Annotated in this window: 54 protein-coding genes and 2 tRNA genes (2 of these 56 running past the window's edge); 38 read left to right on the top strand and 18 right to left on the bottom strand. The window is 66.2% G+C overall.

What is annotated here, in order from left to right; all coding sequences use genetic code 11:
* A protein-coding gene (gene ispD / locus G3W89_RS16975) for a 2-C-methyl-D-erythritol 4-phosphate cytidylyltransferase (RefSeq protein WP_162575281.1) crosses the window boundary here: on the top strand, positions 1-85 show its final stretch. The gene continues 620 nt to the left of window position 1, outside the view; 85 of the gene's 705 nt are visible here — the last part of the coding sequence; its start codon lies beyond the left edge, outside the window; its stop codon occupies positions 83-85.
* A 19-nt stretch (positions 86-104) separates the two neighbouring features.
* Positions 105-587 (top strand): 2-C-methyl-D-erythritol 2,4-cyclodiphosphate synthase, encoded by a 483-nt coding sequence (ispF, locus tag G3W89_RS16970; RefSeq protein ID WP_162575280.1) that lies wholly within the window; start codon positions 105-107, stop codon positions 585-587.
* A gap of 9 nt (positions 588-596) precedes the next feature.
* On the opposite strand, the gene G3W89_RS16965 is transcribed toward ispF, so the two are convergent.
* Positions 597-2,000 carry a sensor histidine kinase gene (locus G3W89_RS16965; RefSeq protein ID WP_162577516.1) on the bottom strand — a complete coding sequence of 468 codons (1,404 nt, stop codon included), beginning with the start codon at positions 1,998-2,000 and terminating at the stop codon, positions 597-599.
* Positions 2,001-2,083: 83 nt separating this feature from the next.
* A complete protein-coding gene (gene ompR, locus G3W89_RS16960; protein ID WP_028250078.1) occupies positions 2,084-2,815 on the bottom strand; it encodes an osmolarity response regulator transcription factor OmpR in 732 nt (243 codons plus the stop codon).
* A gap of 174 nt (positions 2,816-2,989) precedes the next feature.
* Here ompR and G3W89_RS16955 point away from each other — a divergent pair, with 174 nt between their 5' ends.
* Positions 2,990-3,367, top strand: a complete 378-nt coding sequence (locus tag G3W89_RS16955) for a hypothetical protein (RefSeq protein ID WP_232076587.1) — start codon at positions 2,990-2,992, stop codon at positions 3,365-3,367.
* A 38-nt stretch (positions 3,368-3,405) separates the two neighbouring features.
* Complete coding sequence (locus G3W89_RS16950; RefSeq protein WP_162575279.1) at positions 3,406-4,128, top strand: SIMPL domain-containing protein; 723 nt, start codon at positions 3,406-3,408, stop codon at positions 4,126-4,128.
* 33 nt (positions 4,129-4,161) lie between these two features.
* Here G3W89_RS16950 and G3W89_RS16945 read toward each other — a convergent pair whose 3' ends face one another.
* Entirely contained in the window at positions 4,162-4,932 is a 771-nt protein-coding gene (locus G3W89_RS16945) for a 3-hydroxybutyrate dehydrogenase (protein ID WP_162575278.1), read from the bottom strand.
* A gap of 142 nt (positions 4,933-5,074) precedes the next feature.
* Here G3W89_RS16945 and G3W89_RS16940 point away from each other — a divergent pair, with 142 nt between their 5' ends.
* The 5 genes from G3W89_RS16940 to rimO all read left to right on the top strand — a co-directional run bounded on the left by G3W89_RS16940 (position 5,075) and on the right by rimO (position 10,049).
* Positions 5,075-7,279 carry a RelA/SpoT family protein gene (locus tag G3W89_RS16940; RefSeq protein WP_162577514.1) on the top strand — a complete coding sequence of 735 codons (2,205 nt, stop codon included), beginning with the start codon at positions 5,075-5,077 and terminating at the stop codon, positions 7,277-7,279.
* 48 nt (positions 7,280-7,327) lie between these two features.
* Positions 7,328-7,404: transfer RNA gene (locus tag G3W89_RS16935), tRNA-Val, on the top strand.
* 196 nt (positions 7,405-7,600) lie between these two features.
* Positions 7,601-7,969, top strand: a complete 369-nt coding sequence (locus tag G3W89_RS16930; RefSeq protein ID WP_232076585.1) for a hypothetical protein — start codon at positions 7,601-7,603, stop codon at positions 7,967-7,969.
* A gap of 97 nt (positions 7,970-8,066) precedes the next feature.
* A complete protein-coding gene (gene phaR, locus G3W89_RS16925) occupies positions 8,067-8,624 on the top strand; it encodes a polyhydroxyalkanoate synthesis repressor PhaR (RefSeq protein ID WP_174258266.1) in 558 nt (185 codons plus the stop codon).
* 18 nt (positions 8,625-8,642) lie between these two features.
* Positions 8,643-10,049 (top strand): 30S ribosomal protein S12 methylthiotransferase RimO, encoded by a 1,407-nt coding sequence (gene rimO, locus G3W89_RS16920; RefSeq protein ID WP_162575276.1) that lies wholly within the window; start codon positions 8,643-8,645, stop codon positions 10,047-10,049.
* A gap of 81 nt (positions 10,050-10,130) precedes the next feature.
* On the opposite strand, the gene G3W89_RS16915 is transcribed toward rimO, so the two are convergent.
* Positions 10,131-10,215: transfer RNA gene (locus tag G3W89_RS16915), tRNA-Leu, on the bottom strand.
* A gap of 74 nt (positions 10,216-10,289) precedes the next feature.
* Between G3W89_RS16915 and rnr the strand changes: the two genes are divergently transcribed.
* Positions 10,290-12,596 (top strand): ribonuclease R, encoded by a 2,307-nt coding sequence (gene rnr / locus G3W89_RS16910; protein WP_443083176.1) that lies wholly within the window; start codon positions 10,290-10,292, stop codon positions 12,594-12,596.
* A gap of 13 nt (positions 12,597-12,609) precedes the next feature.
* A complete protein-coding gene (locus tag G3W89_RS16905; protein ID WP_162575274.1) occupies positions 12,610-13,371 on the top strand; it encodes an SDR family oxidoreductase in 762 nt (253 codons plus the stop codon).
* An 8-nt stretch (positions 13,372-13,379) separates the two neighbouring features.
* On the opposite strand, the gene G3W89_RS16900 is transcribed toward G3W89_RS16905, so the two are convergent.
* Genes G3W89_RS16900 through G3W89_RS16890 form a run of 3 tightly spaced genes read right to left on the bottom strand, consistent with a single transcriptional unit; the run spans position 13,380 to position 17,501 of the window.
* Positions 13,380-14,837 carry an NAD(P)H-hydrate dehydratase gene (locus G3W89_RS16900; protein WP_162575273.1) on the bottom strand — a complete coding sequence of 486 codons (1,458 nt, stop codon included), beginning with the start codon at positions 14,835-14,837 and terminating at the stop codon, positions 13,380-13,382.
* 27 nt (positions 14,838-14,864) lie between these two features.
* The gene (locus tag G3W89_RS16895; RefSeq protein ID WP_162575272.1) at positions 14,865-16,121 is read right to left on the bottom strand and encodes a D-amino acid dehydrogenase; all 1,257 of its coding nucleotides are present in this window, start codon (positions 16,119-16,121) and stop codon (positions 14,865-14,867) included.
* A gap of 48 nt (positions 16,122-16,169) precedes the next feature.
* A complete protein-coding gene (locus G3W89_RS16890; RefSeq protein WP_162575271.1) occupies positions 16,170-17,501 on the bottom strand; it encodes an amidase in 1,332 nt (443 codons plus the stop codon).
* Positions 17,502-17,680: 179 nt separating this feature from the next.
* Between G3W89_RS16890 and rpsB the strand changes: the two genes are divergently transcribed.
* The 21 genes from rpsB to G3W89_RS16785 all read left to right on the top strand — a co-directional run bounded on the left by rpsB (position 17,681) and on the right by G3W89_RS16785 (position 39,310).
* Positions 17,681-18,436 carry a 30S ribosomal protein S2 gene (gene rpsB / locus G3W89_RS16885; RefSeq protein WP_162575270.1) on the top strand — a complete coding sequence of 252 codons (756 nt, stop codon included), beginning with the start codon at positions 17,681-17,683 and terminating at the stop codon, positions 18,434-18,436.
* A gap of 112 nt (positions 18,437-18,548) precedes the next feature.
* The gene (tsf, locus tag G3W89_RS16880) at positions 18,549-19,475 is read left to right on the top strand and encodes a translation elongation factor Ts (protein WP_162575269.1); all 927 of its coding nucleotides are present in this window, start codon (positions 18,549-18,551) and stop codon (positions 19,473-19,475) included.
* Positions 19,476-19,565: 90 nt separating this feature from the next.
* Entirely contained in the window at positions 19,566-20,288 is a 723-nt protein-coding gene (gene pyrH, locus G3W89_RS16875; protein ID WP_162575268.1) for a UMP kinase, read from the top strand.
* A 13-nt stretch (positions 20,289-20,301) separates the two neighbouring features.
* Positions 20,302-20,862, top strand: a complete 561-nt coding sequence (frr, locus tag G3W89_RS16870; RefSeq protein WP_162575267.1) for a ribosome recycling factor — start codon at positions 20,302-20,304, stop codon at positions 20,860-20,862.
* A gap of 1 nt (position 20,863) precedes the next feature.
* The gene (gene uppS, locus G3W89_RS16865) at positions 20,864-21,601 is read left to right on the top strand and encodes a polyprenyl diphosphate synthase (RefSeq protein WP_162575266.1); all 738 of its coding nucleotides are present in this window, start codon (positions 20,864-20,866) and stop codon (positions 21,599-21,601) included.
* Between the two features lie 5 nt (positions 21,602-21,606).
* The gene (locus G3W89_RS16860; RefSeq protein WP_162575265.1) at positions 21,607-22,452 is read left to right on the top strand and encodes a phosphatidate cytidylyltransferase; all 846 of its coding nucleotides are present in this window, start codon (positions 21,607-21,609) and stop codon (positions 22,450-22,452) included.
* A 5-nt stretch (positions 22,453-22,457) separates the two neighbouring features.
* Positions 22,458-23,639 carry a 1-deoxy-D-xylulose-5-phosphate reductoisomerase gene (gene ispC, locus G3W89_RS16855; protein ID WP_162575264.1) on the top strand — a complete coding sequence of 394 codons (1,182 nt, stop codon included), beginning with the start codon at positions 22,458-22,460 and terminating at the stop codon, positions 23,637-23,639.
* Between the two features lie 25 nt (positions 23,640-23,664).
* Positions 23,665-25,035, top strand: coding sequence for an RIP metalloprotease RseP (gene rseP / locus G3W89_RS16850; RefSeq protein ID WP_162575263.1), 1,371 nt, complete (start codon positions 23,665-23,667; stop codon positions 25,033-25,035).
* A 38-nt stretch (positions 25,036-25,073) separates the two neighbouring features.
* Positions 25,074-27,488: an outer membrane protein assembly factor BamA gene (bamA, locus tag G3W89_RS16845; protein ID WP_162575262.1), complete on the top strand. Its 2,415-nt coding sequence runs from the start codon at positions 25,074-25,076 to the stop codon at positions 27,486-27,488.
* Positions 27,488-28,015, top strand: coding sequence for an OmpH family outer membrane protein (locus G3W89_RS16840; RefSeq protein WP_162575261.1), 528 nt, complete (start codon positions 27,488-27,490; stop codon positions 28,013-28,015). The genes bamA and G3W89_RS16840 overlap by 1 nt, the downstream gene beginning before the upstream one ends.
* 14 nt (positions 28,016-28,029) lie before the next feature.
* Positions 28,030-29,016, top strand: a complete 987-nt coding sequence (gene lpxD / locus G3W89_RS16835; protein ID WP_162575260.1) for a UDP-3-O-(3-hydroxymyristoyl)glucosamine N-acyltransferase — start codon at positions 28,030-28,032, stop codon at positions 29,014-29,016.
* Positions 29,013-29,456 carry a 3-hydroxyacyl-ACP dehydratase FabZ gene (fabZ, locus tag G3W89_RS16830; RefSeq protein WP_162575259.1) on the top strand — a complete coding sequence of 148 codons (444 nt, stop codon included), beginning with the start codon at positions 29,013-29,015 and terminating at the stop codon, positions 29,454-29,456. The genes lpxD and fabZ overlap by 4 nt, the downstream gene beginning before the upstream one ends.
* A 16-nt stretch (positions 29,457-29,472) precedes the next feature.
* A complete protein-coding gene (lpxA, locus tag G3W89_RS16825) occupies positions 29,473-30,261 on the top strand; it encodes an acyl-ACP--UDP-N-acetylglucosamine O-acyltransferase (RefSeq protein WP_162575258.1) in 789 nt (262 codons plus the stop codon).
* A gap of 37 nt (positions 30,262-30,298) precedes the next feature.
* Positions 30,299-31,417: a lipid-A-disaccharide synthase gene (gene lpxB / locus G3W89_RS16820; RefSeq protein WP_162577512.1), complete on the top strand. Its 1,119-nt coding sequence runs from the start codon at positions 30,299-30,301 to the stop codon at positions 31,415-31,417.
* Positions 31,389-32,108, top strand: a complete 720-nt coding sequence (gene rnhB / locus G3W89_RS16815) for a ribonuclease HII (protein WP_162575257.1) — start codon at positions 31,389-31,391, stop codon at positions 32,106-32,108. Before lpxB ends, rnhB begins: the two co-directional genes overlap by 29 nt.
* Entirely contained in the window at positions 32,105-32,884 is a 780-nt protein-coding gene (locus G3W89_RS16810; RefSeq protein ID WP_162575256.1) for a TrmH family RNA methyltransferase, read from the top strand. Before rnhB ends, G3W89_RS16810 begins: the two co-directional genes overlap by 4 nt.
* 136 nt (positions 32,885-33,020) lie before the next feature.
* A complete protein-coding gene (gene carA / locus G3W89_RS16805; protein ID WP_162575255.1) occupies positions 33,021-34,220 on the top strand; it encodes a glutamine-hydrolyzing carbamoyl-phosphate synthase small subunit in 1,200 nt (399 codons plus the stop codon).
* Positions 34,213-37,440 carry a carbamoyl-phosphate synthase large subunit gene (gene carB, locus G3W89_RS16800; RefSeq protein ID WP_162575254.1) on the top strand — a complete coding sequence of 1,076 codons (3,228 nt, stop codon included), beginning with the start codon at positions 34,213-34,215 and terminating at the stop codon, positions 37,438-37,440. The genes carA and carB overlap by 8 nt, the downstream gene beginning before the upstream one ends.
* Positions 37,441-37,461: 21 nt before the next feature.
* Positions 37,462-38,331, top strand: coding sequence for a Kdo hydroxylase family protein (locus G3W89_RS16795; RefSeq protein ID WP_162575253.1), 870 nt, complete (start codon positions 37,462-37,464; stop codon positions 38,329-38,331).
* Between the two features lie 66 nt (positions 38,332-38,397).
* The gene (gene greA / locus G3W89_RS16790; protein ID WP_162575252.1) at positions 38,398-38,877 is read left to right on the top strand and encodes a transcription elongation factor GreA; all 480 of its coding nucleotides are present in this window, start codon (positions 38,398-38,400) and stop codon (positions 38,875-38,877) included.
* Between the two features lie 19 nt (positions 38,878-38,896).
* Positions 38,897-39,310, top strand: coding sequence for a DUF4149 domain-containing protein (locus G3W89_RS16785; RefSeq protein WP_162575251.1), 414 nt, complete (start codon positions 38,897-38,899; stop codon positions 39,308-39,310).
* A 20-nt stretch (positions 39,311-39,330) separates the two neighbouring features.
* Here G3W89_RS16785 and G3W89_RS16780 read toward each other — a convergent pair whose 3' ends face one another.
* Positions 39,331-40,101 (bottom strand): glycosyltransferase, encoded by a 771-nt coding sequence (locus G3W89_RS16780; protein WP_162575250.1) that lies wholly within the window; start codon positions 40,099-40,101, stop codon positions 39,331-39,333.
* A gap of 3 nt (positions 40,102-40,104) precedes the next feature.
* The gene (locus G3W89_RS16775; RefSeq protein WP_162575249.1) at positions 40,105-40,584 is read right to left on the bottom strand and encodes a YhbY family RNA-binding protein; all 480 of its coding nucleotides are present in this window, start codon (positions 40,582-40,584) and stop codon (positions 40,105-40,107) included.
* Positions 40,585-40,604: 20 nt separating this feature from the next.
* Between G3W89_RS16775 and G3W89_RS16770 the strand changes: the two genes are divergently transcribed.
* The 5 genes from G3W89_RS16770 to G3W89_RS16750 all read left to right on the top strand — a co-directional run bounded on the left by G3W89_RS16770 (position 40,605) and on the right by G3W89_RS16750 (position 45,887).
* Entirely contained in the window at positions 40,605-41,273 is a 669-nt protein-coding gene (locus G3W89_RS16770) for an RlmE family RNA methyltransferase (protein ID WP_162575248.1), read from the top strand.
* Between the two features lie 166 nt (positions 41,274-41,439).
* Positions 41,440-43,356: an ATP-dependent zinc metalloprotease FtsH gene (ftsH, locus tag G3W89_RS16765; RefSeq protein ID WP_162575247.1), complete on the top strand. Its 1,917-nt coding sequence runs from the start codon at positions 41,440-41,442 to the stop codon at positions 43,354-43,356.
* 61 nt (positions 43,357-43,417) lie between these two features.
* Complete coding sequence (gene folP / locus G3W89_RS16760; RefSeq protein ID WP_162575246.1) at positions 43,418-44,278, top strand: dihydropteroate synthase; 861 nt, start codon at positions 43,418-43,420, stop codon at positions 44,276-44,278.
* The gene (glmM, locus tag G3W89_RS16755) at positions 44,275-45,618 is read left to right on the top strand and encodes a phosphoglucosamine mutase (RefSeq protein WP_162575245.1); all 1,344 of its coding nucleotides are present in this window, start codon (positions 44,275-44,277) and stop codon (positions 45,616-45,618) included. Before folP ends, glmM begins: the two co-directional genes overlap by 4 nt.
* Before the next feature lie 32 nt (positions 45,619-45,650).
* On the top strand, positions 45,651-45,887 hold the full coding sequence (locus tag G3W89_RS16750; RefSeq protein ID WP_197893564.1) for a hypothetical protein: 237 nt from the start codon (positions 45,651-45,653) through the stop codon (positions 45,885-45,887).
* A gap of 54 nt (positions 45,888-45,941) precedes the next feature.
* Here the strand turns inward: G3W89_RS16750 and G3W89_RS16745 are convergent, their stop codons facing one another.
* Genes G3W89_RS16745 through G3W89_RS16725 form a run of 5 tightly spaced genes read right to left on the bottom strand, consistent with a single transcriptional unit; the run spans position 45,942 to position 51,457 of the window.
* On the bottom strand, positions 45,942-47,213 hold the full coding sequence (locus G3W89_RS16745; RefSeq protein WP_162575244.1) for an acyl-CoA dehydrogenase family protein: 1,272 nt from the start codon (positions 47,211-47,213) through the stop codon (positions 45,942-45,944).
* A gap of 46 nt (positions 47,214-47,259) precedes the next feature.
* Positions 47,260-48,348, bottom strand: coding sequence for a phosphotransferase (locus tag G3W89_RS16740; RefSeq protein WP_162575243.1), 1,089 nt, complete (start codon positions 48,346-48,348; stop codon positions 47,260-47,262).
* Positions 48,349-48,364: 16 nt separating this feature from the next.
* Positions 48,365-49,087 (bottom strand): Crp/Fnr family transcriptional regulator, encoded by a 723-nt coding sequence (locus G3W89_RS16735; protein ID WP_162575242.1) that lies wholly within the window; start codon positions 49,085-49,087, stop codon positions 48,365-48,367.
* A 55-nt stretch (positions 49,088-49,142) separates the two neighbouring features.
* Positions 49,143-49,922: an oxepin-CoA hydrolase, alternative type gene (locus G3W89_RS16730; protein WP_162575241.1), complete on the bottom strand. Its 780-nt coding sequence runs from the start codon at positions 49,920-49,922 to the stop codon at positions 49,143-49,145.
* A 14-nt stretch (positions 49,923-49,936) separates the two neighbouring features.
* The gene (locus G3W89_RS16725; RefSeq protein ID WP_162575240.1) at positions 49,937-51,457 is read right to left on the bottom strand and encodes a 3-hydroxyacyl-CoA dehydrogenase; all 1,521 of its coding nucleotides are present in this window, start codon (positions 51,455-51,457) and stop codon (positions 49,937-49,939) included.
* A gap of 151 nt (positions 51,458-51,608) precedes the next feature.
* Here G3W89_RS16725 and G3W89_RS16720 point away from each other — a divergent pair, with 151 nt between their 5' ends.
* Positions 51,609-53,735, top strand: coding sequence for a hypothetical protein (locus G3W89_RS16720; protein WP_162575239.1), 2,127 nt, complete (start codon positions 51,609-51,611; stop codon positions 53,733-53,735).
* Here the strand turns inward: G3W89_RS16720 and G3W89_RS16715 are convergent.
* The 4 genes from G3W89_RS16715 to lexA form a co-directional block, all read right to left on the bottom strand.
* Positions 53,725-54,897, bottom strand: coding sequence for an MFS transporter (locus tag G3W89_RS16715; protein ID WP_162575238.1), 1,173 nt, complete (start codon positions 54,895-54,897; stop codon positions 53,725-53,727). The two genes, G3W89_RS16720 and G3W89_RS16715, sit on opposite strands and share 11 nt — an antisense overlap.
* Complete coding sequence (locus tag G3W89_RS16710; protein ID WP_162575237.1) at positions 54,894-55,901, bottom strand: D-2-hydroxyacid dehydrogenase family protein; 1,008 nt, start codon at positions 55,899-55,901, stop codon at positions 54,894-54,896. The genes G3W89_RS16715 and G3W89_RS16710 overlap by 4 nt, the downstream gene beginning before the upstream one ends.
* Before the next feature lie 121 nt (positions 55,902-56,022).
* Positions 56,023-56,355: a hypothetical protein gene (locus G3W89_RS16705; protein ID WP_162575236.1), complete on the bottom strand. Its 333-nt coding sequence runs from the start codon at positions 56,353-56,355 to the stop codon at positions 56,023-56,025.
* Between the two features lie 146 nt (positions 56,356-56,501).
* Positions 56,502-56,850 carry the 3' portion of a transcriptional repressor LexA gene (gene lexA / locus G3W89_RS16700; RefSeq protein ID WP_162575235.1) on the bottom strand. It continues 326 nt past the right edge of the window, so the window shows 349 of its 675 coding nt (coding positions 327-675); its start codon lies beyond the right edge, outside the window; the stop codon is at positions 56,502-56,504.

Genomic DNA, 56,850 nt, shown 5'->3' with positions numbered 1-56,850 from the left:
GGTGCCGGGCAGCGCGCAGAATTTCAAGCTCACCTTCCCGGAGGACTTCGCGCTGGCCGAGGCGCTTCTGAAGAGCCGGAGATGACGCGCGTGGAGCCATCGAAATGACATTCGAAATCCGCATCGGCGAGGGCTGGGATGTGCACCAGCTGGTCGCCGGTCGCCAGCTGATCCTGGGCGGCATCGAGATTCCACATGCCACCGGCCTGCTCGGCCATTCCGACGCGGACGTGCTGCTGCACGCCATCACCGATGCCCTGCTGGGCGCCGCCGGGCTGGGCGATATCGGCCGTCATTTCCCCGATACCGATGTACGGTTCCGCGGCGCAGATTCGGCCGTGCTGCTGGCCGAGGCCGCGCGGCGCGTGCGCGCGGCAGGCTGGCAGATCGGCAATATCGACAGCACCGTGATCGCGCAGGCGCCCAAGCTCGCGCCGCATATCCCTGCCATGTGTGCACGCATCGCGGCCGCGCTCGAGGTGGAGCCCGATCAGGTCAACGTCAAGGCGAAGACAGCCGAGAAGCTGGGTCCGGTTGGCGAGGGCCGGGCGATGGAAGCGCGCGCGGTGGCGCTCCTGCACCGGTAAGAAGGGCGCTTATTTGCCCGCAGGCGAGGCCTCGGGCTTGATCGAGGCCGCGCGCGGCATGCGGATGTGCGCCGCGAGTCCGCGCCCCGGCGTGCTGGTGAGGGCAAAGGTGCCGCCCATGCGCTCGATGTTCTTCGTCACGATCGACAGGCCCAGGCCGGCGCCGGCCGCCGAGGTGCGTGCGACGTCGCCGCGGAAGAAGGGCTTGCTCAGCTGCGAGAGCAGGGCCGGCGCCACGCCGGCGCCGTGGTCGCGCACCTTGATGAGCACGGCGTCGTTGTGGGCCTGCGCCTGGATCGTGATGTCGGCAACGCCGGTTGCGGGCGTCTTGCCATAGCGCCGCGCGTTCTCGACCAGGTTGGAGATCACACGCTGCAGCTCGACCTCGTCGGCCATCACGCGCAGGTCGGAAGGCACGTCGACCTTGATCTTGATGTCCTCGTGGTCCTGCACGGCGTAGGTGCAGGCATCGATCACGTCGCGCAGCAGCACCGGCTTGAAGTCCACGTGGTCGGGCCGCGCGTAGTCGAGGAACTTGTCGATGATGGCGTCGAGCTGCGCGATATCGGCTGCCATGTGGTCGCGGGCGTCCTCGTCGGTCACGCTCATCTCGGTCTCGAGACGCAGCCGAGCCAGCGGCGTGCGCAGGTCGTGCGAGATCCCGGCCAGCATCACGGCGCGGTCCTGCTCGATCTTGGCGAGCTGGTCGGCCATGCGGTTGAAGCCGACGTTCACCGCGCGGATCTCGTTGGTACGGGCGCGCTCGTCAAGGCGGTGCGCCTCGTATTCGCCTTCTCGCACTTGCATGGTGGCACGCGACAACTGCTTGAGGGGCAGGTTGATCAGGCGCGTGATCAGCGCCGCGCCCGCCAGTGACAGGGCCATGGTCGTCGCCAGCCAGATCAGCCAGGTGCGGCCCCCGAATCGGGTGAAGCGCGTGGGGTCGAGCAGCAGCCAGTAGGCGTCGCTCTCGATCGTGAAACCGATCCAGAGGCCGGGCTCGTCGTTGACGCGGCTGGCCACGGTGGTGCCTTCGCCGAGGCGGTCGATCAGCTCCTCGGTGACGCGGGCGTCGAGCGCGCCGGTGGTGTAGGGCGTGAAACGGTCGTTGGGCTCGCGCGGCAGGATGCGAACGCCCTCCTGGTCGGCGAGGGTCTTGATCAGCGAGACGCGGGTGATCGCGTCGGAATAGACCAGCGCCGCGCGCGTGAGGTTGACCAGCGACGCAATCTGGTGCGCGGTCTGGATGGCGCGGGGCTCGTACTCGAGGGCGCGGAAGGTCTGCAACCAAGCCACGGTGCAGCCGACCAGCAGCAGCACCAGCAGGAAGAACGTTCGCCAGAACAGGCTCAGGCCCAGCTGCAGCCGCGGCTTGCGCCGGGGCTGGCCGAGGCCCTCCAGCGGGCTCGGCAAGGTGACCTGGGGGCCGTCTTCGCCTAAAGGGCTGGGCGTCGTCGTCTTGGGGCCGAAAGTGGCGGCCACGAAAGCTCAGTGCCTCATGTGGTGCCGTCCGGCACGAACACGTAGCCGACGCCCCAGACCGTCTGGATGTAGCGCGGTGCCGCGGCATCGGACTCGACCAGCTTGCGCAGGCGCGAGATCTGCACGTCGAGGCTGCGGTCGAAGGGCTCGAACTCGCGGCCGCGCGCCAGTTGGGCCAGCTTCTCTCGGGACAGCGGCTGGCGTGGGTGCCGCACCAGGGCCTTGAGCATCGCGAATTCGCCGGTCGTGAGCGAGAGCTCTTCGCCGTCCTTCTTGAGCGTGCGCGAGCCCAGGTCGAAGCTGAAGGGGCCGAAGTTCACCGTCTCGTTGTCGGTGGATGGTGCCCCGGGGGCCTCCAGCGGCGGACGGCGGCGCAGCACCGCGTGCACCCGTGCCAGCAGCTCGCGGGGATTGAAGGGCTTGCCCAGGTAGTCGTCTGCGCCGACTTCGAGGCCGACGATGCGGTCCACGTCCTCGCCCTTGGCAGTCAGCATGATGATGGGCGTGCGGTCGTTGGCGGCGCGCAAGCGCCGGCAGACCGAGAGCCCATCCTCGCCCGGCATCATCAGGTCGAGCACGATCAGGTCGACCGTGTCGCGCAACAGGATGCGGTTGAGCGCCTTTCCGTCTTCCGCCACGATGACCTCAAAGCCTTCCTGCGTCAGGTAGCGACGCAGCAGGTCGCGAATCCGTGCGTCGTCGTCGACGATCACGATCTTGTCTGTGCGAGCCGGAGCTTGATTCATTTCTACAACACCGAATTTGTAACAACGCCAATTTTGAGGGTGTTGCAGGCTCATTGAGGCGCTTTTCACCAGGCTTTGACACTAAGTTACAAAACTTGCGGGCGCTAGCTGTCCAGACGTTTCTGCAATAAGCGGCGGTGGCACAGTGGCTCCAACCCCCCTGATCGCTTCGCCATGAAATTCATTCTTTCCTCATCGACGGCTGCGATGCTGCTGTGCGCTTCGCTGCCGGCGTCCGCCGAGCCGGGGGGCCTCATCCGGGTGAGCGACCCGCGGCGCAACGAAATGCGCCAAGCGGTCGAGGCCCACCGGGCTGCCAAGCGCGAGGAAGTGATGCGCGAGGAGGCGGCCGCGGGTCGCCGGCTGACGCCGGCCGAACTGGCGGAATTGCGGCAGCAGGTGCGGCAGCAGTGGGTGCCGAGGCCGGAGTCCAGGCCCGAGCCGCGGCCGGAGCTGATCCGTTCGGCAGAAGCGCAGCCGGCCGAGCGTTTGGTGCCGGCCGCCGTGCCGAAAGGCACTCTGCTGACTGCACCGCGCACCCAACGTCCGTGAGCCAGCCCCGTCGGGGCATGATGGCTCCTTTCTTTTCGATGGAATCCCTTGCCTTGAACAAAACAAAGAAGATCGTGGCCTGTGCCGCATTGCTGAGCGCCGGCGCAGCCCTTGCCCAGAGTGCGCCCTGGACCCCGCCGCAGAACGTCCTGCAGCTGTCGGCCACGGGCACGGTCGAGGTGCAGCAGGACCTGCTCTCCATGACGTTGAGCACCACCCGCGACGCGGCCGACGCAGCAGCCGTGCAGAACCAGCTGAAGACCGCCCTGGATGCGGCGCTGGCAGAGGCGCGCAAGAACGCGCAGCCGGGGCTGCTCGACGTGCACACCGGCAACTTCAGCCTGGTGCCGCGCTATACGCGCGACGGAAAGATCACCGGATGGTCGGGCACCACCGAGCTGGTGTTGGAGGGGAAGGACTTTCCGCGCATCACGCAGACGGCCGGGCGCATCTCCACGCTGACCGTTGGCGGCATCGGCTTTGGCCTGAGCCGCGAGCAGCGCGCCAGGGTCGAGACCGAGGCGCAGACCATTGCGATCGAGAACTTCAAGCAGAAGGCTGCCGAGCTGGCTAAAAACTTCGGCTTCGCCGGGTACACGTTGCGCGAAGTCTCGGTCAACGCCAACCAAGGCGCGCCGATCCGACCGCGCATGATGGCGGCGGAGGCCTCGTCGAAGATGTCGTATGACGCCGCGGTGCCGGTCGAGGCCGGCAAGACCAGCGTGGTCGTCAATGTCTCGGGATCCGTGCAGCTCAAGTAGTTCCGCCACAAACGCGGTTGCTGCGCTCGCTTACTACTGTGCCGTCCAGCCGCCGTCGACCTGCCAGGCTACGCCGCGCACCTGGTCGGCGGCCGGCGAGCACAGGAAGACTGCGAGGCCGCCCAGCTGCTCGACCGTGGTGAACTGCAGCGAAGGCTGCTTCTCGCCAAGCAGGTCGTTCTGGGCCTGTGTGACCGAGATGCCTTCGCGCGCCGAGCGGTCGTCGATCTGCTTCTGGACCAGCGGCGTCAGTACCCAGCCCGGGCAGATCGCGTTGCAGGTGATGCCGGTGGTGGCCGTCTCGAGTGCAACGGCCTTGGTGAGCCCGACGATGCCGTGCTTGGCCGCCACGTAGGCCGACTTCTGCGCCGACGCCACGAGCCCGTGCGCGGAGGCGATGTTGACGATGCGGCCCCAGTTCGCCTCGCGCATCGCCGGCACTGCAAGGCGCGTGGTGTGGAAGGCGCTCGTGAGATTGATGGCGATCACCGCGTCCCAACGTTCAACGGGGAAGTCCTCGACCTTTGCGACGTGCTGAATTCCGGCGTTGTTGACCAGGATGTCGACGCGGCCGAACCTGGCGGCCGCGAACGTCATCATGTCTTCGATGTCGGACGGCCTGCTCATGTCGGCGCCGTGATAGTCGACTTTTACGCCCAGCGATTCGATCTCGGCCTTCGGCTTGTCCGTGTCGCCAAAACCGTTGAGCAAGATGCTGGCGCCCTGTTGCGCCAGCGCTTTCGCGATGCCGAGCCCGATGCCACTTGTGGACCCCGTGACAAGCGCGGTTTTGCCTTTGAGCATGATGGTCAATCTCCGGATGAATTAGGATGCAACGAGCTCATTATCTTCACCGTGCACGCCTGCGTTCCATGATCGAGTCTGCCGTCCATCGCACCGCCTGGGAGGGGGTGCTCGAGTGAAGCGCGAACAACCCGGCTTGTCGATGTCCGGTGCGTCGGTGGTCGACTATCCACTTTCGGCCGCTACTGCGGAGCGCACGCCGGTGCAGGAGAACATGCTCGCGCGGGCCCGCACCTTCGCCGAGCCGCTGATCGCCGACGAGACGCTCGATACTGGCGAAAACACGCTCGCCCATGCCGATGCCGTCGCCGCTATCGTGGCAGCCATGGGTGGGTCCGAGGCGATGCAGGCAGCCAGCTACCTGGTTTATTCCTGCCAGCACCTGAACCGGCCGCAGGAGGTGATCGCCAAGGTCTTCGGCGACAACTTCGCGGCGCTGGCGGTCGAGACCACCAAGCTCGTGCATGTGCAGAAGCAGGCGCGTTCGGTCACGGCCAGCGCGCACCTGGCCGACGGAGCCAGCACGCAAACCGAGAACGTGCGCAAGATGCTGCTCGCGTTCTCGCGCGACCTGCGCGTCGTGATGCTGCGGCTCGCTTCGCGGCTGCAGACCCTGCGCTACGCGGCGGCGAGCAAGCAGCCTGTGCCGGAAGGTGTCGCACGTGAATCGCTGCAGGTGTTCGCCCCGCTGGCGAACCGGCTCGGCATCTGGCAGGTCAAGTGGGAGATCGAAGACCTGTCCTTCCGCTTCCTCGAACCCGAAACCTACAAGCTGATCGCGCGCCTGCTCGACGAAAAGCGCGTGGAGCGCGAAGGCTACGTCGAGCAGCTGCGCGCGCGGCTGGAGCGCGAGCTGGCCGCCGAGGGCGTCAAGGCAGCGGTGCAGGGGCGGCCGAAGAACATCTACAGCATCGTGAAGAAAATGCGCGGCAAGGCGCTCGACTTCGCGCAGGTCTTCGACATCCTGGCGCTGCGCGTCGTGGTGGCCGACGTCAAGGATTGCTATGCGGCGCTGGCGTGGGTGCACTCCAATTTCCAGCCCATTTCCGAGGAATTCGACGACTACATTGCAAGGCCGAAGCCGAACGGCTATCAATCGCTGCACACGGTCGTGCGCGAAGTCGTGAACGGCCAGGCCGGCAAGCCGATCGAGATCCAGATCCGGACCGAGCAGATGCATGACCATGCCGAGCATGGCGTGGCTGCGCACTGGGCCTACAAGGAGGCGGGCCACAAGGGCTACGCTGGCGTTTGGGCGAGCGGCGAGTACGACGCCAAGATCGCCGTGCTGCGACAACTGCTGGCCTGGGAGCGCGACCTGTCTGACGGCTCGCAGGGTCAAGGCCTGTTCGACGACCGCATCTACGTCCTCACGCCCGATGCCGCGATCGTCGAGTTGCCACAGGGCGCGACCGCCGTCGACTTCGCGTACTCGGTACATACCAGCCTGGGACATCGCTGCCGCGGCGCGCGCGTCGACGGGGCGATGGTGCCGCTCAACACACCGCTGCAGAACGGGCAGACGGTGGAGATCATCGCGACGAAGGAGGGCGGTCCTTCGCGCGACTGGCTCAACGCGGAGCTTGGCTATCTGGCGAGCCATCGCGCACGTGCCAAGGTGCGCGCCTGGTTCAACGCGCAGGTCACGCACGAGACGGTGGCGCGCGGGCGCGAGGCGGTCGAGAAGGTGCTGCAGCGAGAGGGCAAGACCGCACTGAAGCTGGACGACCTCGCGTCGCAATTGGGCTTCAAGTCGGCCGATCATCTGTTCGAAGTGGTGGGCAAGGACGAGTTCTCGCTGCGGAACATCGAGATGCTGCTGCGCCCGCCGGAACCCGCTTCGGGGCCCGACGATGGTGTCGTCATCAAGAAGGCCCGCACGGACGGCAGTGGGGGCAAGGGTGGCGTGTTGGTGGTCGGCGTCTCGTCGCTGATGACGCAACTCGCCAAGTGCTGCAAGCCTGCGCCGCCCGATCTGATCCGCGGCTTTGTGACGCGCGGCCACGGCGTCAGCATTCATCGCGCCGACTGCAGCAATTTCCGCACGATGGCCGGGCGCGAGGCCGAGCGCGTCATCGATGTCGAATGGGGAGAGAAGCGCGCTGGCGAGGCATCGGTCTATGCAGTCGACGTGGCGGTGGAGGCTACCGATCGGCAGGGCCTGCTGCGCGACATTTCCGATGTGTTCGCGCGCGAGAAGATGAACGTCATCGGAGTGCAGACGCAGTCGGTCAAGGGGACGGCCTGGATGACCTTCACCGTCGAAATTGCCGATGCGGCGCGGCTCGCACAGGTGCTGAGCGTGGTGGGTGCGGTGACCGGCGTTCGTTCCGCGCGACGTCGCTGAAAGGCACTGTCGCGGGCTGCTATACTTCGGCCTCTCGGACACACTCACAGGCGCGTAGCTCAGCTGGTTAGAGCACCACCTTGACATGGTGGGGGTCGTTGGTTCGAGTCCAATCGCGCCTACCAATTTTTTCCCAAGAAGCACGCAGCAGCCGCCCGAACCAAGCGGTTGCTTCGCGCATTCCGCCGTTCCGCGTGCATCGCCGGCCGGTTCCGGGGCTCCTCCTCCTCTTGGTCTACTGCCTTCGTCGACTGGCGGATACGCTGACAGTTGTGGTAACTTGACCTTCCCCATCACCACACCATTCGACGCAGGGAAACGATGACCATGCCAGGGGCTGAGACCAGTCCGGCGCTCGAGGAGCTTCGTCTCGCTGCACTGTTGCGACAGGCGCCGCTCGAGTTCGCTCGCGTGGTGTACGGGCTCAACGACCGCGCCAACGGCCGCGCCGGCACCATGGCGGCCGAGGACGTTGCCCGAACGGTGCGACAAGGATCGCCGGTCACGCGGGAGCGCGCCGAGCAGCGCGCACGCGGCTACTTGCCGCTGGCGGGCCATGAGCATTGCCCGCGTTGTTGGGTTTTCAACGGCACCAAGAGCCCGCTGCATTTTCGCGAAACCACCCAGGAGAGGCCCGAATCGGCCGTCTGCAAGGCGTGCGGGGCCGAGTACACGACCACTCCGGATTGATGGCGCTGGCTGGTCAGGGTAAACCTTGGCGCGGTGCAGCAAAACCGCTCCCTAGAATGGTTTGTGTGAGAAGACGCGAAACCTCAAGGAGTCCTTAGTGCAGAGCAAGAAGTCCGCCGGCGACAAGCCGACGCAGCGGGTGATCAAGAAGTATCCAAACCGCAGGCTCTACGACACGGAAACCTCCACCTACATCACGCTCGCAGAGGTCAAGCAACTGGTGATGGACAAGTCGCCCTTCGTGGTGCGCGATGCCAAGAGCGGCGACGATCTCTCGCGAAGCATCCTGCTGCAGATCATTCTCGAGGAGGAGGCCGGCGGCGCGCCGATGTTCACCGAGCAGGTGCTGGCCAACATCATCCGTTTCTACGGACAGGCCATGCAGGGCTACATGGGTCCGTACCTCGAGAAGAACATCCAGGCCATGACTGAGGTGCAGGCGCAGTTGGCCGAGAAGGCGCAGGCGCTCACGCCCGAGATGTGGGCGCGCTTCATGACCATGCAGTCGCCCATGCTCCAGGGTTTGATGGGCAACTACGTCGAGCAATCCAAGAATGTGTTCCTGCAGATGCAGGAGCAGATGCAGAAAAATACCGAGCAAGTGCTGGGTGCCTTCGGCATCAAGCGACCCCAGGGCGGCCAGACTGACCATTAGCAGGGACAATAGGGGGTTATGAGCGAAGTAGCCTCCCCTGAACGCATTTCCGCGCCGACCATCCCGAAGGTCGGATTCGTGAGCCTCGGCTGTCCCAAGGCACTCACGGATTCCGAGCTGATCTTGACCCGGCTGAGCGCCGAGGGGTACCAGACCTCCAAGACCTTCGAAGGTGCCGACCTGGTGATCGTCAACACTTGCGGCTTCATCGACGATGCCGTCAAGGAAAGCCTCGACACCATCGGAGAGGCGCTGGCCGAGAACGGCCGCGTGATCGTCACCGGCTGTCTTGGCGCCAAGACGGGTGAGGCTGGTGGCAACCTGGTGCGCCAGATGCATCCGAGCGTGCTGGCCGTCACTGGGCCGCATGCGACCCAGGAAGTCATGGACGCGGTGCATGCGAATCTGCCCAAGCCGCACGACCCGTTCATCGACCTGGTGCCGCAGGCCTTCGGCGTCGCAGGCCTGAAGCTGACGCCGCGGCACTATGCCTATCTGAAAATCAGCGAGGGCTGCAATCATCGCTGCACCTTCTGCATCATTCCATCGATGCGCGGCGACCTGGTGTCGCGGCCCGTGGGCGACGTGTTGAGCGAGGCCAAGGCGCTGTTCGAGGGGGGCGTGAAGGAACTGCTGGTGATCAGCCAGGACACCTCGGCCTACGGAGTCGACCTCAAGTACCGTACCGGCTTCTGGGACGGCAAACCGGTCAAGACGCGCATGCTGGAGCTGGTGCGCACGCTGGGTGAGATCGCCGAGCCTTACGGCGCCTGGGTACGGCTGCACTACGTGTACCCCTATCCGTCCGTCGACGACGTCATCCCGCTGATGGCCAGCGGCCAGGTGCTGCCTTACCTCGACGTGCCGCTGCAGCACAGCCATCCTGCGGTCCTGCGGCGCATGAAGCGACCTGCCAGCGGCGAGAAGAACCTGGAGCGCATCGCGCGCTGGCGCGAACTGTGTCCCGAGCTCGTCATCCGCAGCACTTTCATCGCGGGCTTCCCCGGAGAGACGGAAGAGGAGTTCGAGCATCTGCTCGACTTCATCCGCGAGGCCGGGATCGATCGCGCGGGCTGCTTCGCCTACAGCCCGGTCCAGGGCGCAGCCGCCAACGATATCCCCGGCATGCTGTCCGAGGCGGAGCGTGAGGCGCGCCGCGCGCGCTTCATGGAAGTGGCTGAGGCGGTGTCGACCGCCAAGCTGCGCAGGCGCATCGGTGCCACGATGCAGGTGCTGGTCGATTCAGCGCCGGGGCTGGGCCGCAAGGGCGGCGTTGGGCGGACCTATGCCGATGCGCCCGAGATCGACGGCACGGTGCGGCTGTTGCCGCCCGAGAAGATCAGCAAGACCCTGAAGGTCGGTGATTTCACGCGCGCTCGCATCGTCGGCGCCGAGGGACACGATCTGATCGCGTTGCCCATCTGATGCGGCTTTCGACGGGCATGAAAAAAGCCACCGGAGGCCGGTGGCTTGAATCGGAGATGACCCAGAGGGATTATCTAAACTTGGTGCCCAGAAGAGGACTCGAACCTCCACGATGTTACTCGCTAGTACCTGAAACTAGTGCGTCTACCAATTCCGCCATCTGGGCCCACTTGCTGCATGGAACAAGTCCTTGCAACAGGTTTTGAATTTCAGGAAAGAAAGAGAGTATATATCAAAAATTTGAGTCACTCCGGCGGTCTGCTGGACGAAGTCGAAGGAACGGTGCAGGGTCATCGCGATGGGCACGGCTTTGTGCAGCGCGACGATGGCGAAGCCGACATCTATCTGCCTCCCAACGAAATGCGCGCGGTGCTGCACAAGGACCGCGTCAAGGCGCGCGTGGTGCGCCAGGATCGCCGCGGCAGGCCCGAGGGCCGCGTGGTCGAGATCATCGAGCGACCCGAGCAGCCGATCATCGGCCGGCTCCTGCACGAAGGCGGCATCTGGCTGGTCGCGCCGGAGGACAAGCGCTACGGCCAGGACGTGATGATCCCCAAGGCAGCGATCGGTACCGCCAAGGTGGGCCAGGTCGTTGTCGTGCAGTTGACCGAGCCGCCTGCGCTGTTCGGCCAGCCCGTGGGCCGCGTGAAGGAGGTGCTCGGCGAAATCGACGATCCGGGCATGGAGATCGAGATCGCCGTGCGCAAGTATGGCGTGCCGCACGATTTCTCCGAGGCCTGTCTGGCCGAGGCCAAGGCGCTGCCCGACAAGGTGCGTGCCGTCGACAAGAAGGGCCGCGTCGACCTGACCGATGTTCCGCTTGTCACCATCGACGGCGAGGATGCCCGAGACTTCGATGATGCGGTGTACTGCGAGGCTGCCAAGGTGGGTCGCGGCAAGGGCTGGCGCCTGCTGGTCGCGATCGCCGACGTCAGCGCCTATGTGCAGACCGGCTCGCCGATCGATATCGACGCCTATGACCGCGCGACCAGCGTCTACTTTCCGCGCCGCGTGATCCCCATGCTGCCGGAGAAACTGTCCAACGGCCTGTGCTCGCTCAACCCCGAGGTCGAGCGCTTGTGCATGGTGTGCGACATGCTGGTGACCGCCGAAGGCGAGATCTACGCGTACCAGTTCTACCCGGCCGTGATGTGGAGCCATGCGCGCTTCACCTACACCGAGGTCGCCGCGATCCTCGGCAATACCCGCGGCCCCGAGGCGGCCAAGCGCAAGGAGCGGGTAAAGGACCTGCTCAACCTGCACGACGCGTACCGCGCGCTGCTCGCCCAGCGCAGCAAGCGTGGCGCGGTCGACTTCGAGACCACCGAGACGCAGATCATCTGCGACGAGGCCGGCCGCATCGAGAAGATCGTGCCGCGCACGCGCAACGAGGCGCACCGCCTGATCGAGGAGGCGATGCTCGCGGCCAACGTCTGCAGCGCCGACTTCATCGCAGAGGGCAAGCATCCGGGCCTGTACCGCGTGCACGAGGGCCCGACGCCCGAGAAAAAGGAGATCCTGCGCGGCTATCTCAAGGCCATGGGCGTGGGTCTGTCGATCACCGACGACCCCAAGCCCGGCGAGTTCCAGGCCATCGCCGAGGCGACGAAGGAGCGGCCCGACGCGCAGCAGATCCACACCATGCTGCTGCGCTCGATGCAGCAGGCGATCTACACGCCGATCAACAGCGGCCACTTCGGCTTGGCGTATGAGGCCTACACGCATTTCACCAGCCCGATCCGGCGCTACCCCGACCTGCTGGTGCATCGAGTGATCAAGGCGATCCTGGGCAAGACCAAGTACCAGCTGCCCATGTTGCCGACGCCGGGCGAGGCGCATGCCAAGCTCGCCAAGCGGCTGGCGTCGCGGGTCAAGGCGCCGACCGCCAAGCCGCAGAAGGCCACGGTTGCGCCGAGCAAGGAGGTGCTGGCCTGGCAGGCGGCGGGCCTGCACTGCAGCGCCAATGAACGGCGCGCAGACGAAGCCAGCCGCGACGTGGAAGCCTGGCTCAAGTGCAAATACATGCGCGAGCATCTGGGCGAGGAGTACGGCGGCGTGGTCACTGCGGCCACGACCTTCGGCATCTTCGTCACGCTCGACGCGATGTACGTGGAGGGCCTGGTGCACATCACTGAGCTCGGCGGCGAATACTTCAAGTTCGACGAACAGCGGCAGGAACTTCGCGGGGAGCGCACCGGCATCCGCTATGCCATCGGCACCCGCGTGCGCGTGCAGGTGAGCCGCGTCGACCTGGACGGACGAAAGATCGACTTCCGCCTGGTGCGTGAGGGCGAGGAGCTGAGCTCGCGCGCCTTGAAGGACAAGGGCCTTTCGACAGGGGGCGTGCCCGCCAAGGCGTCGACCAAGCGCAGTGCGCGCAAGAAGCCGGAGACTTCTGCCGCCGCCGAGCGCAGCGATCGCAGCGAGCGCAGCGATCGCAGCAGCGATCACGCTGCCAGTGCGGCGCCGCAGTCGGCCATGCAGGCTTTTCGTACGGCCGTCAAGAAGGCCGCCAGCAAGATGAAAGGGCGCAAGCCGCGCCGTTGAAGGAGAAGCAAAGATGGGTGCAGAGAAGAGGGGCCGCATCGCGGTCGTCACAGGCGCCGGCACGGGCATCGGCCGTTCCGCCGCCCTGGCCCTGCTGGGCGATGGATGGAGCGTGGCGCTGGCGGGCCGCCGGCTGGAGCCACTGGAGCAGGTGGCCGACGAATCGGGAGCCGGTGCACGCGCCTTTGCGGTGCCGACGGACGTGGCCAATCCCGAGTCGGTACAGGCCTTGTTCGCCGCCGCTGTGGAACGCTTCGGCCGGGTCGATCTGCTGTTCAACAACGCCGGTGTCGGCAATCCGCCGGGCCCATTCGAGGAGTGGACGCCGGAGCAGTGGCGCGGTGTGGTCGACATCAACCTGAACGGGATGTTCTATTGCATCCAGCAGGCTTTCCGGACCATGCAGGCGCAGACACCGCGCGGCGGCCGCATCATCAACAACGGTTCGATCTCCGCGACTGCGCCGCGGCCCAACTCCATGGCCTATACGGCGACCAAGCATGCGGTGGAAGGGCTGACAAAGACGGCTTCGCTCGATGGCCGCAAGCATGACATCGCAGTGGGCCAGATCGATGTTGGCAACGCGATGACCGAACTGGCCGCGCGGATGACCAAAGGCGTACCGCAAGCCAATGGCGAGATCGCGATCGAGCCGGTGATGGACGTTTCCATCGTCGGCCAGTCGGTGCTGTACATGGCGAACCTGCCACTTGAAGCCAACGTGTTGTTCCACACAGTGATGGCGACGAAGATGCCCTTCGTCGGACGGGGCTAGGATCTACTTCAGCCGCGTGCGAGCGAGCCGGCGGTGAGCGGCACGCCGTGTGGCCACCGGTCGGCAAGATCGCCGTGGCGCCAGACGGCCTCGCAGCTGGCCGCCATCGGGGAGCGGCCGGCTGCCAGTGCGGCACCGATCATGCCCGCCAGTACGTCGCCGGTACCTGCGGTTGCAAGTCGTGGGTTGCCGATCGGGTTGATCGCCGGCACTTCGCCCGCCGCAGCCACGATGGTCCCGGAGCCCTTGAGGACGACCGTCGCTCCGAACCGCTCAGCCAATTGCTGAGCAGCGTGCAGCCGGTCGGCTTGCACCTCGGCCGTGCCCGTGGCCAGGAGGCGCGCGGCCTCGAGCGGATGGGGCGTGAGGACTGTCGGGCGGCCCGAGCGGGCGCGTGCGACAAGCAGCGTTTGGAACGCGCCGTCGGCGGCGATGGCATTGAGCGCGTCGGCATCGAGCACCAGCGCGCGCGCTTCCTGCAGTACCCGCGGCAGCGGACCACGCACGGCCATGCCGCCGCCACAGCCGCAGACCACGGTCAGGGCGAACAGGTCCAACGCGTCGGGCGCCCTGAACATCAGCTCGGGCTGCGCTGTGTCGAGTGGCGCGAGTGCGGGATCGAGCGGCCCGACGTAGACGCGGCCTGCCCCTGCATGCAGCGCCGCCGTGGCCGCCAGCAGGACTGCGCCGGCCATGCCGGGGGCGCCGCCGATCACCGCGACATCGCCGTAGCTTCCCTTGTGGGACGTATGCGGCCGCGGCATGGCGAACGGCGCGCCCGGGAGCCGGGCTGCGGGTCGTTCCGCGCTTGGCATTGAGCCCAGATCGTCGAACCACAGTTCGCCACCTGCGTCTCGCCCTTGCGCCGTGAAGAGGCCGGGCTTCAGGGTCAGGAGGCTGAGGCACAGGCGGCGGACCGGGGCAGCCGGGGCGGTTGCAGGAGCGAGGAAGTCGAGCGCCAGCACACCTGTATCGGCATTCAGGCCCGAAGGCGTGTCCACGCTGAGCACGGGCGCGGGACCGGCGTGCATGCGCCGCAGCCAGTCGGCCATCGGCCCTTCGGGCGCCCGGGCGGCCCCGAGGCCGAGCAGTGCATCGACGACAAGATCGGCATGGGCCGGTGGCACGTCCTCGAAGCGCACGCCGGCATCGCGCGCACGTTGCAGCGAGGCGGCCGCGTCGGGCGGCAGGTGGTCGTTGCCGATGTGCGTGACCACGGGTGCAAAGCCCCGGTACTGCAATTGCGCGGCAGCCTCGAGACCATCACCTCCGTTGTTCCCGGGACCGCAGGCGATCCAGATCGTGCGCGCGTGCGGCGCGGTCGCCATCGCGAGCCGCGCCACCGCCAGTCCGGCGCGCTGCATCAGCGTATGCGGCGGCAGGGCGGCCGCGGCAGCGTGTTCGATCCGGCGCGAGGCCGCGATGTCGAACAGTGGGGCGGATGTGCCTGCGTTGATGCGTTGCATGGTACGACGCTCCGATCCGGTTGGCCTTTAGTGTTTCAGCAAACGCTCGATGCCCAGCCCCTCGAGATCGATGCCCGGGTCGCGGCCCCCCATGCTGTCTGCCAGGACCCGCGCGCTGCCGCAGGACAGCGCCCAGCCGCTGGAGCCGTGCCCCAGGTTGAGCCAGACGCCCGGAACGCCGCTTGGCCCGATGATGGGCGGGCCGTCGGGAAGCATCGGTCGCGCGCCCTTCCATTGCTGGACGCTGGCCTGCAGGGTGACGGCGCCTGGAAACCAGTCCTGAAGCACCTTGTAGAGCGTTCTCAGCGCGTCGGGATGAAGGCTGTTCAGCGAGCCGCCGAGTTCGGCGCTGCCTGCAACGCGCACTCGCATCCCAAGCCGCGAGATGGCCACCTTGTAGCGTTCGTCCATCACGGCGCTGCGCGGGGCGTTGAGGGGCTCGCGGATATTGGCGCTGATCGAATGGCCGTAGATCGGAGCGACCGGGATGCGCAGGCCCAGCGGCCGCAGCAACTCGGCCGAGGCCACCCCGGCGCACATCACTACGGCGTCGAAGCGATGGCCCTCGGAGCCGCTGGCCAGCCGCAGTTCGGTTGGCGCGGCTCGGCTGAGCGGCGCGAGATCGCAGTTGAAATGGAACTGGGCGCCCAGCGCCTCGGCCTCCCACTTGAGCAACAGGGCGAACTGGCGGCAGTTGGCCACTTCGTCGTCCGGCAGATGAATGGCCCCCGCCAGCTCGGTCTCGGTGCTCAGCGCTGGCTCGATCCGGCGTGCCTCGTCGGCGTCCACCTCGCGGAAGCTGCTGCCCGCCTGCCGCAGCACCTCAAGGCCGGGCTGCACCAGCTTCTTCTCGCGCTTGGACCGCAGCAGCACCAGGTAGCCATCGCTGCGTTCGTAACTGAGCTCGCGCGCTTCGGTGATCTCGTGCAGCCGGGTGCGGCTGTAGAAGGCGAGGCGCTGCATGCGTGCGCGGTTGGCCAGGTAGCTCTCGAGCTGGCAGGCGCGCTGCCAGCGCGCCATCCAGGCCAGGTCGCGCCCGGTGAGTGGCCAGCGTAGCTTGACCGCACCATGCGCCGAGAGCAGCGAGCGCAGCACCTTGACGCGCATCCCCGGGGCGGCCCACGGCGTGACGTAGCCCGGCGCCACGACGCCGGCATTGGCGAAACTGGATTCCTCGGCGGCGGCGCTGCGGCGCTCGAAAACCATGACCTCATGTCCGTCCGAGGCCAACTCCCAGGCTGTGGTGACGCCGATGATGCCGGCGCCCACGATTGCGATCTTCATTCGGTTCTTTTTGGGGTGGGATAGGAGACAGCGCCGGCGCCCGCGGCCCTACTGGGTCGCTTGCAATTCGCGTTCCACCTGCAGCGCGACTGCCAGTACCGCATCGTCATGCAGTGCGGCATGCCAGAGCATGAGGCCAACGGGCAGCTCGCCGTCGGCATGGCAGGGCAGCGAGAGAGCGCAACCGTCAAGCATGTTGACCACCGACGGATTGCGAAGCAGCAGCGTGTTGATGCGAAAGAAGGCCTCGTCGCGCTCGGACCCCGGCGCCACCTCCGCCAACGGCGGTGCCACGAGCGGCACGGTGGGTGACAACAGCGCGTCGTAAGGCGCGAGCGCTGCTTCCATGCGGGTGATCCAGTCACGGCGCGCATGGATGAGCTCGATGTATTCGTGCGCCCTCATCGTCGCGCCCTTGAGGATGCGCTGGGCCACCCGCGGATCGTAGCCGGCGCCGCTGCGCTCCAGCAAGAGGCGATGCCAGGCATAGGCCTCGGCGGCGGAGAACCCGCCCGTGGCATTGATCGACCGAAGGTCGGCCAGTTCGGGCAGGGCAATTTCCTCGATGCGGGCGCCGGCGGCGCGCAAGGTGCGCATCGTACGCTCGAAGGCATGGGCCACGGCGGAATCGATCTCGTCGAAGAACAGGTCCTTGACCACCGCCAGCCTGTAGGCAGAAAGCTGCGCCGTGCCGGCGGTTGCTCGGCGGGCAGCCAGGATCTCGTGAGCGATGACGGCGTCGCGCACGGAGCGCGTCATGGCGCAGACCGTGTCCAGCGTGGTCGACAGCGGCAGGGCGCCGTCGGTAGGCACCAGCCGCGCGGTGCTCTTGAAACCCACGATCCCATTGAGCGCAGCCGGGATGCGGATCGAGCCGCCGGTGTCGGAACCCAGCCCGATGAAAGCCGCCCCGCTGGCGACCGAGATCGCAGCGCCCGAAGAGGAGCCGCCCGGAATGCGCTGCGTTGCCGCATCGCACCCATTCACGGGGGTGCCGTGGTGCGGATTGACGCCCACGCCCGAGAAGGCGAACTCGGTCATGTTGGTGCGGCCGATCAGGGCGCCGCCGGCAGCGCGCAGGCGGGCCACGGCCGGTGCGTCGGCCCGGGCCGGCGGCGCATGGGAAAGCACCGCCGAGCCGGCTGGCGTTGGCTGGCCGGCGAGGTCGAACAGGTCCTTGGCCGAAAACGCCAGCCCTGCCAGGCGTTGCGAGGGCCGCGCCGCCGCGGCTGCCTGGCGCGCTTCGTCGAACAGGGTCCGGGTGAAGACATGCGCGCAGGCCGGGGAAGTGGCGGCGGCAATGGAGTGCTCCACCTCGGTGCGTGCGTCGGAGGCGCCGGCCAGCAGGGAAAGGCGGGTGGCGTGCAGGTCAGGGCGCATGATGTGGAGGGCCGCGGGAGAAGGAGAGAAGAGTGGTGGGTGCTATACTCGGCGGGTTTCGCTCTGGGTCTTTTCCAGGGCAAAACATATCCGCAAACCAGCCCATTCAAGGTGTTGCGGTCCTCGTGAGAGGTCGCAAAACGGGCTGGATTTTAGACCCAACCTTTGGAGATATTCCTATGTCGACGACCATGCGCGAAATGCTCGAAGCCGGTGTCCACTTCGGCCACCAGACGCGCTTCTGGAACCCCAAGATGGCCCCGTTCATCTTCGGCCATCGCAACAAGATCCACATCATCAACCTGGAAAAAACGCTTCCGATGTTCCAGGAAGCGATGAAGTACGCCAAGCAGCTCACCGCCAACCGCGGCACCATCCTGATGGTCGGTACCAAGCGCCAGGCCCGCGAGATCGTGGCGACCGAGGCGCGTCGCGCCGGCGTCCCGTTCGTCGACACCCGCTGGCTCGGCGGCATGCTGACCAACTTCAAGACGGTCAAGACCTCCATCAAGCGCCTGAAGGACATGAAGGCCCAGCAGGAAGCCGGCCTCGACAGTCTCAGCAAGAAAGAGCAGCTGACCTTCAATCGCGAAATCGAGAAGCTCGAGAAGGACATCGGCGGCATCCAGGACATGAACGCGTTGCCCGACGCCATCTTCGTGATCGACGTGGGCTTCCACAAGATCGCCGTGGCCGAAGCCAAGAAGCTGGGCATCCCGCTGATCGGCGTCGTGGACTCCAACCACTCGCCCGAGGGCATCGACTATGTGATCCCGGGCAACGACGACTCGTCGAAGGCTGTCACCTTGTACGCTCGCGGCATCGCCGATGCGATCATCGAGGGCCGTTCCAACGCCGCCAGCGATGTGGTCAAGGCCGTCGCCGAAGGCAATTCAGATGAATTCGTCGAGGTCGAAGAGGGCGCTTCGGCCTGATACGCGCTCGCAAGCGCCTGAAGAAGGGGCTTCGATGCCCCTTTTTTTTAACTTGATTTTCGCGGCGCCCGATGCGGGTCGCCGCAGCTGCTAAACCGAACGGAGAAACAAGATGGCAACAATCACCGCAAGCATGGTCGGCGAACTGCGCGCAAAGACCGACGCACCGATGATGGAATGCAAGAAGGCCCTGACCGAGGCCGATGGCAACATGGAAAAGGCCGAAGAGCTCCTGCGCATCAAACTGGGGAACAAGGCCGGCAAGGCTTCGAGCCGCATCACCGCCGAGGGCGTCGTCGCAGCCTATGTCGAAGGCGGCGTGGGCGCCATGGTCGAGATCAACTGCGAGACCGACTTCGTCTCGAAGAACGACAGCTTTCTCGCGCTGGTCAACGCCGCGGCGATGCTGGTCGCCAAGCACAACCCTGCCGACCTGGCCGCGCTCGCCGCACTGCCCTACGAGCAGGACAGCTTCGGCCCGACGTTGGAAGACGTGCGCAAGGGGCTGATCGGCAAGATCGGCGAGAACATGAGCTTCCGCCGGTTCAAGCGCTTCGCGGGCAACGGCAAGCTCGCCTCCTACCTGCATGGCACGCGCATTGGGGTGATGGTCGAGTTCGAGGGCGACGACACCGCAGCCAAGGACGTGGCGATGCACGTCGCCGCCATGAAGCCGGTCTCGATCGCGAGCTCCGACGTGCCGGCCGAGTTGATCGAGAAGGAACGTGCCGTGGCCGCCGGCAAGGCAGAGGAAGACCGCAAGGCGGCCGAGGCGGCCGGCAAGCAGCCGCAGCCGGCCGACATCGTCGCCAAGCGCATCGAAGGCGGCGTGCAGAAGTACCTCAAGGAGGTTTCGCTGCACAACCAGCCCTTCGTGAAGAACGACAAGCAGACGGTGGAGCAGATGCTCAAGGCCGCCAACACCTCGATCAAGAGCTTCACGCTCTATGTTGTCGGCGAGGGCATCGAGAAGAAGGTCGACGACTTTGCCGCCGAAGTGGCGGCCCAGGTCGCAGCCGCGAAGGCGGCGGCTGGCTGAGTGGCGCCATCGGGCGGCGCGCGCAGCGCGCTGCCGCTTCTTCACACGCACGTTTTACACTCGTCTCGCCCACCTCAAAAGGAAATCTTCATGCTCGAATCCCGCCCGGCCCACAAGCGAATCTTGTTGAAGCTGTCGGGCGAGGCCTTGATGGGTGACGATGCATTCGGCATCAACCGCGCGACCATCGTCCGCATGGTCGCAGAGGTGGCGGAGGTGGTGAATATGGGCGTGGAAGTCGCCGTCGTGATCGGCGGCGGAAACATCTTCCGCGGCGTGGCCGGTGGCTCAGTGGGCATGGACCGAGCGACTGCCGACTACATGGGCATGCTGGCCACCGTGATGAACGCGCTAGCTCTGGCCGACGCCATGAACAAGCAGGGGCTCATCGCGCGAGTGATGTCGGCCATTGCCATCGAGCAGGTGGTTGAGCCGTACGTGCGCCCCAAGGCCCTGCAGTACCTCGAAGAGGGCAAGGTCGTGATCTTCGCAGCCGGCACCGGGAACCCCTTCTTCACGACCGATACCGCCGCCGCGCTGCGCGGTGCCGAGATCGGCGCGGAGCTGGTGCTCAAGGCCACCAAGGTGGACGGCGTCTATACGGCGGACCCGAAGAAAGACCTGAGCGCAACGCGCTATTCGCGCCTGAGCTTCGACGAGGCCATTGCACAGAATCTCGGCATCATGGACGCCACGGCCTTTGCGCTGTGCCGCGACCAGAACCTGCCGATCAAGGTGTTCTCGATCTTCAAGAACGGTGCGCTCAAGCGCGTCGTCATGGGCGAGGACGAAGGCACGCTGGTGCATGCCTGAGGAGTAACAGAAGATGACCATTGCCGACATTCGCAGCGCGACCGACGCAAAGATGAACCAGTCGATCGCCGCATTCCAGAACAACCTCACGAAGATCCGCACGGGGCGCGCCAACCCCGCCCTGCTGGATTCGCTCCACGTGGAGTACTACGGCTCCTCTGTGCCGCTGTCGCAGGTGGCAAACGTGTCGCTGATCGACTCCCGCACCATCAGCGTCCAGCCCTGGGAAAAGGGCATGGGCGCCAAGATCGAGAAGGCCATCCGCGAGAGCGACCTCGGACTGAACCCGGCGTCGATGGGCGACCTGATCCGCGTACCGATGCCCCCGATGAGCGAGGAACGCCGCAAGGAGATGACCAAGCTGGTTAGAACCGAAGGCGAGAACGCCAAGATCGCCACGCGCAACCTGCGCCGTGATGCCAACGATGCGATCAAGAAACTCGTCAAGGAGAAGCTGGCGTCAGAAGACGACCAGAAGCGCGCCGAGGCCGAGATCCAGAAGGTAACCGACCGCCACATCGCGGAGATCGACCGCCTGGTGGCCGCCAAAGAGGCCGAGATCATGGCCGTCTGAGATGAGCAATCCAACCGTCGTCGTGCCCCATCACATCGCCATCGTCATGGATGGGAATGGCCGCTGGGCCACGCGTCGTTTCCTGCCGCGCGTCGCCGGCCACAAGCAGGGCGTCGAGTCGCTACGCCGCTGCGTCAAGGCCTGCGCCGACCGCGGTGTCGCGGTATTGACTGTATTCGCCTTCTCCTCCGAGAACTGGAACCGCCCGGTGGAGGAGGTGTCGGGGCTGATGGACTTGATGGTCATCGCGCTTGGCCGGGAGGTCCCGAAGCTGAGCCAGGACGGCGTTCGCCTCCATTTCGTCGGCGAGCGCGGTGGTCTGTCCGAAAAGATCGCGGCCGGGCTGCTGCACGCGGAGGCCGCCACCGCCCACAACACGCGGCTGATCCTCAACGTATGTTTCAACTATGGCGGACGCTGGGACATCGCCCGCGCCGCAGCCCTGATCGTCGCGCGAGGCGAACCGCTGACCGAGGCCAACCTCGACTCAGCGATGGCGCTGTCGCACGTTGCCGATCCCGACCTCTTCATCCGTACCGGCGGTGAGCAGCGGCTGTCGAATTTTCTGCTTTGGCAGAGTGCCTACGCCGAGCTCTTCTTCAGCGATCGCCTCTGGCCCGAGTTCGACGAGGCTGCGCTGGACGAGGCCATCGAAGCGTTCCGGCGCCGCGAGCGCCGCTTCGGTCAGACCTCTGCGCAGCTGGCAGGCGACATGCGGCGCGACCCGCAGGCCGCCTGAGCGCGATGCTCAAGCAACGCATCATCACTGCGGTCGTTCTGCTGGCGATATTGCTGCCGGCGCTGTTCTATCCCTCTCACGTGCCTTTCGCCTGCGTGATGCTGGTGCTGGTCGCCGCCGGCGCCTGGGAATGGGGACAGCTCAACGGCCACGGTCCGCGCATGTCGCTGTTCTTCGGTGCGGAAATCTTCGCACTGTGTGCGCTGTCCTGGTGGCTGGGACTGCTCGACCGATCGCTGCTACCTGTGTGGATCCTTGCGAGTGCGGCTTGGGTTCTGGGCGGAGCCGCCTTGTTGCGCGTCGCAGTACCGGGCTGGCCGCGGGTGCCCCGGGCCATGCGCCTCGTGGGCGGTCTGCTGATGCTGTGGGTGGCCTGGATGGCCGCAGTCCAGGCCCGCATGGTCGGCATCAACTTTCTTCTCTCGATCCTCGTGCTGGTTTGGGTGGCTGACGTCTTCGCCTACTTCTCAGGCCGGACCTTCGGGCTGCGCTTCACCCGAGGAAAGCTGGCGCCGACCATCAGCCCCGGCAAGAGCTGGGAGGGCGTGTGGGGCGGCATGCTCGGGGTGATCGTGCTGGCCTTGGGCTGGGTCTGGGCCGACGCGGCCGTGCGACCTGCGGTGGTCAGCCTCTATACACGGCTCGCGGAGCGCGGCTGGTGGCTGCTCTTGATCGGCGTGATCTTCCTCGCCGCGATGAGCGTGGTGGGCGACCTGGTCGAATCACTGATCAAGCGCAGCGCCGGCGCCAAGGACAGCAGCGCGCTGCTGCCAGGCCATGGTGGCGTGCTCGACCGGGTCGATGCGCTGCTGCCGACACTCCCCATTGCCATGATGCTGGCTTTTCTGTGAACGGCATGAAACGACAACGCATCACCGTCCTCGGTTCAACGGGCTCGGTCGGTGCGAGCACGCTCGACGTCATCGGCCGGCATCCCGAGCGCTTCGAGGTGTTCGCCCTGTCGGCGTCCACCAAGGTCGACGAGATGCTGGCCCAGTGCCAACGCTTCGCGCCGAAGTTCGCCGTCATGGCGAGCGACCTGCATGCCCGGCTGTTGGTCGACAAGCTCCGGCACAACGGAGTGCGCACAGAGGTGCTGCAGGGTGCGGGCGCGATCGAGTCCATTGCCTCTCACGAGGACTGCGATGCGGTGATGGCGGCCATCGTGGGCGCCGCCGGCCTCGGCCCCTGCCTGGCCGCCGCCCGGGCCGGCAAGCGATTGTTGCTGGCGAACAAAGAGGCCCTGGTGGTCGGCGGCGAGCTCTTCATGCGCACGGTGCGCGAGGGTGGCGCGACGCTGCTGCCGATCGACAGCGAGCATTCGGCCATTTTCCAGTCTCTGCCGGAGGACCCGACCACGTGGCCGCGCCGCATCGACAAGATCATCCTGACCGCCTCCGGCGGGCCGTTCCGGACGCGATCGCCGGAGACGCTGGCGACGGTCACGCCTGAGCAGGCCTGCGCGCATCCGAACTGGGTCATGGGGCGCAAGATCTCGGTGGATTCGGCCACCATGATGAACAAGGCGCTCGAGGTGATCGAAGCGCGCCATTTATTCGGCGTCGCACCGGAGCAGATCGAGGTGGTGATTCATCCGCAAAGCGTGGTGCACTCGATGGTGCAATTCACGGATGCCTCGGTGATTGCGCAGCTCGGTACCCCCGACATGCGCGTGCCCATCGCGGTTGGACTGGCCTGGCCCGAGCGCATAGAGAGCGGCGCGGCCCAGCTCGACTTCAGGCAACTGGCAGCGCTGACCTTCGATGCACCCGATGCGCAGCTTTTCCCCGGGCTCGCGCTGGCATGGCACGCGCTGCGCGCGGCACCGGGCACGACAGCTGTGCTCAATGCAGCCAATGAGGTCGCGGTCGATGCCTTTCTGCAGCATCGCCTGCGCTTCGACCGCATCCATGCAGTGAACATGGAAACTTTGGAGGCGGTGCTGCCCTCCAACCCGGCATCGCTGGCCGACCTGCTGGCACTGGACGCCAGTGCGCGGGCGGCGGCTGATGCGGCGGCGCTGCGCTTCGCGGCCTGACCGACTCCCACAACCAGGGGACACCATGCTCACCGTCGTCGCCTTCATCGTCGCCCTGGCTCTGTTGATCGCCGTCCACGAGTACGGCCATTACCGCGTTGCGGTGGCCTGCGGCGTCAAGGTGTTGCGCTTCTCCATCGGCTTCGGCCATACGCTCTTCAGCTGGAAGCCCAGGCGGCAGCATCCTGGTCAGGACACGGAGTTCGTGATTGCGGCTTTCCCTCTAGGCGGCTACGTGAAGATGCTTGACGAGCGCGAGGGGCCTGTGATGGCTGAGGAGCGCCACCGAGCCTTCAACACCCAGCCGCTGCGATCGCGTGCAGCCATCGTGGCCGCGGGGCCGATCGCCAACCTGCTGTTAGCCGTGGTGCTCTACACGGCGGTCAACTGGATCGGCGTCGAGGAGCCCGTCGCGAGGCTCGCGCGTCCTGTGGCTGCCTCGCTGGCGGACCAGGCAGGCCTGCGCGGGGGCGAGCATGTCGTTCGCGCTGGCTTCGATGGCGAGCTCGAGTCGGTGCAGTCTTTCGAAGACCTGCGCTGGCGCATCACGCGCGGCGCGCTCGACGGCCGCGACCTCATGCTCGAGATTGCGGGGGAGGGCGGACGGCCCGCTCGCGAGATCGTGCTGCCGCTCAGCCGCGTCGGCGCCAGGGACGCGGATGCGCAGATGTTCCGCAGGATCGGCGTTGTCGCGCCGCTGACCCGTCCCGAGATCGGCGAACTGATGGCGGGCGGTGCGGCCGAGCGCTCCGGTCTGCGCAGCGGAGACTTGGTGAACGCGGTGGGGCCCACTGCCATCGTCGACGGCCAGCAATTGCGGGAGGTGATCCGCGGCTCGGTCGATGCCGGCCAGCCGCGCACCCAGGTCTGGCAAGTCGAGCGCGGCGGCCGATCGGTGCGTATCGAGGTCACGCCCGAGGTGCGCGACGAGGGCGGAAACAAGGTCGGTCGTGTCGGTGCCTACGTGGGGTCGCCACCGGAGATGGTGACGGTGCGGCAGGGCGTGATCGACGGCGTCTGGCGCGGCGTGGTGCGCACCTGGGAGGTGTCGGCGCTCACCGTGCGCATGATGGGCAAGATGTTGATCGGCGAGGCTTCGATCAAGAACCTGAGCGGCCCGTTGACCATCGCGGACTATGCAGGCAAGTCCGCCAGCCTGGGACTGACGCAGTACCTGGTGTTTCTCGCCCTCATCAGCGTGAGTCTCGGCGTGCTGAACCTCATGCCGCTCCCGGTCCTCGATGGAGGGCACCTGATGTATTATCTTTGGGAGGGCCTGACCGGCAGGAGCGTCTCCGATGCTTGGATGGAACGGCTCCAGCGCGGCGGTGTCGCGCTGCTGCTGGTCATGATGTCGATTGCCATCTTCAACGATGTGACTCGACTCTTTGGTTAACTATCTGTCGGCCCCTCGCGCGCCGGCTCAAATCACAGATGAATAACAAATTCAGTCGCTTTCGCCTGCGCAGCGTTTCCATGCTGGTTGTCAGCGCGCTCTCGGCTACTGCCGCCTGGGCGATCGACCCCTTCACGGTGCGCGACATCCGGGTCGAAGGCCTCCAGCGCGTTGAGCCTGGCACCATCTTCGCCTCGCTGCCGCTCCGAGTCGGCGACACATACAGCGACGAGCGGGGCTCGGCCGCCATCCGCGCGCTGTTCGACCTGGGTCTCTTCAAGGACGTGCGCATCGACGTCAGCGGCAACGTCCTCGTCGTCATCGTCGAGGAGCGTCCAACCATTGCCGAGGTCGACTTCGTCGGCACCAAGGAGTTCGACAAGGCCGCCTTGCAAAAGGCGCTGCGCGACGTCGGTCTGGCCGACGGCCGTCCCTACGACAAGGCGTTGGCCGACCGGGCTGAGCAGGAGCTCAAGCGCCAGTACATCAGCCGCAGCCTCTACAACGCCCAGGTCGTGACGACCGTAACTCCGATCGAGCGCAATCGCGTCAATCTCACCTTCACAGTCACCGAAGGTGAGCCCGCGCGCATCCGCGAGGTTCATATCGTGGGCAACAAGGACTTCAGCGAGGGCACCCTGCTCGATCTATTCGATCAGGACGCAGGCGGCTGGATGAGCTGGTACACCAAGAGCAACCAGTACTCCCGCGCCAAGCTCAATGCCGACCTGGAGACCCTGCGCTCCTACTACATCACCCGTGGCTACCTTGAGTTCCGCATCGACTCGACCCAGGTGGCCATCTCCCCGGACCGCCAGGACCTGAGCATCACCGTCAACATCACGGAGGGTGAGAAGTTCGCGGTGGCCGGCGTCAAGCTCGAGGGCAACTACCTGGGACGCGACGACGAGTTCAAGTCCCTGATCACCATCCGGCCGGGCGAGCCTTACAACGGCGAGCAGGTCAGCGAGACCACCAAGGCGTTCACCGACTACTTCGGCACCTTCGGCTACGCGTTCGCGCGGGTGCAGGCGGAGCCGGAGATCGACCGCACGAACAACCGGGTGAGCCTGACCCTGAAGGCGGAGCCCTCGCGGCGGGTCTATGTGCGGCGGGTGGCTATCGGCGGCAACAACAAGACGCGCGACGAGGTGGTCCGGCGGGAGTTCCGCCAGTACGAGGCCTCCTGGTACGACGGCGACAAGATCAAGCTGTCGCGCGACCGAGTGGACCGCCTGGGCTTCTTCACCGATGTGAACGTGGAGACGCAGGAGGTTCCGGGCTCGCCGGACCAGGTGGATCTGGCGATCAACGTCACGGAGAAGCCCACTGGAACGCTGCAATTGGGCGCGGGCTTCTCGAGTGCCGAGAAGGTGTCCTTCACCTTCGGCATCGCGCAGGAGAACGTCTTCGGCTCGGGCAACTACCTGGGCCTGCAGGTCAATACCAGCAAGTACGCCCGCACGCTCTCGCTCACGACGACCGATCCGTACTTCACGAAAGACGGCATCTCCCGCAGCTTCAGCCTCTATCACACTACCACGCGGCCTTATTACAGTGTCGATGGCGACTACCGGCTGGTCAACGAAGGCGGCACGATCCGCTTCGGCGTGCCGTTCAGCGAGGTCGACACCATCTTCTTCGGCATCGGCCTGGAGCGCTATCGCTTCGATCCGGGGGGCAATGTCGCCTACCTGACGCCGCAGTCCTACCGTAACTATTTTGGTTGCCCTACCACGAACGGTATTGTCACGGCATGCGCCAACGATAGCGTTTGGGGCGTCCCGCTGACCGTGGGCTGGTCGCGGGACGACCGCGACAGCGCGCTGGTGCCGACCCGCGGCAGGCTGCAGCGCGCCAACCTCGAGATCGGCGCCGGTGGCGACATGAAGTACTGGAAGTCGAACTATTCGTACCAGCAGTTCTTCCCCATCACCAAGCAGTACACCTTCGCAATCAATGGCGAAGTGGGTTACGCCAAGCCCATCGGCAACAAGCCCTATCCGATCTTCAAGAACTTCTATGCCGGCGGCCTCGGCTCGGTGCGCGGCTTCGAGCAGAACTCGCTGGGCCCGCGCGACGTGCCGCTCTACGGGCAAACCGAAGGCGCGGCGCTCGGCGGTACCAAGAAGGCTATCTTCAACATGGAGCTCAGCACGCCTTTCCCGGGCGCCGGCAACGATCGCACGCTGCGGCTCTACGGCTTCTTCGACGTCGGCAACGTGTTTGCAGAACACCGCGACCCGACCATGAGCGATGCGCAATGGAAGGCGCAGCAGAAGCTGCGCGCCTCGGTCGGCGTTGGCGTCAGCTGGATCTCGCCGCTCGGCCCTCTGCGCCTGGCCTACGCATTCCCAGTCCGGCAGCAGAAGGAAGACTTCACCGACCCATTGCATCCCATCCCGAAGGATAGAATCCAACGCCTGCAATTCCAGATCGGAACCTCCTTCTAATGACTCCCTTGCTTCGCGCCGCCGGTGCGCTGCTGATCCCCGCTTTCGCGCTCGTGGGCACACCCGCGCTGGCGCAGGAAACCTTCCGCATCGGCTTCGTCAATCCCGATCGCGTGCTGCGCGAGGCACAACCTGCCAAGGCGGCCCAGGCGAAACTCGAATCGGAATTCCTGAAGCGCGAGAAGGAACTGCAGACGCAGGGCGAGGCGCTCAAGGCCGCCTCCGAGAGGTTCGAGCGCGAGGCGCCGACCTTGTCGGAGAGCCAGCGCACCTCCCGCCAGCGCGCCCTTGTCGACCAGGACCGCGACTTCCAACGTCGCCGCCGCGAATTCCAGGAAGACCTCAACGCGCGCAAGAACGAAGAACTGCAGCAGGTTTACGAGCGCGCCAACCGCGTGGTCAAGCAGGTGGCCGAGGCCGAGAAGTACGATGCGATCCTGCAGGAAGCGATCTACATCAATCCCAAGCACGACATCACCGAAAAGGTGATCAAGGCGCTGAACGCGTCCGTTGGCAACGGCAAGTGACGCCGTGAACCCGTGTGGCACTGCGGCTAGGCGCAATCGTTGAAGCCCTCGGCGGCGAACTGCAGGGCGATCCTGCGTTCACCATCGAGCGCCTCGCACCGCTGGCGACCGCACAGGCAGATGCGCTCAGCTTCCTGAGCCATCCCAAGTACCAGAAGGAGCTTGCGGCCTCCAAGGCCGGCTGCGTCATCGTGTCGCCCGCGATGCGGGAGGTCGCAGCGCGTCGTGGTGCGTTCATCCTGACGCCCGATCCCTACCTTTACTTCGCTCGCTTGACGCAGATGTGGAAGCAGGCCCATGCCAGGCCGGCGGGGGCGCGCATCCACCCCAGCGCGGTGATCGACCCCGAGGCACACATCGACCCGAGTGCCCGCATCGGCGCGCTGTGCGTGATCGAGCGGGGTGCGCGCATCGGCGCGCAGACCGTGCTGAAGTCCAGGGTGACGGTGAGCGAAGACTGCATCGTCGGCGCGCGCTGCCTGCTGCACGCCGGCGTGGTGATCGGCGCTGATGGCTTCGGGCTCGCGCCGCACGAGGGCACCTGGGTCAAAATCGAGCAGTTGGGCGCGGTGCGCATTGGCGATGACGTGGAGGTCGGCGCCAACACCTGCATCGACCGCGGCGCGCTCGAGGACACGGTCATCGAGGATGGCGTCAAGCTCGACAACCTGATCCAGATCGGACACAACGTGCGCGTGGGCCGGAACACCGCCATGGCAGGGTGCGTCGGCGTGGCGGGCAGCGCCGATATCGGCGCGAATTGCACGATTGGCGGCGGCGCGATCGTGCTGGGACATCTGAAGATGGCGGACGGCGTCCACATCTCGGCAGCAACGGTGGTCACGCGCTCCATTCTCAAGCCGGGCCAGTACACCGGCATGTTTCCCATCGACGACAATGCCGCCTGGGAGAGAAACGCCGCTACCCTCAAACAACTGCACGCCCTGCGGGAACGCCTCAAGGCGTTGGAAAAATCGGCGATGCAGGACAAGCAATCATGACGCTCGACATCCATCAGATCCTCAAACTACTGCCCCACCGCTACCCCTTCCTGTTGGTGGATCGCGTGCTCGAGATGGAAAAGGGCAAGCGCATCAAGGCGCTCAAGAACGTGACGATGAACGAGCCTTTCTTCAACGGCCACTTCCCGCATCGCCCGGTGATGCCGGGCGTGCTGATGCTGGAGGCGATGGCGCAGGCCGCGGCGCTGCTGTCTTTCCATTCGCTGGACATCGTTCCGGACGACAACACCGTGTACTACTTCGCGGCCATCGATGGCGCGCGCTTCAAGCGCCCGGTGGAACCCGGCGACCAGCTGACCCTCGAGGTCGAGATCGAGCGCATGAAGGCGGGTATTTCGAAGTTCAAGGGACGCGCGCTGGTCGGCAGCGAGCTGGCCTGCGAAGCCAGCCTGATGTGCGCCATGCGCCAGATCAGCTGAGCGTGTTCGAGAAGGCATGACGCAGGTTCATTCGACGGCCATTGTCGACGCGAAGGCCGAACTCGATACCACGGCCAGTATCGGCCCGTATGCCGTGATCGGCCCGCATGTGCGGGTCGGCGCCGGCACCACCATCGGATCGCATTGTGTGATCGAGGGCCGTACCACCATCGGGCGCGACAACCGGATCTTTCAGTTCGCTTCGCTGGGGGCGATTCCGCAGGACAAGAAGTACGCCGGTGAGCCGACCGAACTGGTCATCGGCGATCGCAACACCATTCGCGAGTTCTGCACTTTCAACATCGGCGTGCCAGGGGCGGGCGGCGTCACGCGCGTGGGCAACGACAACTGGATCATGGCCTACACGCACATCGCGCACGATTGCCGGGTGGACGACCACGCCACGCTGGCCAACAACACCACTCTGGCGGGCCATGTGCACCTGGCTGATTGGGTGACGGTGGGCGGCCTGACGGGCATCCACCAGTTCGTCTCGGTGGGCGCGCATGCAATGATCGGCTTCGCCAGCGCAGTCGCGCAAGACGTTCCGCCGTTCATGCTGGTCGACGGGAATCCGCTGGAGGTGCGCGGTTTCAATGTCGTGGGTCTGCGCCGGCGGAATTTTTCCGAGGCGCGGATCGCCGCTGTCAAGCAGATGCACCGTCTGCTGTACCGGCAGGGCAGGACGCTCGACGATGCGCGCAGCGCCATCGAGGCACTGGCCACGCAGATGCCTGAAGCGGCGGCCGACGTTGCCCTGATGAACGCCTTCCTTGCCGGCGCAACGCGCGGCATCGTGCGCTGAGAAGCCCGTGGTGCACGAGGCGCAGCGGCGGTTTGCCCTGGTCGCGGGAGAGGCTTCGGGCGACCTGCTCGCGGGCCTGTTGCTGGACGGGCTGAAGACCCGCTGGCCCGACGCGACTTCCGTCGGCATCGGCGGCCCGCAAATGCAGAAGCGTGGCTTCGAAACCTGGTGGCCCCAGGAGAAGCTGGCTGTGCGCGGCTACGTCGAGGTCCTGCGCCACTACGCCGAGATTTCCGGGATTCGGCGGCAACTCAGGGCGCGGCTGCTGCGCGAAGGCGCCGGGATCTTCATCGGCGTCGATGCGCCGGATTTCAACCTCGATCTCGAAGCGGCACTGCGCGAGCGCGGCATGAAGACGGCCCATTTCGTCTGCCCTTCGATCTGGGCCTGGCGGCCGGAGCGCGTTGAAAAGTTGCGAGCGGCAGCCGACCACGTGCTGTGCATCTTTCCTTTCGAACCTGCTTTGCTCGCCGAGCATGGCATTGCCGCAAGCTATGTCGGCCATCCGATCGCCGACGTGATCCCGATGGCCCCGGACCGGGCTGCGGCGCGCTCGGCACTCGGCCTTGACGCAGGTGCCCCGGTGGTGGCCTTGCTGCCGGGCAGCCGGCGTTCCGAGCTGCGCTACCTGGCGGATCGCTTCCTTGCCGCGGCCGCCCTGATGCAGCAGGCCCGGCCCGAGCTGCACTTCATCCTTCCTGCACTGCCGAGCCTGCACGGCGAGGTCGAGCAGCTCCTGGCGGCGAGCGCGATGAATGGACGCGTGCAGCTGCTGGAGGGCCGCTCGCACGCCGCGCTGGCCGCCTGCGACGTCACGCTGATCGCCAGCGGCACCGCCACGCTCGAGGCTGCGCTCTTCAAGCGGCCGATGGTGATTGCCTACAACATGAATCCCATGTCCTGGGCCTTGATGCGCCGCAAGCAGCTGCAGCCCTGGGTCGGCCTGCCCAACATTCTGTGCAGCGACTTCGTCGTGCCGGAGCTGATCCAGGAGGCGGCCACGCCGCAGGCCCTGGCGGAGGCGACGCTTGCATGGCTGGCGTCCCCCGACAAGGTTCACGCCTTGCAACAACGTTTTTGCGCGCTGCACGCCGAATTGCAGCGAGATACGCCGACACTGTGCGCCGATGCGATCCAGAAAGTTATTGAAGGCTGAACAGGCCAGGTTGGCATGGGATGCGCCGGGCCTGGTGGCCGGTGTCGACGAGGCCGGCCGCGGCCCGCTGGCCGGACCGGTGGTGGCCGCAGCCGTGATCCTCGACGACCAGCGGCGGATCCGCGGCCTGGCTGATTCGAAGACCCTGACTGCGCTTCAGCGCGAGCGACTCAACGACCAGATCCTTGCCAAGGCGCTGTGCTGTTCGGTGGCCCAGGCGAGCGTCGAGGAGATCGACGAGCACAACATCCTAGGCGCCACCATGCTGGCAATGAAGCGGGCGGTCGAGGGCTTGCGGCTGAAGCCGGCCAAGGTGCTGGTCGACGGCAATCGGCTGCCCCGGCTGGACGTGCTGGCAGAGGCTGTCGTAGGCGGCGACGCGATCGTGAAATCGATCTCGGCAGCGTCGATCCTGGCCAAGGTGCATCGCGACCGGCTGTGCGAGCAGTTGCATGCCGAGTTCCCTCACTACGGCTTTGCCGCGCACAAGGGCTACAGCACGCCCGAGCACCTCGAGGCGCTCCTGCGCCATGGTGCTTGCGTGCACCATCGCCGCTCCTTCAGTCCCGTGGCTGCGGCACTGGCGCGCACTGCTGGCGAGGAGATCCCGCTCGGCACCGTATCCGGCGGGCTTCTCATCGAAACCTTGCAGGTCGAGACGATACAGGTCGAACTGCGCGCCGCGCCATGACAGCGGCCGAGCCGAGCCACGTCAGCTCGCGGGACAACCCGCTCCTCAAGGAATTGCGCAAGCTGGCGCACGATCCGGGGGGGTATCGCAAGTCGGGCCGCATCTGGGTGGAGGGCGACCACCTGTGCAGGGCGGCGCGAGAGCATGGGGTGCGCGCGGCCCTCGCGATCTTCAGCGAATCCGTCTGGCCGTCCGCCCGTCACGAATGGACCGGCTCGGCCGACAAGACCGTGGTGGTCGCCGATGCACTGCTGGCCGGTGTGAGCGGGCTGGAATCGCCGGGCGCGATGGGCTTCGTGCTCCACCAGCCGGCGCCGCTGCCGATCGCCCCAGATGTCGCGACCGTGGTGCTCGACCGGCTCCAGGACGCCGGCAATGTCGGCTCCATCCTGCGCAGCGCGGCGGCCTTCGGCTTTGCCCAGGTGATCGCGCTCAAGGGTACGGCGGCGTTGTGGTCGCCCAAGGTCCTGCGGGCAGGCATGGGCGCGCATTTCGGTTTGCGCCTGGTCGAAGGTGTCGAACTGGAGGCGCTCGATGCCCTGGCCGTGCCCTGCATCGCTACCAGCTCGCACCGTGGCGAATGGTTGCACCGGTCCCGCCTGCCGAGCCCCTGCGCCTGGCTGATGGGCCACGAAGGGCAGGGGCTTTCTGCGGCGCTGGAAGCCCGCGCGACCCTGCAGGTGCGCATCGCACAGCCGGGTGGCGAGGAGTCGCTCAACGTCGCTGCCGCGGCGGCCATCTGCCTGCACGCGAGCGCCGCCACGGGCAAAGGGTAAGCCCTCGCGGGCTATAATCAAGGGCTTTCCCGCTCACACCCCGCCCATAGCGCACGCAAGCCAACTCCTCGACGAAAGTCGCGACCAAGAGCCTCATCTTGGGTCCGCCGTGGGCGTCATCCATTCGGAGATCCCAGTGCTTTTGTCTCTCAAGGGAAAATTCCCGCCCGCCATCCTGGCGCTTGCAGACGGCACGGTCTTTCTCGGCAATTCGATCGGCGCGCAAGGCGCCACCACCGGCGAAGTGGTGTTCAACACTGCCATGACCGGTTATCAGGAAATCCTGACCGACCCCAGCTATTGCCAGCAGATCGTGACGCTCACGTATCCGCACATCGGCAACTATGGCGTCAATGAGGAAGACATCGAGGCCGACAAGATCCATGCCGCGGGCCTGATCGTCAAGGACCTGCCGCTGCTGGCCTCCAACTTCCGCAAGAGCGCCACGCTCGCCGAGTACCTGGCGCGCGGCAAGACGGTCGCCATCGCGAACATCGACACCCGCAAGCTCACACGTCATCTGCGCACGCACGGCGCGCAGAACGGCTGCATCCTCGGCCTGGCGCCGGGCGAGAGCATTTCGCAGGGCCTGATCGACAAGGCGATTTCGGCCGCCAAGGCCGCGCCCAGCATGTCCGGCCTCGATCTGGCCAAGGTGGTATCGGTCAAGGAAACCTACGAATGGACGCAGACCGAGTGGAAGCTCGTCCACGTGGACGGCAAGCCGGGCTACGGCGTGCAGATCACACCGAAGTTTCACGTCGTGGCTTATGACTACGGCGTCAAGAAAAACATCCTGCGCATGATCGCGCAGCGCGGCGCGCGCATCACCGTCGTGCCGGCCCAGACGCCTGCGGCCGACGTCCTCAAGCTGCGGCCGGACGGCATCTTCCTGGCCAACGGACCGGGCGACCCGGAGCCGTGCGACTACGCGATCGCGGCTACGCGCGAGCTGATCGAGACCGGCATCCCAGTCTTCGGCATCTGCCTGGGCCACCAGATCATGGCGCTGGCCTCCGGCGCCAGGACCTTCAAGATGAAGTTCGGCCATCACGGCGCCAACCACCCCGTCAAGGACCTCGACAACGCCCGCGTGAGCATCACCAGCCAGAACCACGGCTTCGCGGTCGACGAGAAGACGCTGCCGGCCAACCTGCGCGCCACCCACGTCAGCCTGTTCGACGGCACGCTGCAGGGCCTCGCACGCACCGACAAGCCCGCCTTCTGCTTCCAGGGACACCCGGAGGCCTCGCCGGGTCCGCACGACATCGGCTACCTGTTCGACCGCTTCACGGCGCTCATGCAAAGTCACAAAGAAGGGCAGAAGAATGCCTAAGCGCAACGATCTCAAGAGCATTCTCATCATCGGCGCCGGCCCGATCATCATCGGGCAGGCCTGCGAGTTCGACTATTCCGGCGTGCAGGCCTGCAAGGCGCTGCGCGAGGAGGGCTACAAGGTCATTCTGATCAACAGCAACCCCGCGACGATCATGACCGACCCGGCCACGGCCGACGTGACCTACATCGAGCCCATCACCTGGCCCACGGTCGAGAAGATCATCGCCAAGGAGCGGCCCGATGCCATCCTGCCGACCATGGGCGGTCAGACCGCGCTGAACTGCGCGCTGGACCTCTGGCGCAATGGCGTGCTCGACAAGTACAAGGTCGAGCTGATCGGCGCTACGCCTGAAGCCATCGACAAGGCCGAGGACCGCCTGAAGTTCAAGGACGCGATGACCAAGATCGGCCTGGGCTCGGCGCGCTCGGGCATCGCCCACTCGCTGGACGAGGCCTGGGCGGTGCAGAAGACCGTCGGTTTCCCCGTGGTGATCCGTCCCAGCTTCACGCTCGGCGGCACCGGTGGTGGCATCGCTTACAACCCGGAAGAGTTCGAAACCATCTGCAAGCGCGGCCTGGAAGCCTCGCCGACCAACGAACTGCTGATCGAGGAATCGCTGCTCGGCTGGAAGGAATACGAGATGGAGGTGGTGCGCGACAAGGCGGACAACTGCATCATCGTCTGCTCGATCGAGAACCTCGACCCGATGGGTGTGCACACGGGCGACTCGATCACCGTCGCACCCGCGCAGACCCTGTCGGACAAGGAATACCAGATCCTGCGCAACGCCTCGCTGGCCGTGCTGCGCGAGATCGGCGTCGACACCGGCGGCTCCAACGTGCAGTTCTCGATCGATCCGAAGGACGGCCGGATGGTCGTGATCGAGATGAACCCGCGCGTCTCGCGTTCCTCGGCGTTGGCGTCCAAGGCTACCGGCTTCCCGATCGCCAAGGTCGCGGCCAAGCTGGCCGTGGGCTACACGCTCGACGAACTGCGCAACGACATCACCGGCGGCGCCACGCCGGCCAGCTTCGAGCCCAGCATCGACTACGTGGTCACCAAGATTCCGCGCTTTGCCTTCGAGAAGTTCCCGCAGGCCGATTCGCGCCTGACCACGCAGATGAAGTCGGTGGGCGAGGTGATGGCCATGGGCCGCACTTTCCAGGAATCGTTCCAGAAGGCGCTGCGCGGACTCGAGGTCGGCGTGGATGGCCTGAACGAGAAGACGCAGGACCGAGAGGTGCTCGAGAAGGAGCTCGGCGAGCCCGGCCCCGACCGCATCTGGTATGTGGGCGACGCCTTCGCCATGGGCCTGTCCGTCGATGAGGTGCACGCGCTCACGAAGATCGATCCGTGGTTCCTGGTGCAGATCGAGGAAATCGTGAAGATCGAGCTCGAGCTGGAAACCAAGTCGCTCGACGACATCGACCGCGACACGCTGCTCGCCCTCAAGAAGAAGGGCTTCTCCGATCGCCGCCTGGCGCGCCAACTGAAGACCACCGACACCGCAATCCGCGAGAAGCGCCGCGCGCTCGGTGTGCGCCCGGTGTACAAGCGCGTGGATACCTGCGCGGCCGAGTTTGCGACCAACACCGCCTACATGTACTCGACCTACGAAGACGAGTGCGAGGCCGACCCGGGCAGTCGGAAGAAGATCATGGTGCTCGGTGGCGGCCCGAACCGCATCGGCCAGGGCATCGAGTTCGACTACTGTTGCGTGCATGCCGCGCTCGCGATGCGCGAGGACGGCTACGAGACCATCATGGTCAACTGCAATCCCGAGACCGTGTCGACCGACTACGACACCAGCGACCGGCTGTATTTCGAGCCGCTCACCCTGGAGGACGTGCTCGAGATCGTCGACAAGGAAAAGCCCACCGGCGTGATCGTGCAGTACGGCGGCCAGACGCCGCTGAAGCTCGCGCTCGACCTCGAGGCCAACGGCGTGCCGATCATCGGCACCAGCCCCGACATGATCGACGCGGCCGAAGACCGCGAGCGCTTTCAGAAGCTGCTCCATGCGCTGAAGCTGCGCCAGCCGCCGAACGCGACCGCGCGCACCGAGCCCGAGGCGCTCGAGAAGGCTCAGCAACTGGGCTACCCGCTGGTGGTGCGCCCGAGCTACGTGCTGGGCGGCCGCGCGATGGAAATCGTGCACGAACAACGCGACCTGGAACGCTATATGCGCGAGGCGGTGAAGGTCAGCAACGATTCGCCGGTGCTGCTGGACCGCTTTCTCAATGACGCGGTCGAATGCGACGTCGACTGCCTGCGCGATGCCGACGGCGCCACGCTCATTGGCGGCGTGATGGAGCACATCGAACAGGCTGGCGTGCATTCGGGCGACTCGGCCTGCTCGCTGCCGCCCTACAGCCTCAAGCCAGAGACCGTGGCCGAGCTCAAGCGCCAGAGTGCCGCCATGGCCCAGGCGCTGAATGTGGTGGGGTTGATGAACGTGCAGTTTGCGATCCAGGAGAAGGATGGCCAGGACGTGATCTACGTGCTGGAAGTGAATCCGCGCGCCTCGCGCACCGTGCCCTACGTGAGCAAGGCCACCGGCATCCAGCTCGCCAAGGTGGCGGCGCGCTGCATGGCCGGCCAATCGCTGGCCTCGCAGGGCGTGACGAAGGAAGTCACACCGCCGTACTTCAGCGTGAAGGAAGCGGTGTTCCCTTTCGTCAAGTTCCCCGGCGTCGACACCATCCTCGGCCCGGAGATGAAATCCACCGGCGAGGTGATGGGCGTGGGCAAGACCTTTGGCGAAGCCTTCGTCAAGTCGCAGCTGGGCGCGGGCACGCACCTGCCGAAATCAGGACGCGTGTTCGTCTCCGTCAAGAACAACGACAAGCCGCGCGCGGTCGAAGTCGCCCGCGGCCTGGTCGCGCTGGGCTTCGAGCTGATCGCGACCAAGGGCACGGCCGCCGCCATCAATGCCGCAGGCATCGTCTGTGCCACGGTCAACAAGGTGACCGAAGGCCGACCTCACATCGTCGACATGATCAAGAACAACGAGATCGCCCTCGTGATCAATACGGTGGAAGAGCGGCGCAACGCCATCGCCGACTCGCGCCAGATCCGCACCTCGGCACTGCTGGCTCGCGTGACCACATTCACCACCATCTTCGGCGCCGAAGCGGCCGTGGAAGGCATGCGCCACATGGAGGCCCTCGACGTGATCTCGGTCCAGGAGATGCACGCGCAGCTTGCGCTGGGCTGAAGAAGGCGCGAACGAATCGCCATGGAAACGCAGCTGGTCGAACTCGACCTGGCCCACTGGGCCGGGGCCGCGCCCAACGAGGCTTGGATCTCCGCGCTCGAGGCTGGCAAGGTGCTGTACTTCCCGCGGCTGGGATTCGAACTACGGGCCGAGGAGCGAGGGCTTCTGACGCCATCGGTCCTGTCGCCGGACGTGCGCAACATCAGCTTCGACGCCGAAGGGCGCATCAAGGGCGTTGCCGGCGACGAGACCCGACAGCAAGCCGTGGCGACGATGGTGGGGCGCTTCCGGGCCCGGGCCCAGCAGCTGGTCCATGGCCTGCTGCCGCACTACACGCCGGCGTTGCGGCTGGCGCCGACCAGCTACCGGCCTGCGCAGGTCGAAACGCGCGTGCAGTCCTGGCGCGCCGACGACCGGCGGCTGCACATCGATTCCTTTCCTTCGCGTCCCAACTACGGCGAGCGCATCCTGCGCGTGTTCACCAACGTGAACCCGGACGGCGTGCCGCGCGTCTGGCGGGTGGGCGAGCCATTCGAGACGGTGGCTGAGCGCTTCCTGCCGCGCGCCAAGCGCTACTCGCGCTGGCAGGCGCGTTTGCTGCGGACCCTGCATGTGACCAAGTCTTTCCGCAGCGAGTACGACCACCTGATGCTGCAACTGCACGACGGCATGAAGTCCGACCTCGACTACCAGAAGAACGCCCAGCAGGAAACCGTGCCCTTTCCGGCGGGATCGGTGTGGGTGTGCTTCTCGGACCAGACCTCGCACGCCGTCATGTCCGGCCAGTACATGCTGGAGCAGACGCTGCACCTGCCAGCCGCTAGGCAATACAATCCCGATTCGAGCCCGCTCGCCATCCTGAGCCGGCTGACCGGACGCACGCTCGTCTGATCTTTTTCCTTCCATGAACCGCCGAACGGCAGCGTTCGGCGGTTTCGCTTTCTGGAGAGACAAAACATGGCCAACACGATTCCGATTACCAAGCGCGGCTCCGAGAAACTGCGCGACGAACTGCAGCGCCTGAAGTCCGTCGAGCGGCCCTCGATCATCACCGCCATCGCCGAAGCGCGCGCCCAGGGCGATCTCAGCGAGAACGCAGACTACGACGCGGCCAAGGAGCGCCAGGGCTGGATCGAAGGCCGCATCAAGCAGATCGAGGGCATGCTCTCGAACGCGCAGATCATCGATCCTTCCGAGCTCGACGCTGGCGGGAAGGTCGTCTTCGGCTCGACCGTGGAACTCGAGGAGGAGGACACCGGCGAGGCGCTCAAGTACCAGATCGTCGGGGAGGACGAGGCCGACCTGAAGCTGGGCCTGATCAACGTCTCCAGCCCCATCGCGCGCGCGCTGATCGGCAAGGAGGAGGGCGACACCGCCGAGGTGCAGGCGCCGGGCGGCGTGAAGCGCTACGAGATCGTGGGCGTCAGCTACCTCTGACGCATCTGAATCCCGAGTCGTGAAGGACCGCATCGCGCTGTTGGTGGCTGCCCTCTGGTGGGGCAGCCTGACCACCATCGGCTTCCTGGTCGTGCCGATGCTCTTCGCTCAGCTCGGCAACCCCACGGTGGCAGGCAACTTTGCCGGGCGGTTGTTCTCGGCCCAGAGCTGGGTGGCCTTGGTCTGCGGGCTGGTCTTGCTGACTCACTTCAGATCCAAGGCCCCAGAGCGCGCCGACCAGTCCTCGCGGGTCGCGGTGGCCTGGGTCCTCGCCGCCCTCCTGCTGGCCTTGCTGCAGGAATACGCGGTCGCGCCGCGCATCCTGGCGCGCGAGAATCTTCGGCTCTGGCACTCGCTCGGCAGTGCCATGTACCTGGGCCAGTGGCTGTGCGCCGGCGTGCTGCTCTGGCGCCTGGGGCGCCGCGATGCCTAGCGCCTGTTGACAGGCCCTCCTTAGGCATTCCAGAACTGCGTGATCCAGCGGGCGGGCCGGATGAAGCGGAAGCGTCGGTTGCGGCGGCCTGCGAGCGCATCGGGTGGATTGCACTCCCCGTGAAAGACCATGATGCGCGCCCCTTCCGGCACGAAGGGCTCGCGCCAATAGTTGGTGGGCCAGGCCGGGATGCCGTGGTACTTGAAGCTCGGGCACCACTCGGCCGGCCAGTAGGCCAGCGTGCCCTTTCGGTGCATGAAGGCCGACAAGTAGGTCTGCTCGTTGCGGTACCTGGCCTGCACAGCGTCCATGTTCTCGCGGAAATGCGCCAGCACGTCCGGATGTGCACCGATCTCGAAGCGATAGACCGATGAATTGCCCGTGATGCGCCGGCGTCGCCAGGGGCGGGCGTAGTCATGAATGATGAGGAACTCGCCGGGATACTCGAAGAAGGCATCGAGGCTGCCGACGATGACCACATCGAGGTCGATGAACAGCGCCTGGCCGCGCAGGCCGTAGAGGTTCTCCTCGAAGGTGGTCAGCTTCTTCCAGGCGCGGTCTACCTGTCCCGGCGCCAGCGCCAGGTCGAGCGGAGGGATAGGAAAGCACTGCACTTCGCTGCGGATTCCCTCCGGATCGTCGGTCAGGCAGACGAAGCCGAAGTCGCCGGAAAGGTGCCGGCGCGCCATTGCATACAGGCGGTTGACGTACTCGGGGCCGTACTTCGTGCCCCATTTCATGCAGAGAATGTGGCGCTGCGGGAGTGCCGCCTGTCGGTCTTGGCTCGGCATCCGTCAGTCTGCCTGACGGCGCTTCTTGACCGACAGGGCCTTCTTCGGCTTGGCGCGCTTGATGTTGCCGCCCGGGGTGAGGCGCTGGTTGCCTAGCACCCGCAGGGTCTTGATCTCGGGCCGCTGACCGCCTCGCTTGCTGTACTTGATGACCTTGACGTCGCGCGGGCCGGGCATGCGGTCCTCATCCGTCGTGCGCTCCTTCTCGGGGATGGGGCGCCAGAGAACCAGCAACTTGCCGATGTGCTGGATCGGCGCGGCGTTCAGGTCCTCGGCCAGGGCCTGCAGCATGGCCTCGCGCGCCGGGCGGTCGTCGGAGAAGACGCGGACCTTGATAAGCCCGTGGGCCTTGAGCGCTGCGTCGGCCTCCTTCTTGACGGCCGGTGTCAGCCCGTCGCCGCCGACCATGACGATCGGGTCCAGATGGTGCGCTTCTGCGCGGTGTACCTTGCGTTGGGCAGGGGTCAGTTGTATGGCGGGCATCCCCGTATTATCGAGTGTCGATGAACCCCAAACCCAAGAGCAGCAAGGTCAATCGTGCGTGGCTGCACGATCACGTGAACGACCCCTACGTCAAACTCGCAACGAAGGAAGGCTATCGGGCGCGCGCTGCCTACAAGCTCAAGGAGATCGACGAGGCACTTGGCCTCATTCGTCCGGGACAACTGGTGGTGGACCTGGGCTCGACACCTGGCGCCTGGAGCCAGTACGTGCGGCGCAAGCTATCGCCGGGCGGTGCGGCGGCGGGGCGCCTGGAAGGAACCATCATCGCGCTCGACATTCTTCCCATGGAACCGATCGAGGGCGTGACCTTCCTGCAGGGCGATTTCCGCGAAGCGGAGGTGCTGACGCGGCTCGAGGAAATCATGGCAGGCCGGCTGGCCGACGTCGTCGTGTCAGACATGGCGCCCAACCTGTCCGGCATTGCGTCGGCCGACGATGCGCGCATCAGCCATCTGATCGAGCTTGCCATCGACTTCGCCCGTCACCACATGAAGCCGGAGGGCGCACTGGTTGCCAAGCTGTTTCATGGCAGCGGTTACGCGGAACTGAGCCGGCTATTCAAGATGAACTTTCGGGTGGTGAAATCGATCAAGCCGAAAGCGTCGCGCGACAAATCCGCCGAGACCTTCATGGTGGGTATTGGCCTCAAGTCCCTCGATACGAACTGAAACGTCGCAGTGCTTGGGCATTCAGGCTCAAGACCGCGCGCGTCCTATGGCTGATATAGGGAAATTCCGGCATTTCGCAGCTTGAAAAGCCTAAAATGAGTGCCAATTGCGTGCCCTAGCGCGTTTTTTTGTTTTCCATACCACGCGCTTTCGACTGGAGCTTCGTTTGAACAATCAGTGGTTTTCCAAGGTTGCCGTCTGGCTGGTCATCGCGATGGTGTTGTTCACTGTGTTCAAGCAGTTCGACACCCGCGGCGTTGCCGGCGCCGGCAACATCGGCTATTCCGATTTCCTCGAAGAGGTCCGCAGCAATCGCATCAAGAGCGCCACCATCCAGGAAGGACAGGGCGGCAGCGAGATCGTCGCGATCACCAATGATGACCGCAAGATCCGCACAACGGCCACCTACCTCGACCGCGGCCTGGTCGGCGACCTGATCGCCAACAACGTCAAGTTCGACGTCAAGCCTCGTGAAGAGGGCTCGTTGCTCATGACGCTGCTGGTGAGCTGGGGCCCGATGCTTCTCCTGATCGGCGTCTGGGTCTACTTCATGCGGCAGATGCAGGGCGGCGGCAAGGGCGGCGCCTTCAGCTTCGGCAAGAGCAAGGCCCGCATGCTCGACGAGAACAACAATCAGGTCACTTTTGCCGACGTCGCGGGCTGCGACGAGGCCAAGGAAGAAGTGAAGGAGGTCGTCGACTTCCTGAAGGACCCGGCAAAGTTCCAGAAGCTCGGCGGCCGCATCCCCCGCGGCCTGCTGCTGGTGGGCCCTCCCGGCACCGGCAAGACGCTGCTGGCCAAGGGCATCGCTGGCGAAGCCAAGGTGCCGTTCTTCTCGATCTCCGGCTCCGACTTTGTCGAGATGTTCGTCGGCGTGGGCGCGGCCCGCGTGCGCGACATGTTCGAGAACGCCAAGAAGAACGCCCCGTGCATCATCTTCATCGATGAAATCGACGCGGTCGGCCGCCAGCGCGGCGCGGGCCTGGGCGGCGGCAACGACGAGCGTGAGCAGACCTTGAACCAGATGCTGGTCGAAATGGACGGCTTCGAGACCAATCTCGGGGTGATCGTGGTCGCGGCCACCAACCGCCCCGACATTCTCGACGCTGCGCTGCTGCGTCCCGGTCGCTTCGACCGCCAGGTCTACGTGACGCTGCCCGACATCCGCGGCCGCGAGCAGATCCTCAATGTGCACATGCGCAAGGTTCCGCTGGGCCAGGACGTGAACCCGAGCATCATCGCGCGCGGCACGCCGGGCATGTCGGGCGCCGACCTGGCCAACCTGTGCAACGAGGCGGCGCTGATGGCCGCGCGACGCAACGCGCGCGTCGTCGAGATGCAGGACTTCGAAAAGGCCAAGGACAAGATCTTCATGGGCCCCGAGCGCAAGAGCATGGTGATGCCCGAGGAAGAGCGCCGCAATACGGCCTACCACGAGTCCGGCCATGCGCTCATCGGCAAGCTGCTGCCCAAGTGCGACCCGGTGCACAAGGTCACCATCATCCCGCGTGGCCGTGCGCTGGGCGTGACGATGAGCCTGCCGGCGCAGGACCGATACAGCTACGACCGCGAGTACATGCTGAATCAGATCAGCATGCTCTTCGGCGGCCGTATCGCCGAAGAAGTGTTCATGCACCAGATGACCACCGGCGCGAGCAACGACTTCGAGCGCGCCACGCAGATCGCGCGCGACATGGTGATGCGCTACGGCATGACCGAGTCGTTGGGCCCGATGGTCTATGCGGAGAACGAAGGCGAAGTCTTCCTCGGCCGCTCGGTGACCAAGACCACCAACATGAGCGAGTCGACCATGCAGAAGGTCGACGCCGAGGTCCGCCGCATCATCGACGAGCAGTACGCCCTCGCGCGCCGCCTGATCGAGGAGAACAGCGACAAGATGCACGCGATGGCCAAGGCCCTGCTCGAATGGGAGACTATCGACACCGAGCAGATCGACGACATCATGGCCGGCCGCGAGCCGCGTCCGCCCAAGGACTGGACGCCGCGCACCCCGCCTTCGGGCAGCGGTGGCAACGGTGGCACGCCGGCGGTGAATCCCGACCCGGCACCCACTGCGGCCTGAGCGTGAGGCTCGGGCGATCGACGGGGCCGCTGGCCCCGTTTTTCATTTCCGTAAGGCTCGCATGACGAGAAGTTGGCGTACCACTCGCTTCGAGATCGATCTCGCGCAGCCGCGGGTGATGGGCATCGTCAACGTCACGCCCGATTCCTTTTCGGACGGCGGCGCCCACGCCTCGACCGAAGCCGCGCTGCGTCATTGCGCCCAACTGGTTGAAGAAGGGGCCGACATCCTCGACATCGGTGGCGAGTCCACACGGCCCGGCAGCCCGGCCGTGCCGCTGGCCGAGGAGCTCGCGCGCGTCGTGTCGGTGGTGCGCGAGGCAGTGAAGCTGCAGGTGCCGGTCTCGGTCGACACCTACAAGCCCGAGGTCATGCGCGCAGTGCTGGACCTCGGCGCCGACATCGTCAACGACGTCTGGGCGCTGCGCCGGGCGGGCGCGCGCGAGGCGGTGGTTGCCCATCCCGGCTGCGGCATCTGCCTGATGCACATGCATCGCGATCCGCAGACCATGCAGGCCGCGCCGATGGAAGGCGATGTCGTTCCCACAGTGCGCGCCTTTCTCGAGGAGCAGATGCGGGCGCTGCTGGCCCTGAAGGTCGCGCCCGAGCGCATTGCGCTCGATCCCGGCATCGGCTTCGGCAAGACGGTGGCGCAAAATTTCGCCCTGCTGGCCCGGCAGCACGAATTGCTCGCCGTGGGTTGCCCGCTCCTCGTCGGTTGGTCGCGCAAGTCTTCGCTAGGCGCGGTCACCGGCATCGAGGCGGTGGCCGGGCGCGTAGCACCCAGTGTCGCGGCCGCGGTGTTGGCGGTCGAGCATGGGGCAGCGATCGTGCGCGTGCATGATGTGCGCGAAACCGTGGCGGCGCTGGCCGTGTGGCGGGCCATGAGATCAGAACAACGAGGACAGGAGCTCCACCCATGACAAGACAATACTTCGGCACCGATGGCATCCGTGGCACGGTCGGCCAGGCGCCGATCACGCCGGACTTCGTGCTGCGCCTCGCGCATGCAGTCGGCCGCGTGCTCAAGAGGGCGGAGTCGCGCCCGACGGTGCTGATCGGCAAGGACACACGCATCTCCGGCTACATGCTCGAGTCGGCGCTCGAATCCGGCTTCAATTCCGCCGGTGTCGACGTGGTGCTGCTGGGCCCGCTGCCGACACCCGGCGTGGCCTACCTCACGCGTGCACAGCGCGCGAGCCTTGGGGTGGTGATCAGCGCCAGCCACAACGCCTATCCGGACAACGGCATCAAGTTCTTCAGCGCCCAGGGCACCAAGCTCAGCGACGAATGGGAGCTGGCGGTCGAGGCCGCGCTGAAGGAGGCGCCCTCCTGGGCCGACTCCGCCGAGCTCGGCAAGGCACGCCGCCTCAACGACGCGCCGGGCCGCTACATCGAATTCTGCAAGAGCACCTTCGCCAACGACCTCACGCTGCGCGGCCTCAAGCTGGTCGTCGATGGCGCACACGGTGCGGCCTACCAGGTGGCGCCGAACGTGTTCCACGAACTCGGCGCGGATGTGATCAGCATCGGCTGCGCGCCAGACGGCCTCAACATCAACAAGGATGTGGGCGCCACGCACCCACAGGCTTTGATCGACGCGGTGCGGTCCCATGGCGCGGACTACGGCATCGCGCTCGACGGCGATGCCGACCGGCTGCAATTGGTCGATGCGACCGGGCGCCTGTTCAATGGCGACGAGCTGCTCTACCTGATGGCATTGGAGCGCATTGCGCGGGGCGAGAAGCTGGCTGGCGTGGTCGGCACGCTGATGACCAACAAGGCAGTCGATATCGCGCTGCGCGGGCGCGGCATCGAGCTGGTGCGGGCGCGCGTGGGCGACCGCTATGTACTGGAGGAGCTCGAGAAGCGCCGCTGGCTGCTGGGCGGCGAAGGCTCCGGGCACCTGCTCGCGCTGGACCGCCACACCACCGGTGACGGCATCGTGAGCGCACTGCAAGTGCTGCAGGCCTGCCAGCGCAGCGGCAAGAAGGTTGGCGAGCTGCTGGCCGATCTGACGCTGTTCCCGCAGACGCTCATCAATGTGCGCATGTCCGGCGCTCAGGACTGGATGGCAAACAAGACACTGGCGGCCGAGATCGGACGCGCAGAGGCCGAACTGGGCGATGCAGGCCGCGTGCTGATCCGCGCCAGCGGCACCGAGCCGCTGCTGCGCGTGATGGTGGAGGCGCGCGACGCGGCGCAGGCCGAAGCCTGCGCGCAGCGCCTTGCGGCGGTGGTCGCACCGCGTTCGGCGGCGTAATCGAGGTCCTGTTCGCGGACGATCGCGACCCGGTGCACGCGCGTGCGCTGGTCGATCTGCTGGACAGCTACGCGCGCGATCCGGCGGGCGGCGGAGCGCCGCTGGCGCCGGAGGTGCTGGCCGGCTGCCCGAAGCGCTGGCCGCGCGGCCGCAGGCCTTCAGCGTGCTGGCCTATGCTGACGAGCAGGCCGTCGGCCTCCTCAACTGCATCGAAGGCTTCTCGCGACCCGGCCTTCAGCCAGGCCATGTTCCTGCAGAAGAAGCTGTGACGGGGGCAACACCAGCGGCCCGGCAAAGCCGGTTCCGGGGTGTTCTGGCTTCGGTCAGAAGCGGGTCACGGGCATTTCGTCATTGCCCTTTGCGGCGCCGTACTTGCCCAGCTCCCATTTGGCGATCGCGTTGCGGTGCACCTCGTCCGGGCCATCCGCGAAGCGCAGCGTGCGGGCACCGGCATAGGCATAGGCCAACGGGAAGTCGTCGCACATGCCGCCGCCGCCGTGCACCTGCATCGCCCAGTCGATCACCTGGCAGGCCATGTTGGGCGCCACCACCTTGATCATTGCGATCTCCGTCTTGGCCACCTTGTTGCCGGCCACGTCCATCAGCCACGCCGCCTTGAGCGTGAGCAGGCGCGCCATGTCGATCTTGCAGCGCGCCTCGGCGATGCGCTCCTGCGTCACCGTTTGCGACGCCACGGTCTTGCCGAAAGCCACGCGCGAGGAGGCGCGCTTGCACATCAGCTCGAGTGCACGTTCGGCCAGGCCGATCAGGCGCATGCAATGGTGGATGCGTCCCGGGCCGAGGCGTCCCTGCGCGATTTCGAAGCCGCGGCCTTCGCCGAGCAGGATGTTGTCCACCGGCACTCGCACATTCTCGAAGTACATCTCGACGTGACCGTGCGGCGCGTCGTCATAGCCCATCACATTCAGCGGGCGAACGATGCGAATGCCCTTGGCATCGGACGGCACCACCACCATGCTCTGCTGCGAATGGCGCGGCGCGTCGGGATCGGTCTTGCCCATCGTGATGAACACCTTGCAGCGCGGATCGGCCGCGCCGGAGATCCACCATTTGTGGCCGTTGATCACGTATTCGTCGCCCTGACGTTCGATGCGCGTCGAGATGTTGGTCGCATCGCTCGACGCGACTTCGGGCTCGGTCATCGCGAAAGCGGAACGGATCTCGCCTTCGAGCAGCGGCTTGAGCCAGCGCGCTCGGATGTCGTCGGAGCCGTAGCGCGCAATGGTTTCCATGTTGCCGGTGTCAGGCGCCGAGCAATTGAAGGCTTCGCTGGCCCATGGCACGCGCCCCATGATCTCGGCGAGCGGCGCGTATTCCTGGTTCGTGAGGCCTGCGCCCTTGTAGCCGGAGACCTGGGCGCTGTCGACCGGCAGGAACAGGTTCCACAGGCCCTGTGCCTTGGCTTTCTGCTTGAGCTTCTCGACCGTGTTGAGCGCGGTCCAGCGCTTGCCGGCCGCGGTGTTGGCGGCCAGCTCGGCCGTGTATTCGGCCTCGGCGGGGTAGATGTGGTCTTCCATGAAGGCGGTGACACGCTTCTGCAAGTCTTTGGTCTTGGCCGAGTAATCGAAATCCATGAGGTCTCCTGTGGGATAAGGTGAGGGCGAGGGCCGGATGGCTTCTTCAAGCCCGCTGCGCGAACTGCCAGGCCATCTCGGCCATCGGCCGCGCGCCGCGGCCCGAAGCCACCGCCTGTTCGCTCGATGCGGTACCCGCTTCGACGCGCTTGGCGATGCCCTGCAGGATCGCGGCCATGCGGAACAGGTTGTAGGCCTGGTAGAAATTCCAGTCGGGCGCCAGCGCCTCGGGCGTGGTGAGCCCGGTGCGCTCGCAATATTTGCGGATGTACTCGCTCTCCGTCGGGATGCCCAGGCTCTTCAGGTCCAGGCCGCCGATGCCGCGGAACGAGCCCGGCGCAATGTGCCAGGACATGCAGTGGTAGCTGAAGTCGGCGAGTGGATGGCCGAGTGTGGACAGCTCCCAGTCCAGCACGGCGATGGCGCGCGGCTCGGTGGCGTGGAACATGATGTTGTCGAGCCGGTAGTCGCCGTGGACGATGGAGGTCATCTTCTCGTCGCGCGCGCTCTCGGGCATGTGGAGCGGCAGCCATTCCATGAGCCGGTCCATTTCGGGGATGGGCTGCGTGACCGAGGCCACGTACTGCCTGCTCCAGCGGCCGATCTGGCGCTCGAAATAGTTGCCTGGCTTGCCGTAGTCAGCCAAGCCGCGCTCGGCGTACTTCACGGTATGCAGCGCGGCGATGACGCGGTTCATTTCCTCGTAGACGGCCGCGCGCTCCGCGTTGCTCATGCCGGGGAGGGACTGATCCCACAGCACCCGGCCTTCCATGAACTCCATCAGGTAGAAGGCGCGGCCGATGATGGTCTCGTCCTCGCACAGGCAAACCATGCGAGGCACCGGCACGTCGGTGCCGGCGAGCCCGCTCATGACCTTGAACTCGCGCTCGATCGCATGTGCCGAAGGCAGCAGCTTGGCAACCGGACCCGGCTTGGCACGCATCACGTAGCTCTGCCCGGGCGTGATGAGCTTGTAGGTGGGGTTGGACTGCCCGCCCTTGAACATCTCGACCGTGAGCGGGCCCTTGAAGCCATCGAGCCTCGTCTCCAGCCAGGCGGTCAGCGCATCGACGTCGAAGACGTGCTGTTTGGAGACGGCGCGCGTGCCGACGAAATTGTCGAAGTCCTGGGTCATGTCTCTGGGTTCTGGGTTATTGATCGTCGGCTTCCGAGATTCGCATGAGTGCCGCTCGGTCCAGCACCACCAAGCCGGCGGGTTCGATTCGGATTGCTTGCTCGCGCTCCATTGCCTTGAGCTCCTGGTTCACGCGCTGGCGTGAAGCGCCCAGCAACTGCGCCAGCTCCTCCTGCGCCAGGTGCAGGCCGATCCGCATCTGGCTGCCGTCCGCGAGGTTGGGTACCCCATAGCTGCGCACGAGGTGGATGAGCTGCTTGGCAAGCCGCGCACGCAGCGGTAGCGTGTTGAGGTCCTCGACCAGGCCGAACAGTTGCCGGATGCGCCGCGCCTGCAGGCGCATCAATGCCTCGTAGAGCTCGATGTGGCTGGCGAGGATCTTCTGGAAATCGGCGCGTGCCACGCACACGATCGTTGTGTCGCCATGCGCGTAGGCATCGTGCGTGCGCCGGTCGCCGTCGAATATCGCGACGTCGCCGAACCAGATGCCCGGCTCCACGTAGGTCAGCGTCACCTGCTTGCCGGACACCGTGGTCGAGCTCACGCGCACCGCGCCCTTGGCGCAGGCGATCCACTGGTCGGGCGGATCGCCGCGCGCGCAGATCAGGTCGCCGTCCTTGTAGCGCTTGACGAAGGTGCATCGAAGAATGTCGTGACGCAGTGAAGGGGAAAGAGATGAGAACCAGCGACCACCATTGATCGCCTCTCGTTCTTCGATGGTAAGAATGGGTTCGTCCATGAACTGTCCTGTGCGTGACTGAAATGCCCGCGCTTGTCGCCCGAGGGACGCGCCATCACTCGTAGCGTGGCGTCTCTTTGGCGAGAAAAGCGGCGATGCCGATCCCGGCGTTGGGATGGTGGAGGTTTCGGACGAAGTGGTCGCGCTCCTGCGACAGCTGCGCGGCCAGCGTGGCGCCTCGCGCCTCGCCCAGGAGCTCCTTGATGCTGGCGAGCGAGTTGGGTGCACGTGCATTGAGACGATCGGCGAGGGCGAGCGCCGCCGCCAGGGCTTGGCCGCTCTCGGTCACCTCGTTGACCAGGCCGAGCGCGTGCAGGCGCGCCGCATCGATGCGCCCGCCCAGCATCAGCCATTCGCTCGCGATCTGGCGCGGCAGGGATTGCGCCAGGTGCCAGCTCAGGCCGCCGTCCGGCGACAGCGCCACGCTGCTGTAGGAGGCCGCGAACACCGCATCGCGCGCCGCGACGATAAAGTCGCACGCGATGGCGAGCGAGAAGCCGGCGCCTGCGGCCGCGCCCTCGACAGCCGCGATCACCGGTTTGGGGAAGGTGCGGATCGAGTCGATCCAGTTGTGCAGCGCCTCGATGCTCTCGGCCTGCACGGCGGGCTCGCGCTCGCGGTTGGCCGACAGGCGCTGCAGCGAGCCCCCGGCGCAGAACCATGCGCCTTCGCCCACCAGCACCACGCTGCGCACCTCGTCGCTGTTCTCGGCGCCGTTGAGCGCCTCGATGCCCGCGGCGTACATCTCGGGGCCGAGCGCGTTGCGCTGCGAGGGATTGGAGAGCGTGAGCACCATGGTGCCGCCTTCGCTCGTGCTTTTCAGTTCTGCGCTCATTCGATGCTTGTCTCCTACGCTTCGGGATGGGTGAGGCTCAGGCCCAGCGCGCCGCGGCGGCGCAGCCATGGGCTGGGGCGGTAGCGCGGATCGCCGTACACGGTCTGAAGATTGAACAGTACTTCCAGCAGGTTCGTGGGGCCGTACAGGTCACCCATTGCCAGCGGGCCCTGCGGATAGCCGAGGCCCAGCTTCACGGCCACGTCGAGATCGGCAGGCGAGCAGACCTGCTGCTGGCACATGTCGGCAGCGATGTTCACGATGGTGCCGATCACGCGCTGGGTGACGAAGCCGCCGCTGTCGCGGATCACGCTCACGGCCTTGCCGTCGCGCGCGAACAAGGCATGGGCGATTTCGCGCATGTCGTGCCGCGTCGCGGGATTGGTGGCGAGCACGCGGCGCTTCGTGGCGGCGTCGTCCACCATCAGGTCGATGCCGACCGTGCGTGTGGCATCGAGCCGCTCGACCGCGGCCACGGTGGTGACGTCGAAGCCCAGCGGCGCGACGAGGATCAGCGCGGCGGAGGAGGGCGTGGCCCCGCTTTCCAGTTGGGCGCCCAGCGTGTGCACCAGCTTCAGCAGGTCCGGCCGCCGTGCCGCGCGCGGGGAGACCCAGAGGGCCGGGTAGCCCTCGAGCGCCGGGGAGGGCGGCTCGGGCACTTGCTGCGCAACCCCGTCGACATAGCGGTAGAAGCCTTCTCCCGTCTTGCGCCCGAGCACACCGGCCGCGAGCCGCTGTGCGGTGATCACGCTCGGCCGGAAGCGCGGCTCCTCGTAGTACTGGCGGTAGATCGATTCCATCACCGGGTGGGAGACGTCGAGCGCCGTGAGATCCAGCAGTTCGAAGGGGCCAAGGCGGAAGCCCGCCTGGTCCTTGAGAATGCGGTCGATGGTCGCGAAGTCCGCCACGCCCTCGCCGGCAATGCGCAGCGCCTCGGTGCCGTAGCCGCGTCCGGCGTGGTTGACGACGAAGCCCGGCGTGTCCTTGGCCTGCACGGCGGTGTGACCCATCTGCGAGGCATAGGTGGCGAGTTGCCGGCAAAGCTCGGCGTCGGTCTTGAAGCCGGCCACGACCTCGACCACCTTCATCAGCGGCACCGGATTGAAGAAGTGGAAGCCCGCCATGCGCTGCGGCTGTGCCATCGCCGCGGCAATCGCGGTGACCGAGAGCGAAGAGGTGTTGGTTGCCAGGGCGGCAGAAGGTGCCACCACCGCTTCGAGTTCGCGAAACAGCTGGCGCTTGACCTCGAGGTCCTCGACCACCGCCTCGACCACCAGGTCGCAGCCGGCGAGCGCCTGCATCGAATCGACTGCGCGCACGCGCGCCGACAGTGCATCGCGCTGCGTCTCGTCCAGCTTGCCCTTCTCATGCAACTTCTGCCACTGGGCGATGAGGGCGTCGCGGCCGCGGACCGCGGCGCCCTCGAAGCTGTCGAGCAGCAGCACCTGGCTGCCGGCTTGCGCGGCGATCTGGGCAATGCCTCGCCCCATCGCGCCAGCTCCGATGATCCCTACGTTGGAAAACTGCACAGTCATTTGATAATTGTCTCTCGCTAAATCTGGCCGTGCGGGTGCGCATGCCAGAATGTGTCTACTTTCGATTACCTTTTCAGCTCTACTCATTTTGCAACCACCACGTTTGGCTGCGGCCCTGTTTCTACTCGGGTTCGCACTTGAATCGTCTGGCTTGACGATCGGGCGACCCCAAGGGGCCGTCTGGATCGGCAAGCCCCTGGATATCGTGGTTCCGCTTTCACTGGACGATGCCGAAACCGGCGGCGGGCTGTGCCTGGAAGCCGAGGTGGTGCAGGGCGATCTGCGCATCCCGGATTCGAGCGTGACGATATCGCTCGAGCCCGGACGCAGTGCCGCCAATTCGCGCATGCGCATCCGTTCGACTGTCGCGATCGACGAGCCGGTGCTCAATGTGAACGTGCGGGCGGGCTGTGAAACGCGCTCCACGCGCAGCTATGTGCTGCTGGCCGATGTGCCCACGCAAGCGTCCCTGCCCAATGTCGCCATGCCAGGCCCGCAGGCCGAGGCCGAAACACCTGCCACCCTACGTGCACCGCAGCGCGCATCTTCGCGCGGCGCGGGGACGGGTTCCTCTTCAGGTTCCGAGGGTGCGGCTCCCTTGCAACGCAACGGCGTTGCTGCCGCGCCGGCCGCAGGCACCCAGGACCGCGAGGCGCAGCCGCCGCGCCGAAGGGCCGCGCCGCCGCCACGCAAACCTGCAGCAGTGCAGCCCCGGACGTCAGCGACTTCTCGCGCCGCCACGCCGCGCGCAGAGACCACGCCAGGCGGCCCGGCTCCCGCACAGACGGCCGCGCCAGGCGGACCGCGCCTGCAGCTCGAGGCTGTGGAGCCAGTCCCCACCGCGGCGCCAGGCCTCAAGACCACGCCACAGCTGACGCTGCCCATGGCCGAGGACCCCGCGCGCCGCAGCGTCGCCGCTGCGGAATGGCGCGCACTCAATGCCGAGCCCGAGGCGGCGCAGCGCGAGGCCCAGCGCATGCAGGTGCTGGAGGCCACGCTGACCGCCCTGCGCGAACAGACGGCTCAAAACCAGCGCTCGCTGCTCGAATTGCGCACCGAACTCGCGCAGGCGCGGGAGGACCGCTATCGCAATCCGTTCGTCTACGCCCTCATCGGCCTGCTGCTGCTCGCGCTGATCGCCATCCTGCTGCTGTGGCGCCACGTCGCGCGCCGCGCCGAGCCGGCCTGGTGGCGCGAGCCCGCGTCCAAGCGCGATGCGGGCCCCACGCAACCCAGCGCCTTGGGCGAACTGCTCGATGACGAAGACGGAGGGCGCTCCGGCAGGCTGCGCAGTGCAAACGCCACCAGCTTCGGTGCAGCCACCTTTGCGGACCTGGACCCCGAGAACAACAGCGGCTTCGGCGATTCGCAGCCCCCTCCGCGCGCGGTGGACAGCATCCCGTCGAGGCCGGTCAACACCGAAGAGCTGTTCGATGTCCAGCAGCAGTCCGACTTCTTCCTCTCGCTGGGCCAGCACGACCAGGCCATCGCGGTACTCCGCGAGCACATCGCCACCAATCCCGGCACCAGCGCCCTGGCATACCTGGACCTGCTGCGCATCTACCATTCGCTGGAGCGCAAGGACGACTACGCGCGGCTGGCGGAAGAGTTCGAGCGCGCCTTCAATGCCGATGTTCCGGCATTCGAATATTTCAACGAGACGGGTAAAGGTCTCGAGCACTACCGCAGTGCGCTGGCGCGCATCGAGTCGCAATGGCCAGCGCCAGGCACCTTGGCGCTGATCGAGGAGTTGATCTTCCGCAAGCCCGGCGCGACCGAGGATGAGGCCTTCGACCTTGCGGCCTACCAGGAATTGCTGCTGCTCTACTCGGTCGCCAAGGAGGTCATCGAGCCGGGCAATGCGTCGCCCGCCCCGGTGACGCAGCCTGCATTCGTCGACACCTTCGGCCACGAGCAGCTCGCCACGACCCCCGCGCCGCTTGAAGCCAGGAGCCAGCCGGACCCCGTCGAGGACGGGCCGACCCTGCCGGACTCGATCTACGGCGCGATCGACGACACGCTGGGGCACGAGACCGTGCTGGCCCCCGAGGCCCCGGTCCCCGCCACCGATGTGCCGGATCGCGAGTCGCGGCACATCGTGCACCCCGATGCCAGCCTGGATCTGGCCGAGTTCGACAAGACAGCCTTCGAGACCATGCGGGCCCCGTTGCAGGCGCCGCCATCGCCAGCTCCATCGACCGACCCGCATGTGATCGATTTCGAACTCTTCGATCCGGATACCGAAGCCGAGATCGCGCCGAAGCCGGTCAAGCGCTGAAGGCCGCCGCGCGGGTCTGGGCGCGGTCGACGGCCAGGCTCAGCAACAGTGCGCACACCAGCATCGCGAAGCCGGCCCAGCTCATCCACGCAATGGCGTTGTTCGCCAGCAGCCACCCGCCGGCCGCTGCACCGACGGCTTGGCCCACGTAGATTCCGGAGCTGTTGAGGGCAACCGACCCGGGTGCGAGCCCGGGCGCCATCGAAACCAGCCGCGCCTGCTGCGCCGAGTTCGCGGCGAAGCAGCCCAGGCCCCAGGGAACCAGGATGAGTGCCAGCCCGGCAAGCGTCACACCCAGCGGCCACAGGAGCAGGCTCAGCGCGATCAGCGCGGTGGTGACGAGCACCATGCGCGGAGCACCCACACGATCGATCACCCGGCTCACGAGCATGTTGCCCACCAGGCCGCAGATGCCGAACCAGCCCCACACGAGGCCGAGCGCGGTGGCGTCGGCGCCGACGGTTTCGCGCAGCACGGGCGCGAAGTAGCTCATCAGCACGAACTGGCCCGAGCCCTGCAATGCGGTGACCGCTACCACCCCCATCAGCAGCGGGCTCTTGAGCACCTGCCCCCAGGCGGCGCGCGTCAAGGCTGGCGGGCGAATGCCGCGCGGCAGCTGGTGCCAGATCCAGGCCGCGCTCAGCAGCGACAGCACGCCAAGTGCAGCAAAGGCGGTGCGCCAGCCGAAATGGCCGCCGATCAAGGCGCCCATCGGCAGGCCGAGGACCGAGGCCATGGACCAGCCTAGAAAGACGAAGGTCACGGCGCGGCCGCGCTGATCCGGTGGCACCAGCAGACCGACGCAAGCCGCGGCCTGGGCCGTGAAAATCGCGGGCGAGATGACCGTCAGCATGCGCACGGCCAGCAGTGCGCCAAAAGTCGGCATCAGGGTCGCGAGGAAGTGGCCTGCTGCGTACCACAGCATGGTGCAGGCCAGCAGCAGCCGCCGGTCCCAGCCCGCGACCAGTGCGGCCAGCAAGGGCGCGCCGAAGCAGACGACCACTGCGCCTGCGGTGATCAACTGGCCCGCCGTGGCCGCGCTGACCTGCAAGGAATTGCTGAGCTCGTTGAGCGTGCCCGGCACCACCATGATCCCGGTGCCGATCACGAAGTTGCCCGCCAGCAGGGCCCAAAGCGACGCCGGCAGGGCCGCCCGCTTCAACGTCGCACCTGAAGCGCGCCCGGATTGACGATGTTGGTCGGGTTGCCCTTGATGAAGCTGACGACGTTGTCGAAAGCCTGGCCGAAATACATCTCGTAGCTGTCTTGCTCGACGTAGCCGATGTGCGGCGTGCAGATGCAGTTCTCCAGTCGCAGCAGTGCGTGGCCTTGCAGCGGCGGCTCGCTCTCGAAGACGTCGATTGCTGCCAGCCCGGGCCGCCCGCGGTTGAGGGCCGCGAGCAACGCATCCTGTTCCATCAGCTCCGCGCGCGAGGTGTTGACGAACAGGGCGGTAGGTTTCATGCGCGAGAGGTCCTCGAGCGTGACCAGGCCGCGGGTCTCCTCGGTCAGCCGCAGGTGGATCGACAGCACGTCCGCCGCGGCGAAGAAGGCTTCACGGTTCGGCGCCACCTGGAAGCCGTCGGAGCGGGCGCGTGCGCAGCTCTCTTCACGGCCCCAGATCACCACCTGCATGCCGAAGGCCTGACCATAGCGCGCCACCAACTGGCCGATGCGGCCATAGCCCCAGATGCACAACGTCTTGCCCTTGAGCACCGAGCCCAGCCCGAAGTTGGGCGGCATGGACGCGGACTTGAGCCCCGATTGCTGCCAGGCGCCATGCTTGAGGTTGCTGATGTACTGCGGCAGGCGGCGCATGGCCGCCATGATCAGCGCCCACGTGAGCTCGGCCGGCGCCAGCGGAGAGCCCGTGCCCTCGGCGACGGCGACGCCGTGCTCGGTGCAGGCATTGACGTCGATATGGTGGCCGGCCCGCCCCGTTTGCGAGATCAGCTTGAGCTTCGGAAGCTTTTCGATCAGCTGGCGCGAGATCTGAGTGCGTTCGCGGATCAGCACGATCACGTCGGCATCCTTGAGCCTCACAGAGAGCTGTCCGATGCCCTTGACCGTGTTGGTGTAGACCTTGGCGGCATACGCGTCGAGCTTGGAGGCACAGCGCAGTTTGCGCACTGCGTCCTGATAGTCGTCGAGGATCACGATGTTCATGGCGTGCCATTGTGCCTCGCACCACCCACGGGCTTGCGCGCCGTGCGCCAGAAGCGCAGGGCGCTGCTGGGGCATGCCCTGCGTTCGGGTGCACGGTGCGCCCGGACGCAGGGTGTGGCCGTCAATGCAGATGGCTGGGCGAAGGTGCGGTGCCTGCCGCTTCCAGGGCGGCCAGCCGGTCGAGCTCGGCGCAGACATCCGCCATGCGACCAGAAATCACGACTCGGCCGGTGCTCGGCTTGTTGTGTTGCGCATCGATGGTGCGGACCACCCGCAGCGGTCGGGCGGATGTCGGCAGGCGTGACGCTGGTGCGGCTGGACGCGCTGCACAACTGGGGCGGATGCCGACATAGCGGAGGCCCGAGGCGCTTCGCCGGCGCGACGGTATCCAACGGCTTGCCAGCGATTGAAGGGGCATGAACAGGTCGACGAAGCTGAGCAGAGCGATTCCCATGTGAACTCCATGAAGGTCAGAGATTGAACATAGGCAGGATTGCTTTCGTCGGCCGCAACAGGGTGATGGCCCTTGGCCATACGCCCGCCACCTGTCGCAGCCGTTAGGGCCGCATGAGCAAGGGACGCTCATGCCGCCTTGTGCGGCTACATCAGCATCGTGTTGCGGATCAGGCCGACTGCGAGGCCTTCGATCTCGAAGGGCTCGCCCGGCTGCACGATGATGGTGGGGTAATCGGGGTTCTCGGCGTGCAGTTCGATGATCTGCTTGTTGCGCTTGAGGCGCTTGACCGTGACTTCGTCGCCCAGGCGGGCTACGACGATCTGGCCGTTGCGGGCCTCCTTGGTGGCCTGCACGGCGAGCAGGTCGCCGTCCATGATGCCGGCGTCGCGCATGGACATGCCGCGCACCTTGAGTAGGTAGTCGGGCTGCCGCTGGAACAGCGTGTTCTCCACATAGTAGGTCTGGTCTACGTGCTCCTGCGCCAGGATAGGC

This window comes from Variovorax sp. PBL-H6 (genome assembly GCF_901827155.1).
Lineage (GTDB): Bacteria > Pseudomonadota > Gammaproteobacteria > Burkholderiales > Burkholderiaceae_C > Variovorax.
Note: the sequence above shows the minus strand (reverse complement) of the source record. Positions and strands in the feature narration are given on the sequence as shown.

Coding starts and splice junctions, on each gene's coding strand:
- G3W89_RS16735 (WP_162575242.1), bottom strand. CDS start 49,087: ATGGACGAACCCATTCTTACCATCGAAGAACGAGAGGCGATCAATGGT.
- ispC (WP_162575264.1), top strand. CDS start 22,458: ATGAAACGACAACGCATCACCGTCCTCGGTTCAACGGGCTCGGTCGGT.
- G3W89_RS16705 (WP_162575236.1), bottom strand. CDS start 56,355: ATGGGAATCGCTCTGCTCAGCTTCGTCGACCTGTTCATGCCCCTTCAA.
- glmM (WP_162575245.1), top strand. CDS start 44,275: ATGACAAGACAATACTTCGGCACCGATGGCATCCGTGGCACGGTCGGC.
- G3W89_RS16930 (WP_232076585.1), top strand. CDS start 7,601: ATGACCATGCCAGGGGCTGAGACCAGTCCGGCGCTCGAGGAGCTTCGT.
- G3W89_RS16890 (WP_162575271.1), bottom strand. CDS start 17,501: ATGCGCCCTGACCTGCACGCCACCCGCCTTTCCCTGCTGGCCGGCGCC.
- rseP (WP_162575263.1), top strand. CDS start 23,665: ATGCTCACCGTCGTCGCCTTCATCGTCGCCCTGGCTCTGTTGATCGCC.
- G3W89_RS16710 (WP_162575237.1), bottom strand. CDS start 55,901: ATGAACATCGTGATCCTCGACGACTATCAGGACGCAGTGCGCAAACTG.
- G3W89_RS16900 (WP_162575273.1), bottom strand. CDS start 14,837: ATGCAACGCATCAACGCAGGCACATCCGCCCCACTGTTCGACATCGCG.
- G3W89_RS16905 (WP_162575274.1), top strand. CDS start 12,610: ATGGGTGCAGAGAAGAGGGGCCGCATCGCGGTCGTCACAGGCGCCGGC.
- G3W89_RS16860 (WP_162575265.1), top strand. CDS start 21,607: ATGCTCAAGCAACGCATCATCACTGCGGTCGTTCTGCTGGCGATATTG.
- folP (WP_162575246.1), top strand. CDS start 43,418: ATGACGAGAAGTTGGCGTACCACTCGCTTCGAGATCGATCTCGCGCAG.
- G3W89_RS16780 (WP_162575250.1), bottom strand. CDS start 40,101: ATGCCGAGCCAAGACCGACAGGCGGCACTCCCGCAGCGCCACATTCTC.
- rnhB (WP_162575257.1), top strand. CDS start 31,389: ATGCGATCCAGAAAGTTATTGAAGGCTGAACAGGCCAGGTTGGCATGG.
- rpsB (WP_162575270.1), top strand. CDS start 17,681: ATGTCGACGACCATGCGCGAAATGCTCGAAGCCGGTGTCCACTTCGGC.
- rimO (WP_162575276.1), top strand. CDS start 8,643: ATGAGCGAAGTAGCCTCCCCTGAACGCATTTCCGCGCCGACCATCCCG.
- bamA (WP_162575262.1), top strand. CDS start 25,074: ATGAATAACAAATTCAGTCGCTTTCGCCTGCGCAGCGTTTCCATGCTG.
- G3W89_RS16745 (WP_162575244.1), bottom strand. CDS start 47,213: ATGGATTTCGATTACTCGGCCAAGACCAAAGACTTGCAGAAGCGTGTC.
- pyrH (WP_162575268.1), top strand. CDS start 19,566: ATGCTCGAATCCCGCCCGGCCCACAAGCGAATCTTGTTGAAGCTGTCG.
- G3W89_RS16775 (WP_162575249.1), bottom strand. CDS start 40,584: ATGCCCGCCATACAACTGACCCCTGCCCAACGCAAGGTACACCGCGCA.
- uppS (WP_162575266.1), top strand. CDS start 20,864: ATGAGCAATCCAACCGTCGTCGTGCCCCATCACATCGCCATCGTCATG.
- ispF (WP_162575280.1), top strand. CDS start 105: ATGACATTCGAAATCCGCATCGGCGAGGGCTGGGATGTGCACCAGCTG.
- tsf (WP_162575269.1), top strand. CDS start 18,549: ATGGCAACAATCACCGCAAGCATGGTCGGCGAACTGCGCGCAAAGACC.
- G3W89_RS16725 (WP_162575240.1), bottom strand. CDS start 51,457: ATGACTGTGCAGTTTTCCAACGTAGGGATCATCGGAGCTGGCGCGATG.
- carB (WP_162575254.1), top strand. CDS start 34,213: ATGCCTAAGCGCAACGATCTCAAGAGCATTCTCATCATCGGCGCCGGC.
- G3W89_RS16945 (WP_162575278.1), bottom strand. CDS start 4,932: ATGCTCAAAGGCAAAACCGCGCTTGTCACGGGGTCCACAAGTGGCATC.
- G3W89_RS16950 (WP_162575279.1), top strand. CDS start 3,406: ATGGAATCCCTTGCCTTGAACAAAACAAAGAAGATCGTGGCCTGTGCC.
- G3W89_RS16770 (WP_162575248.1), top strand. CDS start 40,605: ATGAACCCCAAACCCAAGAGCAGCAAGGTCAATCGTGCGTGGCTGCAC.
- frr (WP_162575267.1), top strand. CDS start 20,302: ATGACCATTGCCGACATTCGCAGCGCGACCGACGCAAAGATGAACCAG.
- G3W89_RS16795 (WP_162575253.1), top strand. CDS start 37,462: ATGGAAACGCAGCTGGTCGAACTCGACCTGGCCCACTGGGCCGGGGCC.
- G3W89_RS16940 (WP_162577514.1), top strand. CDS start 5,075: ATGTCCGGTGCGTCGGTGGTCGACTATCCACTTTCGGCCGCTACTGCG.
- fabZ (WP_162575259.1), top strand. CDS start 29,013: ATGACGCTCGACATCCATCAGATCCTCAAACTACTGCCCCACCGCTAC.
- G3W89_RS16840 (WP_162575261.1), top strand. CDS start 27,488: ATGACTCCCTTGCTTCGCGCCGCCGGTGCGCTGCTGATCCCCGCTTTC.
- G3W89_RS16955 (WP_232076587.1), top strand. CDS start 2,990: ATGAAATTCATTCTTTCCTCATCGACGGCTGCGATGCTGCTGTGCGCT.
- ompR (WP_028250078.1), bottom strand. CDS start 2,815: ATGAATCAAGCTCCGGCTCGCACAGACAAGATCGTGATCGTCGACGAC.
- G3W89_RS16740 (WP_162575243.1), bottom strand. CDS start 48,348: ATGACCCAGGACTTCGACAATTTCGTCGGCACGCGCGCCGTCTCCAAA.
- greA (WP_162575252.1), top strand. CDS start 38,398: ATGGCCAACACGATTCCGATTACCAAGCGCGGCTCCGAGAAACTGCGC.
- lpxA (WP_162575258.1), top strand. CDS start 29,473: ATGACGCAGGTTCATTCGACGGCCATTGTCGACGCGAAGGCCGAACTC.
- G3W89_RS16810 (WP_162575256.1), top strand. CDS start 32,105: ATGACAGCGGCCGAGCCGAGCCACGTCAGCTCGCGGGACAACCCGCTC.
- G3W89_RS16730 (WP_162575241.1), bottom strand. CDS start 49,922: ATGAGCGCAGAACTGAAAAGCACGAGCGAAGGCGGCACCATGGTGCTC.
- G3W89_RS16895 (WP_162575272.1), bottom strand. CDS start 16,121: ATGAAGATCGCAATCGTGGGCGCCGGCATCATCGGCGTCACCACAGCC.